This window comes from Sporosarcina sp. OR05, assembly GCF_041414805.1.
GTDB lineage: Bacteria > Bacillota > Bacilli > Bacillales_A > Planococcaceae > Sporosarcina > Sporosarcina saromensis.
This window is the reverse complement of sequence record NZ_JANKJL010000011.1, coordinates 1-57671: the sequence shown is the minus strand read 5'-3', so window position 1 is coordinate 57671 and position 57671 is coordinate 1. Positions and strand designations below refer to the sequence as shown.

Genomic DNA, 57671 nt, shown 5'->3' with positions numbered 1-57671 from the left:
TTGCCTACTCCGCATCGCTTGGAGGTGTCGCAACATTGATTGGTACGCCGCCAAATACTTTACTCGCTGGAGCGATCGATAAATTGTATGGCATAGAATTATCCTTTGCAAAATGGATGCTGTTTGGCGTGCCTCTCGCATGGACCTTCATATTTATCGCGTGGTTTTATCTTGTTAAGTTTGCGTATCCGTCCAAATTGAAAACGTTACCTGGTGGGCGTGCAGTCATTGATAATGAAAAGAAAAAGTTAGGTAGCGCATCTGCTGAAGAGATACTGGTTCTTATTATTTTCATCTTGGCCGCTTTCGCCTGGATTTCGAGAACGTTCCTTCTGTCTAAGTTCATCGACGGGATTAGTGACGGTGTCATTGCAATGGTTTTTGCCATTTTGCTTTTCATTGTTCCATCCGTAAACAAGAAGGGCGACCACCTGCTTGACTGGAACACCGCAGTCAAATTACCGTGGGGCATCTTATTGTTATTTGGTGGAGGACTAGCAATTGCTGCTGGTTTCGTCAGTTCGGAATTATCGGTATGGATCGGCTCTCAATTATCGGGATTGCAAGGCGTTCATATTCTCGTCGTCATTTTAATTGTCGCGACACTTGTTATCTTCTTAACGGAAATTACATCGAACACTGCGACGGCATCCATGATGTACCCAATTATGGCTGCACTCGCTGTTGCACTCGGTTTTCACCCATACGCATTAATGATTGCGGCAGGGGTTGCTGCATCTTGTGCATTCATGTTACCGGTTGCAACGCCGCCAAACGCCGTTGTATTCGGCTCCGGCTATTTACGCATTCCGGATATGGCAAAAGCCGGTTTGGTACTCAATATTATCGGCGTTCTGTTAGTAACTGCTGCCATCTATTTCTTACTCCCGGCTGTATGGGGCATTGACCTCCATAGCATTCCGGAAACCTTTCAGTAAAATCAAATGAAGAAACCGCATGGAATCAAAGATTTGGCTCAATGCGGTTTGTTTATTAAAATGCAACGAAGGCAGGCAGTAACAAGCTTGCAGCAAGTAAAATCACCGCAGCAACTTTCGACTGTTGAGCAAGCCGTTCATCGCCCGACTTTATATGCTGAAAAAACGTCAAGGTGAAATAAAAACAAAGTACAATGAGGGCAGTGGATAGTATAGATAGCCCGAATAATGCGCTCGTCAATTCCTCACTCCCTCCTACAAATCAACGCACTCCATGCGCTTTCTTTCTTTTATTAAACCGAATAATACTGACATATACGACGGGTAAGATTGCTGTGAACGCAATAAGAACACTCCATCCTCCCGCTTCAAAAAGTGGACTGAGCAACGTACTTCCCATTGCTACACCGATGTAATAGGAGACGAGATACAAACTGGACGCGCTCCCCTTATGATGTGTCGCTTCTTTGCTGACAGAAGCTGCTGTCAATGAATGAGCTGTGAAAAATCCAAGGCAAATGATACATAAGCCGATAACAATCAATTCAAGCGGGGCAAACAAAGTCATTGCAATGCCCGTTGATAACAGAATGACACCGACTAATCTTACATTTCTAAGCCCATACTTGCCCGCCAACCAACCTGCAAGCGGTGCACCAACTACTCCAAACCCATACGCTAAATACATATATGAAATGGTGTCTAGTGATAGTGAATAAGGCGGCTCCATGAGATGAAACGGCAAAAACGTCCATACACCTGTGAATGCTAATTGGAGCACAACCCCTAACCCAAAAACGAGCAGCAACGAAGGATTTTTCAAGTGGAACATGAATCCTTCGATATCCTTCTTCATTCCATTGGCACTCGGGACAAACTTCTTGGATTTTGGCAATACAAACAGCAGAATCCCCCAGAGGACAGCACCAAATATAGCGAGTATGTATAACGATGTCTGCCACGTATATTGTTCAGCGACAAAACCTGTCAAAAAACGACCAATCATGCCCCCCAAACTATTAAAAGAAATATACGTTGCAGTTGCAATGCTAATATATCGTACATGTATTTCCTCACTCATATACGCAAGGGCAGCCGCAGGAACACCTGCTAAAGCAAATCCTTGGAGGAAGCGGAACAGGATAATGACAAAAAAAGAATCTGTTAAAGGGATTATGAAGAAAGGGATGACGGATCCTATCAGTGATAATTGTATGTAAAGCCTTCTTCCATTTCGATCGGAGAAAAAGCCAAGAACCACCAAACCAACAATAAGACCGATTGTCGTTATCGACATCGCTGTACTCGCATAGGATACAGATATCCCAAACTGCTTTGTAAATAAAGGTAGCAACGGCTGCATGGAATACATCGCCGCAAATATAAATACAGACGCCATTCCTAATCCAAAAACAATTTTCCAAAACTGAATATCTTTTGGTGTGTACCCTTCCTGTTGCATGTTCCCACATCCAGTCGTCAGACAATTTTATAGGTTCATTATAGCACTCTCCACCCTCAGTAGAAGGATATTTAAAAATCTTCTAAAGAAACAGCCCTTTGTGAAAGGAATTTTCATACAAGCTGTCGAATTAACGTAAGTAAGTTTTAAAAAAGATTTGAAAGGGTTGGAAAAACGAAATGAGTCACGTACATGCTAAAGAAGAATGTGAGATTGTAACAAAGGAATTCAAATTTGTCGGAATAAGTACGACTGCCCCGTTTCCATCCGGCTTTCCTGAAGCTGCCATGAAAGTACAACAACAATTTGAAAAGAGAATGCTCGAAGTAGAGAATTATGTGGATCGACAAGTTTTATGTTCTCCATATGTAGGAAACGGAATTGTGACGACCTATTTTGCTTGCCTTGAAGTGACGACATTGGAAGTCATTCCTGAAGAGATGATTGGCTTTACCATTCCAACGATGCAATATGCCAAAACAACTTGTACAAACAAAACGATTGTAAATGGCTATGACAAGATTTTTCAGTGGATAAAGGATAATGGGTATACTCCAAAAGGAAGTGATGCCTTCCACCTTGAACGCTTCCACTTAGACGAGCAGGCTGCGGAAGAACAAGTCGATCTTTTAATCCCCATCCACTAATACAACCCATCACCTCGAGAGCAACAGATTATGGGGCGTCAATCTAAAAAAGGCTGACACAGTCAATCAGTTTTCACTGACTTTCTGTACAGCCCCGTTGTTGTTTCGTTTTTCCATATAGACCACAATTAGTATACTCGCTTCGTAGAGCAAAACCATCGGGATAAGCACGATGAGTTGGCTAATGAAATCAGGAGGCGTAATAAGTGCGGAAATGATTGCGAGTGAGATATACGACCATTTTCGTACTTTTTTTAATGTATCTCCTGTCAGTAAACCAATTGCGGATAGAAACATTGCGACAATCGGCAATTCAAATAGTAAACCTATCGGCATCGTCGTCATCAGCAAAAATTTAGCGTACTCTTGTGCGGACACCATGACGGTAAAATTCATCGCTCCTATGGATACGAGAAAGCGATAACTTAATGGGTTAACAACAAAATACCCAAAGGCCAATCCCCCTATGAACAACAAGAGCATAATTGGCGAGTACAACCCGATGAATTGGCTTTCCTTCTCTAGTAAACCCGGCTTTGCAAATTGCCAAAGATAATGGCAAATGAAGGGGAGCGATAAGCCGAACGACAAGGCCAGCGAGAGAGACATATAGAACGTAACAACTTCTAACGGACCAAGCACAATGAGCTCGTGACCTCTCGTAACAACTGGAAACCATAAATTTATTGTCGAAAAAACTAAGATAAAAAAGACGACAAATGTCACCGTACTCTTAATCAGTTGTTTACGCAAATCCGTCAGATGATCGACGAGCGTTGGATCCTCTTCTCCTCCATCGCCACTTTGATTTGAAGAGATTAGCAGTGTCGAATCAGTTTCCTTGCTTGTCATCTTTGCCGCTGCATTTTGTCCATCGACAGTTGCGGACGGTTCCTTTTCTTCATCATGCGCTACCATTTCATCACCTTCAAGCAATATCGGTTTTCTTCGGCTCTTCCTTCTTGCCTTCTTCATCGTCAATGATGTCACGAGCCGATTTCTTAAACTCTGCCAATGTCTTACCAACTGCCGAACCGACCTCCGGTAATTTTCTAGGTCCAAACAGTATTAAGACAATGACTAAAATGATGATTAAACCAGGTACTCCAATACTTGCCAAGCTCATTTAGTATGCCTCCCTTCCTATACAAATAATCGTGCTTTCATTTTCTGACCCGCCTAAACGATTTGTATAACAGTCCGGTATGAGGAGATTCATCGATAAAAATGGGTATGCTTCCTCGACAATCTTCCTTCCTCCTTCGATGTAGTCATTTCTAGCATGTCCGTTTCTCCCTGGTTTTCATACTCGTTGAATTTGAATTCTGTAGACACGGTACATTTCTTGAATATTTGTTGAGAGGACGGTTATCAATGAAAAGATTTGTATGGATACTTGTAATAGTTGTCTTAGCAGGTTGTTCATCGAAAGAACTTGATGCGAACCATAGAAGCATTGAAAAAATTGCAAACAACTTAGAAATACCTTGGGCGATTGCATCAGACGGTGAGAACTTCTTCATAACAGAACGCAACGGAACGATTGTGAAAATCAAACAAGACGGAACAAAAGAACGTCAACGCGTCCACCTTTCAAAATCGTTATCCAATGCAGCTGAAGCAGGTTTACTAGGATTTGTGCTTCAAGACGATTTCAGTCAATCCAAGTCCGCTTATGCATTTTATACGTATGACGAAAACGGTAAGCCCTTTAATCGAATTGTGACGCTCACGTACGATAACAACGCATGGCACGAAAAAGCTATCCTATTGGATGCGGTTGAATCCGGCTCATTCCACCATGGTGGTCGGTTGGCATTATCACCGGAAGGCGTGCTCTATGCAACGATTGGTGATGGATCTGTTCCTAACAAAGCACAGAATCCAACACGTTTTAATGGAAAAATCTTAAAACTCGAAGCGGATGGAACCTTCACGATAGTTAGCTTAGGTCATCGGAATCCTCAAGGACTTGCGTGGGATGAGAAAGGAAACCTTTATTCTTCAGAACACGGACCATCTGCAAATGATGAATTGAACAGGATTATTCAAGGTGGGAATTATGGATGGCCACTCGTCGAAGGACAGGAAACATTGACGGGGACGGAAGCCCCTTTACTTACATCAGGAAACAATGAAACTTGGGCACCTTCGGGAATGACATTTCATAAGGGGTTGTTATATGTAGCTGCACTTCGTGGAGAAGCAATATTGGTTATTGATCCTGAAAATATGAAAATAGTAGATACGATTGAAGGCTATGGACGTATTCGTGACGTATACTCAGACGGAGATTCTTTATTTTTCATCTCCAATAATACGGATGGCCGTGGGACACCTTCACAAACAGACGATAGTTTGTACAAAATTAACAATAAACCTGAATAGTAGCACATAATTGTTAACATTCTCCATATTAGTCCGATACTAACTATAATGACTGTTTAGGGGGAACAGGTATGCTCGGCAAATGGAATGCAATGGGATTGAACATCGTTCGGAATATGAACATGCATCAAAGTCAAATTGCTCTATCTATGGAAAGACTCTCTTCAGGGAAACGCATAAATCGCGCAGCAGACGACCCGGCTGGTTTAGCAATATCGGAAAAGATGCGTGCTCAGATCCGTGGTCTTCAAGTAGCGCAACGTAATATTCAAGATAGTATTTCAATGTTTCAAACTGCAGAAGGTGCGTTGAACGAAACCCATGCAATCTTGCAACGCATGCGTGAGTTAAGTGTTCAAGCTGCTAATGGTACGATGACAGATGTCGACCGTGAACAACTTGAACTCGAATTCCAAGAGTTAAAAAAAGAAGTTCAACGTATTTCGAAAGATACCGAATTCAATACAAAACCGTTGCTCGATGGATCTCAGTCTTCATTCAAAACACAAGCAGGAGCGAATGCTGGACAATCCATAGAATTTACAATCGGGAATATGGGGATCGACGCACTCGCACTGAAAGATGCTTCAATCGCCACACAAGAACAAGCGAATGACGCGATTTCTTTTGTAGACGATGGCATTAAACAGGTTTCCTCCGAACGTTCTAGAATGGGCGCCTACATCAATCGTCTAGAACATGCTTACAACAACGCATTGACGATGGAAGAAAACTTGACTGCAGCAGAATCACGCATACGAGATGTCGATATCGCAAAAGAAATGATGGCACTGACAAAAGCGAATGTGCTTATGCAAGCGAGCCAATACGTCCTCTCGTTGCATATGCAACAAGCTCAATCTGTCCTACAATTGTTGAAACAAGGATCGTAACGACAACTTGCACCGCTTCACCTGCTTGCGAGCAGGAAAAAAGGAAGAGAGTTCCTCGCTCCCTTCCTTCATTCTTCAAATCCAAGTATCGGTATTCGGTCTTCTAAAACCGTAATTTGTTCAAACGGAATCTGTATCTGGTATTCATCTTTGCCATGTGGACTGACATCGACTTTTTTAATTGCATACGGATTATTCGTAACGAGCGTGATCATTCCATTTTGCTCGTTATAGCTTTCCATCGCAAAACGGTAGCCTGAAAGCATTGCATAAGGGAAAATTTCGTATGCATCCTCCAATTCTTGGATTGCAACTTCTTTAAAGAGTACACCTTCCTGCTCTAAGCTGATAAAGCCTTGCTGCGCATCCTCAAGATTTTCTGATTGTAGAAAGTATTTGCGATCTCTTGAAACAATGGGATATTCCTTCTCATTCCAAATTGCAAAACGTCCTTTTCGAATCATGCCATCTCCTCCAAAACATATCGCTACATTACCATTATATCCAACTCGCCATAGACGAGAAAGATGAGTTTGTCCGCAAAATTACGAACTCTATTAAGTACTTTCCCCTCATGACAACTAGAAAAACAATTTGCTAACTTGCTGCGTTTAGTAAATTTTTCTGTGGGGTATCCAATAACTACAACGATTTAAGGAGGATGTTAACATGAGAGACAATGGATACTCTGAAAAAGCGAAGGGCGCAGTCAATAAAGTCAAAGGCGAAGCAAAAGATCAATTTGGAAATGCAACCGATAATGCAAAAATGCAAGCTGATGGAAAAATGGACAAACTGAAAGGTGAAGCCCAACAAGAAGTCGGTGAATTCAAAGAACATTTGGATGATCATCATAGCCGACGATAATGCATTTTCATTGGTAGGGACAGTCCTCGTCATACCCCCTGTGACGAGGACTGTCCCTTACTCCTTTTAAAGGTTTGTTGTATTAATTCTTGGCACCAATTCGGAGTTGGCATCCCTTGGTTCGTTATGATCCTCACTGGAAAGAACTTCTCCACTTTCAGTCAATTCAGCACTACTATCCCTTTCCTCTTCTTCAGCTTCAATGAAAAGCGATACTGCTCGATCTTCTTGATGTGGATCCGTCATTTTATCGACTACTATTGAAGTGCGTTTCTCTAATGCAGACGCGACATTTTCCGAACTCACTTCCGCTGAAATTTGTTCATCTCGATATCCTTCAGCTTGTAATCCCGTAATTTTTATTATCGCCTCATCTACTCCATTAAATGTTCCCACATGCTTTTTCGTCATTTGGCAAAACGCTCCTATTCTTCTTGACTTTTAGTATACTTTACCCAATTTTCAATCAAAAACACCTGCATGTTTCATCTCACATTAAAACGTGAATAGTAGAAAAAAGCGTAACAAGAAAGGACGTGTCACACATGAACAAAAAACGGAATTTCACGGAAAAAGACAGAAAAGATGCAGAAGGTTCGTTCATGGACAATCCTGAAAACCTGCCAACAGACAAGGAAAGTATTTACGACATGCATGAAGATATGCAAACCGTCGACTCCATCCCACTAGAGGATGTGCGGATGGAAGAGGAAGAGGAAAATCGACCACGGGATACGAAAGACTCCTCCTCAAGTGAAGAAAAATTTTCAACCGAGTAAAACCAATTACACCTGTTAGCAACCACAAAGAACCGCGCGAAGCAATGGCTCCATACACCTTGCTTTCACGCGGTTTTATACTGGACGAGATTAAAAGTCTGAACGAAAACAGCATGCATACTCATGAACGCTCTCGATTACTTGTAAAGCACTAAATCAAAACCTTTTGTTTGGTAAAAGCATTCTGCGCGAAAGACAACTTCCGCCTACAGGAACTCCACGCGGGTTCATGCTGATTGGGAATCCAGTATCCATTTTACTCTGAAGCTTTAGAACACCACATACTTTTCTCAAACGCGGCATATTTCTTGGGAAAGCCGCATAGTTCCCCCGAACGCAGCATAACCTCTTAGAACTCAGCATATTCCAGCAAATCGCCGCATAACCGCCCGGAACGCGGCATTCCCCCCAAGAGATCCTCTTTACACAGTCGTCTTCGCAGCATTGCGCTTAGCGAAAAATATACCAATCAGGAGTAACCCGATGATTAACACAACAGTTAATCCGATACTCAGCCAAACCGCTGAAGTCTCCACTAGCGCATCTTGAAAAGCATATGATGCGTACGTCGCTAGTTTCAAAGGTGAAATCGTCCAATACATACCAACGAAAGAGTCAATTACCGGTAAAACGATTAACACCAAAATGGAAACGCCCGCTACACCTCCTGTGGAAAGCCATGCACTTAACGCAAGGACGACTGTGACCGCAAAAACAACCCACAAACTATATGTGCCGGCAAACTGCATGACTTCCCCTACATCAACTGGGTTGAATAAAATGTCGATGTAATACCAAGCAGCTAGGAAACCCGCCCACATACTTCCCAGCATAATGGCGTTGACAACTATCCATTTGCTGAGAAAATAGCTTCCAAAATCCATCGGTCGTACATAAAGCAACGTAGCCGTCCCATTTTTTCGCTCACTAGCGATAGACCCCATAAACGCAAGAATGAGAATAAGCATTCCGATCATCTGGTATTGCCCCATTAAAGATACAAATATATCTTCACCTCGAAGTTCCGGCCACACGAATTCCATCCCCTCAGGCATATTCCCGATACTTTTCATAATTTGCGGTAGAAAGTGGTTTGTGACTGGTTCGATGATCCCGAAGATGATGAACACGACAGGTATCCAAAATAGCTTATAATTACGGACGTTTTCCCGCCATTCTTTTTGCAATAACACCCCCAAATTTCTCATCCTTCGACCACCACTTTCATAAAGATTTCTTCTAAGCTCGCGGTTTGCAGTTCAACTTTTCGAACGATGCAAGAATGGGTATGCAAGAACGCTAGCACTTCTGACATATTCGTTTCTTCCGTTATTGGATCGATTGAGACACGTTGACGTTCACTCGTTGCCTTCCATGGCGCAAGTGCGACGAACCTTTTAAATTCCGTATCTAATTCAAACTCAATAAGAATACGAGGATTCGCATATTTTTTACTAACGTCTGTGAGGGAACCATTTTCCACTAGCACACCTTTTCGTAAAAATAAAAGCTGGTCCGTCATTTCTTCTGCATCATTTAAAATGTGCGTTGAGTATAAAATTGTCGTTTGTTGCTGCAATTCTTTCAGCAAATTCATGACTTGTCGACGCCCTACTGGGTCAAGCGCTGATACTGGTTCATCCAACAGTAAAAGTTCAGGTTTGTGTACGATTGCTTGCGCTAATCCTAAACGTTGTTTCATACCACCGGAAAAAGTGCCCACTCGCTTTTTTAATGCGTCGCTAAGTCCAACAAATTCAAGTGTCTTCTGCGCCTCTAATCGCGCTTGTTTCGTTTCTACCCCACTTAAACGAGCGGCCATCTCCGTGAATTCCAAAGCCGTCAGCCATGGGAAAAACTTAGGATATTGCGGCAAAAAACCGATAGATGAGCGCAAATCCTTCTTTTGTTCATTATGAAACAATACCGTTCCTTCTGTAGGTGTCACTAACCCTGCCAACATGGACAATGTCGTCGTTTTGCCTGCCCCATTTGGTCCAATTAACGCGGTGGAAGTTCCCTCTGCTAATTCAAATGAAATTCTGTCTACCACTCGATGATTGCCAAACACCTTAGTAAGTTGTTGCACGTGAAGAAGTTGAGTCATTCTTGACGCCTCCCGAAGATGAAATACAAAATAGGACCGATTAGATTGAGAAGTAAAATAATGAATAACCACATAATGAACGAGTCTTTTGTCCGCTGATTTTTGATGAGGTCAATTAAGGCTATTACCATTAAAATGAACTGCAGTACAAGCACCGGCGCGATAAGCTTCCACGGGATATTTGCTAACTCTTCCATACCACTTACACCCTTCCTTTTGTTTGTTCTATAAATAGTATAACACCTGTTGTTCTAGTTTGTATAGAACAACTAAAGGATTTTTCAATGCTTATTCCATTCAGTCCGTGCTATACTATTTCGTGGACTGGAGGAGCATACATGAAATTTTGGATGTATCCATTGTTCGTCATTATTGGTGCGAGCAGTTATGGTATACTATCGACGATCATTAAATTGGCTATCCGTGATGGCTATACAGCTGCCCAGGCAGTGACTAGCCAATACTATATTGGATTTGTATTAGCAGTAATCATTTTCGTTGTGACACATCGAAAACTCCCAAAGTTTGGGGGCGGTTTTACGCTTGTCATCGCTGGTTTATTCACCGCCTTGACTGGAACTGTTTACGGTAAAGCAATTAGTTACATGCCTGCTTCTCTTGCCGTGGTCATGCTTTTTCAATTCACATGGATTGGGATGCTCTTCGACTGTATCGCGCGTCGGCGATTACCTAAGCGGATTGAAGTTATTGCATTGGTCTTTTTGTTCGGAGGAACCCTTTTAGCGGCCGGAGTCATTGATGCAGACCTAAGTGGCATTCCTTGGCAAGGTTGGGCTTGGGGGATGGCTGCAGCAGTGAGTTTTTCTGCTTTTTTAATGTCTAATTCACGTCCTGTTGAAGAGATGGATATGCAAACACGGCTACTGTTCATGTCTTTTTTTGCTGCAATTGCTATCACATTTTTCCAAGAGCCGAAGATTTTGTTTGATGGCACATTGGTCGATGGATTGTGGATATACGGACTGATTTTAGGTGTCTTTGGTATCATCTTGCCCATTTTACTGTTTTCAATCGGCATTCCGAAAGTGGGGGCAGGGACTGCTTCCATTTTGAGTGCAATTGAACTACCGGTAGCTGTCACAGCTTCTGTGCTTTTATTGCAAGAACATTTGACCATCTTGCAACTTGTCGGCATCGCCATTATTTTAGTCGGCATGACGTTGCCTAGCTTTGCAAATCGTAAAATTGCACTAAAGAAATTATAACGACCTAGATTTCACAGAACCGCTTTGGCTCTTGTGAAATCTTTTTTTATGCTGAAAACTTTTTAAACATTCGAAGGGTATATATAGTGAAGACAACAAAATTCGTTGGCAGTGAAAGGAGTGCGCCGCGTGAAGGACAATACGTGGGTCAAACAAATACGTTTCGGAAATCAACTTGCTTTCCGTCAATTTTATGAGGCGTATGCAAGCAACGCAATCCGCACCGCCTCCGCAATTACCCGCAACCGAGAATTAGCAAAAGATGCGGTGCAGGAAACGTTTATCCGTGTTTTCCGGCAAATTGACAGTTACGATACAAATTTACCCTTTGACCCTTGGTTTTACCGAATACTGACAAATGAATGCCTACGGTTAATGAAAAAAGAATCTTCATTGGTGAACATTTCACCCTCTGATTTAGCGAACAATGCAGCATTGGCAGAAGCTTCATTCGACCATTTGGCGGATCTTTATGATGTGATTCAAGCTTTAGATGATGGGCATCGTATACCAATCATCCTAAAATATATTAAAGGATTTTCCGAAAAAGAGATTGCGGACATTTTAGGGTTGAATCAAAACACCGTCAAGTCGCGATTATTTAAAGCAAGAAAACGGCTGAAGGTTCAATTGGAGCCGTTTAAAAGGGAGGCGAATCCGGGTGAGTAACTTTGAGGAGCATGTGAAGAAGGCATTATACAAGCAGACAGATGATGTTGTGAATGAACTGCAAGAAGACATTTGGAGTCATTTGGATGAAGAGCTTTTTAAAGGGAGGAAGCATAAAGTGAAAAAACGAAAAGGATTGATTTCCGCCGTTATTGTCGCTGCAGCGGCAGTGATTATTGCTTTCACTCTGCAAACGGACACTGGCCTAGCCCTTATCAAGAGTGTAAAAGATATGTTTGTTCTGGAAAAGGAGATTATTCAAAGTCTTGAGGGGAAAGATGAGGCGACCAACGTTACGTTAAATGAAGGCGCCAATTCTGAATATGTTATATACGTGGATGAATCGCGTTATAAGATGATCAATGGAGAAGAAGCGGAAGTCATAACAACGATTGAGCCCCTCCCTGAAAATTATCCTGAAGTCAGTATGGAGATTAAGCAGGTCGCATCTAAAAAACCGGATTTGTTGGTAAAGGAAATTGAGGAAGCATTGAAAAAGGACTTTCCTGAATTGCGACCGGTCGAAACGGTGACGGAGCCAGTTGAAGGTTTTTGGCTACATGGCCTCACTGAATCGACATGGGATGGAAAAGTCGTGGATGTATACGTGATCAGTAATGGTAAGGACGGAAGCTTTGTCATTACGCAAAAATATTTTCTTGAAGCGGCAGAGGGGCATGGCGCGAGATTTACGCATATGCTAGAGAGCTTTGAGATTGTTGAATAAATACTGATTGGAGAGGGTGAACTTTTTTGTTCATCCTTTTTGTTTTTTGGGTTATGCGGTGTTTTTGGCGGGGTATTATGCCGCGTTTGGAGCGGATATGCCGCGTTCTGAGGAATTTTGCCGTGATTGCTTGTATTATGAGCCGTTTAGGAGAAGTTTGCGGCGTTTGAACACTTATGATCGCGGGGATTTTTTGTTGGTGGAGTTGCTATCGCGCTGAATGCCTTTGACAAACAAGGGTTTTATTGACGGATATGCGGCGTTTTCAAGAAGTATGATTTGTTTTGGGCAAGTTTGCCGCGTTCTACGGAGTTTTGCCGCGTTTGCGTGGAGTATGAGCCGTTAAGGAGAAGTTTGCCGCTTTTGAACACTTATGATCGCGGGGATTTTTTGTTGGTGGAGTTGCTGTCGCGCTGAATGACTTTTACAAACTAGGGTTTTATGAACGGTTATACGGAGTTTTCAAGAAGTATGAGTTGTTTTGGGCAAGTTTGCCGCGTTCTGCGGAGTTTTGCCGCGTTTGCGTGGAATATGAACCGTTAAGGAGAAGTTTGCCACGTTTGAACACTTATGATCGCGTGGATTTTTTGTTGGTGGAGTTGCTATCGCGCTGAATGCCTTTGACAAACTAGGTTTTTATGAACGGTTATGCGGCGTTCTGAGGAATTATGCTTCGTTTGTAGGATGCTAATCCCTCTTCATTGCTAGGGCCTTTTCTTTTTCTTTTTGTCTATGAATATTTTGCGTGGATATCGGGTATAGATTGTAAAAGTAGATTAGCAAGGGGGCTTGAAAGTGGATAAATTCTTGGTCGTTTTAGATACGTTAATTATTGTACTGTATATACTCTTGATTGGCTTTATATCGCCTTTCATTATTCAATTTATGAAAAAGAGAAATTATGATTTATTCATCCAGCTACTGCCTATCGTGTCAATTATGTTACTTGGTAGTATTGCAATTTCCATCGCAATTGGTGGACTGAACGAGATGTTGTTTTTTAAACTGACGACGATTGTATCTAGTATTCTTCTAGTGTCACTTCTATTTTTAACGATTGCGATGAAGTCGTTATGGAAGGACAAATATGATCGGTTGATGGAACGGATTGTGACTTTTTTGCAAAAAAATGAACGGAGCTTCTCACTGAAATAGTGGGAAGCTTTTTTTATTTCATGTACACTTACACTACGTGAAGCATTAAACTGTCATTATATTGTAGATGGACAGTGCTATTTACACATTCCAAGGGAGACGTTTCTATGTTAAAAAATCGATTTTATTATGAAGATGCGTATCAAAAGTCGTTTCGTGCATGCATTGTACATAGTGGTGAGGATGAAAACGGGCGTCCCTATGTTGTTCTTGATAATACGGCATTTTATCCGACGGGTGGAGGACAGCCGCATGATACGGGGACCCTTGAAGGGATTACGGTTATAGATGTGGAGGAAGTTGACGGCGAAATTCGGCATTTTCTTGATGAGCACTATCTAGGTTCACCAGAAGTGACAGGGGAAATTGATTGGCCGCGCCGTTTTGACCATATGCAACAGCATGCGGGCCAACACATTTTGACGGCAGCGTTTGTTGAGCTTTTTGGCTTCCAGACGGTAAGTTTTCATTTAGGTAAGGAGCTCGTTTCGATTGATTTAGACGTGGAGTCAATTTCAGTAGATCAATTGGCAGCGGCTGAAAAATTGGCCAATTCGATCATTCTTGAAAATCGACCTATTGAAACGAAGTGGGTGACAGAGGAAGAGTTAGCGCACTATCCTTTACGTAAACAAGTCGCTGTAAACGATGAAATCCGTCTTGTCATCATTCCAGAATTTGATTATAACGGTTGTGGGGGAACGCATCCCCGCTCAACAGGTGAAGTTGGAATGTTGAAAATCCTATCTACGGAAAAGCAGAAACGGAAAGTTCGTGTACATTTTGTATGTGGTGAGCGCGTACTAGATGAGCTTCATCGTAAACATGAAGAACTTTCAACAGCTTCAAAATTATTAAGTGCCCCGGAAACCGGTGTTAGTATAGCGATTGAGAAGTTACTATCTTCACAACAACTGTTGGAGAAATCGCTTGAAGATGCCAAAGAAGCATTGTTGACATATGAAGCGAAAGATTTATTGGCCTGTCAGCATGATTCAATTGTGAAAGGGACATTTGAGCATCGATCGATACAAGAGCTGCAAAAATTAGCGCGCCTTCTTGTCGGCTTGGATAGTGAAGTCATCGTGTTGCTTGTCGCGGAGAATGAGGATAAGTTACAGTTTGTAGCGGCTCGTGGCTCATCATGTGAAGTGAATATGAAACAAATATCAGCGGCGGCTTTGCCATTAATAAACGGCAAAGGTGGCGGAAATGAATCGTTTGTACAAGGCGGCGGAGAGCGTGCCATTTCTAGTAAAGAAATTTTACGGGTAATGGAACAAAGCTTGAGCTAATGAAAAAACCGCGTGAACTCTCTTCGTTTCACGCGGTTTTATTATGCTATGACTCAGTTTTTGCCGAGCACTTCATTCCAATCAATTGTACCGTTTTGGATTTGCTCACGACGCTCTTTATCAATGATATCAGTTGGTCTTCCGCCAGCTGGCCAGTCCTTGTCATGATTTTTCCATTCCGGGCGGTCGTGTGATAGGATGAATGCTGCCAAATCACTTGCCTCTTGATCAGTCAAAGTACCTGCTGCCCCGATCGGCATATTATGTTGAATGTAACCTGCCATTTTGGACATTCTTGAAATCCCTGCGCCGTCATTGAATGATCCGTTACCCCATAATGCTGGACCTGTATTAGAGCCTGTACCTGCCCCATCCGCGGCGTGACAAGCGATACAGGATTGCTGATAAAGCTTTTCTCCATCCGCAACGCTAGGTACCGGGACGTCTTCCATGTTACTTTGGTGTCGCCATGGAAGGTCTGCACCGACAGGAATCCCTTCAGAAATATACGTTAAATATGCGACCATTGCATCTAGATCTTCATCGTCGTCCGCAAACTTTTGGCCATTCATACTTCTGACCATACATCCATTAATCCTCTCTTCCAAAGTAACAATTTGTCCTGAACGTCCGATGTACATGGGATATACAGATGCCATCCCGACGAGTGATGATACTTCCTCTTCCATACCTGCTCCTGCGTGACAGCTAGTACATGATAATTCATTAACACGTGCCTCACCATCTGCGGCAGTTGGTGCTTCGCTTCTCAAAACGTTCGATGTGTCATTTGTTAGTTCATAACCACGTAAAATGGCTTCTCCTAATGGGCCGTCCGGTACATCATCCAAAGATGGAGGATTATGTACAATGCCCGCTACTTGTGTTGGTGTTTCTACAATTGTCTCTTCTTTTTTGTTCGCCTCTTCTTTGGTGGCTTTTAATTGATTTGCCATCATGCCAACCATTGAAAATGCCACTACTAATAGGAATCCTAGAACGAGTGTTGAAGTTTTTCTCATTTCTAATACCTCCTTTTCTATACTTTAACCCTACCCTGTACTTCATTCTTTTTCTATGCATTTTTCCATATGTTTTAAGATTGAAACAACTTTGTGGCAAATTAAAGAAACATGGGAACTATTATCATTTAGTATGGTAAAGTTGGTAGAATTGTAATGTATGACCCATTTATTATGCTTAAATCTTTCTTTGCGCGGCATGCACTTGACCAACTAAAGGTTTTTCATCATAGCGGACGCGCTTCTTATCAATCGAGTTCACAATTTATTCGATTGTATACGGGAAGTTATCGATTGCATACGTCGACTTATCAATCGTATAGTGAAAGTTATCGCCATTTCGTGACCTTCGTACTACACCATCCCAACAACATGCACTCCCAAAAACAGAATAAAAAAATCCCCCATTCAGTCGGAAAACTGAACAGGGGTACTTGGGATGTTCCCAGTATTTCAATGTGGAACTGCCTAATTCACTAAGCTTTTTATTAATAAGCTCTCGCGAACCACACTGTATGCTTAGCGTCTTTGCCACAATTAATGCATGTCGATTTTTCTGATGGTGGATTGAATGGAATGTTACGTGTTGTAAATTTCGTTTCTTCCTTCACGTGCTCTTCGCACGCGTCGTCTCCACACCAGCCTGCAAGGATCCATCCAGGGATTTCGCCTTTGTCTACTGAGTCCGCAATATGCTTTGTTAACTCGTCCAATGTATCAATATGTGTGTGGGAATGCTCCGAGCGGAATGCGCGTGCCTTTTCAAGCAAACGCGTTTGCATCGTTTGTAATTCCTTTTCTACACTTTCAACAACTTGAGACAATTCAACTGCTACTTTCTCGCCTTCATCTCGAGCTTTCATAAGTGCTTGGTTGTTTTCCAAGTCACGTGGTCCAAGCTCAATACGAACAGGTACGCCTTTTAGTTCCCACTCGTTGAACTTGTAACCCGGCGATTGATCGGAATCATCCAAACGGACGCGGATACCTTTCGCTTTCAACTCCGCAAAGATTGCGTCGAGTTTTTCCATGATGGCAGGATTTTTCTTCCACGGTCCTACTGGAATTAACACGACTTGTGTTGGTGCAATACGTGGTGGTAATACGAGCCCTTGCTCATCACCATGTACCATAATGACAGAACCGATAAGACGCGTGGACGTACCCCAAGATGTCGTATGGACAAATTCATGACGGTTTTCCTTCGTCAAATACTTGATGTCGAACGCTTCCGCGAATTTCGTACCTAAATAGTGGGACGTTCCTGCTTGTACCGCTTTTCCGTCCTTCATCATCGCTTCGATTGAATACGTGTCGACCGCACCGGCAAAGCGTTCTGATGGCGTTTTTTGACCGTCATAGACAGGAATCGCAAGCAATTCTTCAACCACTTCTTTATAAATGTTCAACATTTGCATTGTTTCTGTACGTGCTTCTTCTTCATCCGCATGTGCTGTATGGCCTTCTTGCCATAAGAATTCGGATGTACGGATGAACGGCAATGTTTTCTTCTCCCAACGGAACACGTTCGCCCATTGGTTAATTAACACTGGTAAATCGCGGTAGCTCTTGATCCAATCTGAATACAAATGACCGATCATCGTTTCGGATGTAGGACGTAGCGCCAAACGTTCTTCCAATTGCTCGCCCGCAGCTTCCGTCACCCATGGTAGTTCAGGAGAAAATCCTTCAATATGATCCTTCTCTTTTTGGAAGAACGATTCAGGAATTAACATCGGGAAATACGCATTTCGGTGACCTGTTTCTTTAAAGCGTCTATTCATCTCTTCTTGGATGTGCTCCCAAATTTCAAAGCCATCCGGTTTAAAGGCGATACATCCACGCACTGGCGTGTAGTCCATCAAATCTGCCTTTTGAATCGTATCGATATACCATTTTGAAAAATCGTTTTGCTGATTGCTCATACTATTTTCCTCCCTAGACATAATAAAAAGCACAAAGCTGTCCCTCAAATAAGGACGTCTTTGTGCTGGATAGACGTGGTACCACCTTCGTTCAGCTTATAACGTTCATAAGCCCTCGGACGTTTAGTAACGAAAACGACTCGGTTATGTTTGCATAACATCTCCGTGGTAGGGTTCAATGAAAAGCGGTGGTATAGCTCTCAACATTCGCTATACTTTCTGTTTCACAATTTCCATCTACTTGGCCACTTCTTAGATTCCATATTGCTTATAATATACCAAAGTTTCACGGTTCATTCAAATTGATTCACTTTTCTTTACTTTATGATGATACTTTCCAGGATTTAATCTACAATATGATCCACCACTTGGCTTATTTTGTTTGATATAGTAGAGAGGAACATACCGGATGGAGGAATCAGATGATGAGTACATTGCCAAATTGTCCTAAATGTAATTCAGAATACACATACGAAGATGGAAATCTGTTTGTTTGCCCTGAATGTGCATACGAATGGACAGCTGAATCCGAACAGGAGGCGCAGGAGGAGAAAGTGTACCGTGATGCAAACGGAAACGTCTTGCAAGACGGAGACACAGTTACGGTCATTAAAGATTTGAAAGTGAAAGGCAGTTCCAATGTTGTCAAAATGGGAACGAAAGTGAAAAACATTAAATTGGTGGATGGCGATCATGATATTGATTGTAAAATTGATGGATTCGGCCCCATGCAACTAAAAACTGAATTTGTGAAGAAAATCTAAAAAAGCTGCTGTCCGGAGTTAATCGGGATAGCGGCTTTTCACTTCTATTTGTCCCTCATATTTCATAACCATCCCTAAACTAACCTTGTGCAACCCGAGCATGAAAAATCCGGACAGGGCTTGGTCGTATTTCGTATTGAATGGAGATGGTAATACATCGGTGTAACCGAGACTTGGTGGCAGGCATAAATGGACCGTAAGTTGGTTGAATAAAGCATTATTGCCGCTATCCATAAAAGCAGTCAGTATGAATAATAGGCAAGCGGGTAAAAGGATGTACCCACTGTTCATAGCGTACCGCTTCATTTGATTGGCAGCTAAACGGTTTTTGGGGTCCGGCGTAACCATCGGCCACCACATCCCGAAGGAAAGAATGAATAGCACAAACAGATACGCATTTTGAAGCATCGGTATTTTTACTAAAACAGTAAGCATGAAAGGTAAATGATAAAGCAGAAAAAGTAGCGCAAACAGGTAGAGGCTTGCGATCGGAACGTTTCTGAGGCGAGAAGTTGTTTTGACAAAACGCTTACTTGTTAGTTTTTGGAACAGTGATTCGGGAATCCCAAGGAGAAGCAGTGGTGGAATGAGGAAGTATAAGATGCTCATTTGAATCATATGTAAGCTGAAGGATAGATGGCTGATGACGGCTAAAGGGCTACCGACGATGGCATACAAGAGAATCATGCTAACTAGAAACAGCATTGGTTTACAGCTGAGCCATGTTAACGCTGTATAGTTAGTAATCAACCATATATACACACAATAAGTACATGCGCATACAACAAATAACGACCAGTTCCATGTCATTTGTCCACTCAGCAATAGCCAGAAGTCTGGCATAACAAGTACCCCCCTCTTTAAATGGCACGTTACCTGTAGTATATGTATTTTTAATTGAACTGGTTCCGTTTTGAAGCAACAAAAAACCGCATGAACCAACTATAAATAGGTTGGTTTCATGCGATTTATTCGTTCTAGATTCGGTTTTGAACTGCTGTTACACTTGCGTACTCACTTCTTTTTTAGCGACCAGCATACCGCCTTCTTTCAAGTACTTCTCAATTCCTTCTGAAGCACGATAGGCAAGCGCACCAACGGTTTCTGTCGGGTGATGGCCTGCGAATTGAGGGAACGCGGACGCACCGATAACAAAGATATTTTCTGCATCCCACATTTGTAGATAATTATTTACGGCAGACGTCGTAGGATCTGTACCCATGATGACACCACCTGCGTAATGGCCACCGTCATAGACATGGTCGAATTCTTGAGGCACTTCATCCTCATCCACAATGTCTGCGCCCATCGCTTCCATAATTTCACGAGATTTCTCGATACCGAATTTAGCGATATTGCGGTCTTGGTCAGTATATTTAAAGGTTACGCGTAATAGCGGATCACCGTTGTCATCCTTGTAAGTCGGATCTAAACTGAGGTAATTGTGCCACCACGCCATGTTTGCGGATGTGTACCAAACGACCAATGATCTATTTGTATAATGAACAGACTTCTTTTTGAATTCTGCTCCCCATGAAGGTGTTCCTTTTGGCACTTTGTTCGTTGCGATAGGGCCGGAACCGTATTGACGCATTTCAATACCGCCACCGTTGAGGAAATTTAAATTCGTATGGTCGAAGTTATCCGCTGCATAATCGCTGATGACGCCCCCTAATGCTCCTGCACCTGCATAGTAATTGAATTTCTTCTCATCGAAGAAGCCACGTGCACCTAGGAACGTAATGCCGAATTGACCGTTGTAATTTCGACCGATGACCCCTTTTCGCGTTTTCGGATCATACGGCTCGCCGATTCCAGATAGTAAGAGCAAACGATTGTTTGTAAAGGTGAATGCTGCGAGTACGATTACGTCTGCAGGTTGTTCGTATTCCTCACCCGTCAATGTGTTCACATACAAGACACCTGTCGCTTTCCCATTTTTGTAGAGGACGCGTCGGACATTCGCTCCGACTCTAGCCTCAAAGTTCCCCGTCTTTGTCGCAGTCGGAATGACGGAAACAAGCGGATCTGATTTAGCACCGAAGTCACAACCGTATTGCGTACAATAAGAACAGTACATACAAGCATTCATCGCTTCACCATCTGGATTTGTGTATGACTGCGATAAATTTCCTGCTGGTACTTGGAAAGGATGATAGCCTAATTTCTTTGTTGCTTCTTTGAACAATTTAATAGGTGGTGATTCTTTCATAGGCGGGTTTGGATAGTCGCTGGAGCGTTTTGCGGCGAGTGGATTCGGGTCCGCTTCACCTGAAATGCCCGCTGTCTTCTCCCATTTATCATAGTACTTTTCCATCTCATCATACGTAATGCCCCAGTCTTGAATCGTCATCCCTTCAGGAATCTTGCCTTTTCCATAACGCTCAATCGTCTTGCTTTTAATCTCAAAATCATACGGTGTCCATCGGTAGCATGCACCAGCCCAGTGAACGCTGCCACCACCTAAGTCCGTTCCCGCCATCATTTCTTTACGCGTCCGGACCGGAAGAGCGACTTCGTCTAAATTATTACGAGATGTAATGGTTTCAGAAGAAAGGTTTTGCATCATTTCATACCGATTTGTATAACGCAACTCATCCTTAACACCGATGTAATCTTCCCTCGTCTGGTTTTTCCCTCTTTCCAATGCGACTACTTTATAGCCAGCTTTTGAAAGTTCAGCGCAGACAACGCCTCCTGCCCAACCTGTTCCAACGACGACGACATCTACTTTTTCTAATTTAATGACCATCTATGTTTCCTCCCATTAATGACCTTGATAATTGCGTAAACTCTGTGGTTCTAACTTTACAAATTCATCTACTTCAATTTGTGCCATGTAACTTGCTCGCGGACCTGGATATTCCTTCATCTTCCAGCCCATCATGTTTTTATTTCCACCATAAACGGGATCTGCGTAAGCGCCTTCTAATGTCGTTTGCAGCAACATATTGAAAAAGTTTTTCGAACCGATCCCTTTTAAGTCCACTTTTCCTTCATCGAACATGCGCAGCACTTCGTCTTGTTGTTCTCCTGTTAGTTTGACAAAGCTTGCACCAAATTCTTTTTGTGCAACGTTATCCATTTCACGGAGCCCCGTAACAAAAATCTCACTTCTCGTCATTTTTGTTTGGTAACGCGGCGTTGGAGCAGGTACTTGCGTTTCAGCGTTTGGTCCTTGTTGGCTTTGATTTCGCGAGTTATTATGCGTGCCTGTATTGGTCGTATAGACGGCAAAAGGCCCTTTCATATATTCCTTGGCGTTAATGCCCCATTCTGTGCTCAATTGTTTGTCAATGAAATACGGAATGCCAAGTTCAATTGCCCCTGGTCCTAAATCATCTTTTGGAAAAATACGCTCTGTGGCGGCAGCTAAAATATCAAAATCTTGTCCGCGACTGAAAAAAACACGCGCATCTTGGATAAGTCCGTTTTCTTGTGTCGACTGTACGGCGGGCTTATCTTGCAGCTGGTTTGTCAGTAGACTGCCAAATAGCCCCCCACCGACTACTCCACCCGCCACAAGGCCCGTATTTTTCATGAACGTACGGCGGCTCATGCCTTTTTTATCTTGTACGCCTTTAGGATTGTCTGCCATTTCGTTTTCCTCCTTCAAATAATGACCGCTTTCTATTCATAGTTGCCAGAGTCATCCATTTGTATTCAAATTGTTTATGCAGTGAAGACGAAAGTTGATTTTGGGAAATATCTCTTCTATACTTTTTACACATAGCTTTGTGTCGTTCATTTCTAACGAAACAGAGAGAGGAGAGAAACAATATGTTAAAAACAACTGTGTTCGAACAATTGAAAACCGCAATGAAGGAAAAAAACACTCTCGCAAAAGGTGTACTAACGCTTTTAAAATCCGCATTGGATTCTGCTGAAAAAGAGAAAGGGTCTGCATTGACAGAGCAAGAGGAAATTGCAGTCGTCAACCGCGAAGTTAAGCAGACGAACCAAGCGTTAGATGGTGCAAAACAAGCACAACGCGAAGATTTGATTGAGCAAGAGGAGAAGAAATTGTTACTATTGAAATCCTTCTTGCCAAAGCAATTAAGCGAAGAAGAAGTAAAAGCGATGCTCACTGAAGCAGGTGTTACAAAAGGCATGAACATGGGTGATGCCATGAAAATTGCGAAACCGTTGCTAGCGGGTAAAACAGATGGCGCGACGATGTCGAAGGCTGTCAAAGACTTGATTTAATCTGTAGAACATCAATAACCCACCTGAGCATATGACTCCAGGTGGGTTTATTAATGCCATTTTTTTGTAGGTATATGTTTCTATACTTGTTCTCCGTAGGTACTATTTATTTTTCCACGATTAGAATATCCACTTGTCGCTAGCCACTTCAAAGAAGCCACTCCATAGAATTTTTTATACTATTTTTCGATACCCTAAATAAATGAACCCCTACAATACAACAACTAAATAATTTACTAACTAGTAGGATATTTCCTCAAATTTAATCATTTTACTCTACTATTTATCTTCCAATGAAAGTTTACTATACTAAAGTTTAACCAAAATACAGACAAAATTAACAGAATAATGAAATGTATTCTGATGAGAGAAAGGGGTCTTCCATGCATACAAAACGTACAGGGTTCTTCCAAAAGTTTTTAAATATGATCGAAAAAACAGGGAACCGCTTACCACATCCAGTGACATTATTTGCGATCCTTGCACTTGTTGTCATTGTTCTTTCAGCTGTCGTATCTTCCTTTGGGATTAGTGTTCCTCACCCAGGGAAGGAAGGAGAATCGATTGAGGTTACGAACCTTCTCAGTGTAGAAGGCATTCACTATATCATTACCAACATGACAGCTAACTTCATCGGTTTCGCACCTCTTGGAGTCGTGCTCATCACAATGCTTGGAATTGGACTAGCCGAAGGGTCTGGTCTAATTAGTGCGTTACTTCGAGGATTCGTCATGTCCGTGCCAAAGCGCTTAATCACACTTGGACTCGTTTTCGCAGGTGTCATGTCGAGTGTTGCTTCTGACGCAGGCTATGTTGTACTACCACCTCTAGGGGCTGTCATCTTTGCCGCACTCGGACGACATCCGCTTGCAGGTCTTGCAGCGGCATTCGCTGGCGTATCGGGTGGTTTCAGCGCTAACTTATTGCTCTCTGGGACAGATGCTCTATTAGGGGAATTAACAATCATGTCCGCTGCAATTTTTGATCCAACTTATGCGGATGGCATGAATATCGCCATGAACTATTATTTCATCGCATTTTCTGTTGTAGTTCTTACAGTAGTAGGGGCTTGGGTGACGGAGAAAATTGTCGAACCACGTCTTGGGGAATACAACGGTGAATTCCGTGAAAAGGTAGAAAAACTTTCAGCTATCGAGAAAAAAGGGTTACTATGGGCTGGACTTTCATTGCTCATAGCTGGAATCCTTGTCTCTTTACTCGTATTACTACCAGGTGCACCGCTACGTGGAGATGAAGCGGATATGCCGATTATCAAATCACCATTCATGAAATCACTTGTACCAATTATCGCGTTCCTCTTCTTCGTACCTGGACTCGTTTACGGGAAAGTGACAAAAGAAATACGGAATGACAAAGATGTTGCGAAGATGTTATCTGCCACAATGGCTGCAATGGGTACTTTCATTGTATTGTCCTTTACAGCGAGCCAGTTCGTTGCATTCTTCTCAGAATCAAACATGGGACTCGTTCTCGGTGTTTATGGTGCAAAATTCCTTGAAAGCATCAACTTGACGGGCATTCCATTGATTTTATTGTTCATTGTTATCGCGGCATTCATTAACCTGTTCATCGGTAGTGCGTCCGCAAAATGGGCAATGATGGCACCAGTATTTGTTCCAATCATGATGGAACTTGGCTATTCACCAGAGCTCACACAGATGGCATACCGTGTAGCAGATTCATCAACAAATATCATTTCACCACTGATGACGTACTTTGCAATCATCATTGCATTTGCACAGAAATACGATAAGAAAATGGGTATTGGGACACTCGTATCGGTCATGTTCCCTTACTCGATGTTCTTCTTGTTGTTCTGGAGCTTGACGCTCATCGTCTGGATGCTGTTCGGCTTCGACCTTGGACCAGGATCACCAATTCATTACAATGGAAATTAAGTCCGAAGCACAACCTCTCTTGCATGGGGTTGTGCTTTTTTATGCATTAGGGTATTTGGTACACTCCTAACAAGACGTTAGCATGCAAGGGGGTTGAACAAATGCCGACCATTGAATACGAGATCTATATGGAAGCCCCTATGCATATTTGCTTCGACCTAGCGCGCAATGTCGAAGTGCATACGTTGACGACTGCAAAAAAGAAAGAGCGGGCAGTCGACGGCGTTACACAAGGGTTGATGGATGAAGGTGACACTGTAACATGGGAAGCTGTACACTTCGGCATAAAGCAACGGTTAACAGCAAAAATCATTCAAATGGATGTTCCTTATTCATTCACAGATGTCATGCTCTCAGGGGCTTTTCATTCATTTACACATGTGCACACATTTCAAGAACGTGGCAGTGGAACGGTGATGAAAGACTCGTTCACTTACAAGTCTCCATTTGGAGTAATAGGTCGATGTGCAGATAGGTTATTTCTAGAGCGCTACATGAAAAACTTCATCATAAGTCGTGCAAAAGAGCTGAAGCATATTGCTGAACATAGAAAAGAACTGCATTGAGTTGCAGTTCCTTTTTCCATTCTATCTCTTATTGCGCGCTAATCACTTTTTGTTGTTGTATTGTGGCATACATACGAATGAGCAAAACCGCTTCAAGCAACAATAAGACAATCATTGGCAGGAATGCGTAGGAAGGGGTAACGAAAAAGCAAATACCCGCCACTATAAACGTAGCAAACACGCCTCCTACTAACCTGTCTACCTTTGCAAATATACCTTCCTGCAGTAGCAAATGGAGAATATAAAAAATTATGCTCATTCCTACTAGTGCCAGTGCAAGGAGAAAAAATCCAACAAACGATGAACTAAATGTAGATAACGCATGAGTCTGAATTGAGTTCCCAGTGCCATTGAGTACGACAAAAAATACACTATGCGCAAGCATGAATCCTATCCATAATCGAATTCGCTTGAATTGATCACTTTGCAAGTGCAACTCACGAACACCTACATACATGGATAGATAACCAATTACATTCGTTACATAGAACACGATTCCTGTATCGACAAAAGATACATTTGTCGTAAAGAAAATGAAAAATAGGCCTAACACAATCTTTTCCATGTCTTATTCCCCTCCTCGCAGATCGTAACCTGTAAATAATTGTAACATAAAGAATAATTTCAATCTATTTTATATTCAACTGAACTATTTTACTTGTGTCTGATAGCATGTAATCGTTTTGCAACATTTGTAACAATTTATTCGCCACTCTTGTTAGATGCACACGTTCTAACACTACTACAACACACGCTTTCCTACTTTTACTCCTCCGACACCCACATAACACCTGTTTACCTGCCTGAAGTCACACTGCTGATTGTAAAGCGCTCATACCCCTTTCCAGTACCGTCAAAGCAACAATGGAAGCCATCATTTTAATTATTCTGTAACGGCAATGACCTATTACCACTCAAAATTTTCAGTATAATTTATATATAGTTGAAGAAAGAAGGGATTTAGTTGAATGAGACAATTAGTAGCTACGATGATGTCGTAGAGATGTTAGATTCTTTATTAAGAGAACCTACAGATTTTTGGAATGCATTTTATGAGGACCGTGATAAAAAAATCCCCTTTTTCGTAAATAAACCGGATGAGAACTTAGTTTCCTATTTTGAAAATCAATTCATGCAGCCTGGAAATGTCCTTGAACTTGGCTGTGGCCCCGGTAGAAACGCTCTATACTTTGCTGAAAAAGGATGTACCGTTGACGCTGTTGATTTATCTGAAGAATCTCTTCGGTGGGCGGAAGAACGCGCTAACGAAAAAGAGGTCTCTGTAAATTTCATTCACAAAAACATTTTCGAGCTACAACTTAAAGAAGAAGCCTACGATATTATTTACGATTCTGGTTGTTTTCATCATATAGCACCACATAGAAGAATGAGCTATCTTAACTTACTCTCTCATTCTTTAAAACCCGGTGGCTACTTTGCCATTACGTGTTTCGTAAAAGGTGGTGAGTTAGGTGGGGCTGATATAACGGATTGGGAGGTTTATAGAAGGCGTAGTCTACAAGGAGGCTTGGGCTTTACTGAAGAATCCTTGCGAACAATCTTTAATCGTTTTGAAGTTGTTGAAATACGGAGAATGAAAGATTTCGAAAACGATCAGCAATGCTTTGGAACTTCGGCTCTATGGACTGCGTTGTTTAGAAAAAGCTAGAACAGGTATCTCACTGACTTTGTTTTAGAAGACACTTATAATCTAATGAATATTTCTGTAACAGATTAGGGAAATAGACGGCTTACCATTTTTTTGCGAAGCAATTAGAAAGATACACAAAAAGGTACTTGTTAGGAACTCAAGCGGCATGTTTTATGCCCCTTGCTCCTTCAAGTACCTTCTTCACTCACTTCACAACCGTTACTGGACAGTCCACGTGCTTCATCACTTTGTGGCTAACGCTGCCGAGCACCATTTCTTGAAACGTATTCAATCCACGGCTGCCGATAACAAGCTGGTCAATGTCTTTTTCATTCACATATTTAATGATTTCAAGGCTTGGCGTCCCCTTCAACATGGTAATATCAGCCTTCACACCTGCTTCTGTCGCCAAATCTAAAACTGGGTGCACTTTTTGTTCCCGTTTTAACGAAAGACTTTCAGGGCTTTGTGCTAATAACCGTTCGTCTTTCGCCTTGTTATAATCTGCAACATAAATGATTTCCAACTGTGCATTTGGAACGTATTGCGCAAGTTGGATTGCATGTTTTGCCGCACGTAACGCGTTCTCTGATCCATCAATCGCTACAGCAATCTTCATGTGGGTTCCTCCCTCAATGTACCGTTATACTTACTTTACAGTAACTTTTCGTATAAATGCTTACTTGAAGCATTCAACCCTTGAATCTTCACGTTCACACCTTTTTCTTCAAGCTTCTGAACGACTTTAAAAATTGCACCGACTGCCGATTCATCCCATAGCTGACTATCTTCGAAATTAATGATGATGTCCTGCTCCGTCACATTATCGAATGACTGAATGAATTTCGTCGTGGACGCAAAAAATAACGGTCCTTTAATTTTGTACTCCCCTTCATGATTCGTTACGGTCACACGGGAAATTTTCGCTACGAAGAATAACGCACTTAAGATGACACCGACGACGACACCGATTGCCAAGTTATGCGTGTACAAAATAATTACGACAGTAATGAGCATAACTAATGATTCCGTTCTCGGTGCTTGTTTTAAAAACTTAAATGAGCCCCAGTTAAACGTTGTCATACTTACCATGATCATGACCCCTGCAAGAACGGGCATCGGAATTTTCGTCACCAGATCTCCTAAAACAATGATCAAGAACATGAGGAAGACACCAGCGGTCAATGTCGATAATCGACCACGACCACCCGATTTGATATTAATGATGGACTGGCCAATTAACGCACATCCTGCCATGCCACCGAAAAATCCGGTGATGAAATTCGCAATCCCTTGTCCGCGCGCTTCCCGATTTTTGTTACTCGGTGTATCCGTCATATCATCCAATACTTGAGAAGTAAGCAATGATTCCAACAAACCAACAATCGATAATGCCAATGAATACGGTAAAATAATTTTCAACGTTTCTAAATTCAATGGGATGTCAGGAAAGAAAAATGTCGGTAACGAATTCGGCATCGTCCCTAAGTCACCGATTGTTTGCATCTTTACACCGCTCATAAGCGCAATCGCTGTCATGACGACAATTGCGATTAAAGGCGCAGGAATAGCTGTGAAAAACCGCGGAATCGCATACACTAAAATCAGTGTAATCATTGCGAATAAAAATGCAGAAGTTGTCGATCCAAACCAATATTGCACTTGCGACATGAAAATCATAATTCCTAGCGCATTTACGAACCCGAGCATGACCGAGTTCGGGATGAAGCGCATTAAGTTCGCGACACCGAGCCCGCCAAGGATAAATTGAATGATCCCCGTGAGAATTGTCGCAGCCAATACGTATTCCAAACCGTGGTCTGCCATTAAACTGACAAGCACCAAAGCCATCGCCCCGGTCGCCGCGGAAATTAACCCTGGTCTGCCGCCTACAAATGACGTAATGACGGCAATTGCAAACGAAGCATATAACGCAACACGCGGATCGACGCCAACGATAAAAGCAAAAGCCAATGCCTCAGGAATAAGTGCCAGTCCTACAACGACACCCGCCAACAGGTCAGCACGAACATTCCCAAACCATTGTTGTTTTAAACTATACATATTCTAAAAGTGCCCCTCTCATGATGACTAAACTTACAAATAGAATTCCCTAGTGGTAGAATGTTATTAGCATATCATTTGTCGTCCCATAAGTGAATAGTTTTGGGAACAACGAGGTGAAAAAATGAAGTACGGATACAGCCGACCGATTGTACAAGATCAGCAAGGAACACAACAGCTTAAAGGACTCACGCTTGAACACCAATACCGTGAAACCCATGGACTTGCGAAGAAACGAACTGCACTTGAGCAGTTATTCATGACTGTCCGACAAGGGGATGAATTATATTTCCAAAACGTCGAAGCGTTAGCCGATTCGTTGCAACAACTACTCGACGTATTACGGCTCGCCGAACGCGATCAAATCACCATCCATTTCTTAGATGAGCAACTGACCAATCGCACCATCCAGCAACACACTTTCCTTCAGAGTGCTACATTTTTCATGAACATCCAATCGACCTTTTTAAGCCATTCTTCCACCTTCGCCTTACAAGAAGCAAAAGAACAAGGCAAATTGATCGGCCGCCCTCGGAAATCCGATGAGAATCTACAACGTGCGTTTGCAATGTACGACAGCAAAAAATACTCACTCTATGAGATCAAAGAAGCTACAGGCATCAGTAAATCCACATTGTACCGGTATTTAGACGATCGCTCTGCGGGGAATTAAATGCGTAAAAAAGGTACCACCTACCTCTTATATATGTAGGGTGGTACCTTTTTTAATTTCCTCTAAGACTAAATTGATGGTTCAAAACGTTAGACGTAGACTCTACTTTAATAAAATTTTTGAAAGTTATTCGGTGTGATGGTGAAGCCACTCTACAATTACAGAAAGTGAATGTTTATATTTTTAACAATTAAACTGTTTTAGCAATAAAAATCATTATTTTATTAAACGCAAAAATAACCATCTATCTTTATGTTATTCCTATATTTCTTGTTCATTCCCTGGAATATACTTATTACTCCCCGGTAGCCTTTTAATTGTATGCCAAGCTTCTATTGCATCTGCTCGACTCTTATGTTTGTTAGTGGGATCTGCAAAATAGTCTCTAGTGAACTGGTTGTATTCAAACTGTGAACCAATTTGCCTTTTATACGCCGGGTCTTTTTTTCGCTCTTCTTCTTCATGCCATGCGTTGACAACGTCCGAATAGGTCTTCCCTGCGTTTTCTCTAAAATAGTTTTGAATAAACGTTGAGAAATGAAAGTTCGGAATGACTGATTGAAAAAACGCTCGTACGGCTTGACTACAGCGGTGGTTATCCGAAATGATCGTGTCCAAACTGAGATTGGTATTCATCGCTTTCTTAGAAGGAGATTTTTCTTTCTGGATGGGTCTTTGAATTTCTCCTGTTTGCAAAAAGGCTGAAATTCTCTCCGTAAGCTCCATTTTCGATCCAGAAACACGCATTCCATTCTCTCTACAAAATGTTTGCAGCTCTTCTTTTAACCAATAATAATTGCGAAAATCTTGCGGGTATAACTCTTTGCTAAGTATCGGTCTCACGCAACGTACCTCCCTATCAAGTTACCATTATTATAGAACATTTGTTTGTTTTAGTCTTTGATAATACTCGTCAACGGTTGCTTTCATGCTATAGACTTGCTAAACCTACTTCAAACTAGTCCAGCACGGACAATACAATTTAGTGGGAGGATGATAGAAAACACCTCTTCGCTGCCTAGATGCTGGGTATTACCCACTTTTTAGCGAGAGGTGTTTTCAAATTTGAATATTATTTATTTCCCTATGTCATTCGGAACCATAAAGGATACCTTTGTCCCCTTATCTTTAACGCTTTCAATTTTTAGCCCTTGACCAAATTGATGTTTTAACCGAAGGTCCGTATTCAATAAACCAATGCCTGATTTATGACTAGCAGTTTTCTTCAATAACCCCTCTACTTTCGATTTCTCCATACCTACTCCATCATCTTCCACGCGTATTTCTATATGATTTTCCAATTGTGAAATACATATCGTTAACTGCCCACCTTCTGGACGATTCATAATGCCGTGATGAATCGCATTTTCCACGAGTGGTTGTATCGTTAGTGAAGGAATAATGACTTGTAAATCATCGTCTACCTCCCATTTAATGTGTAAGCGATCTGCAAATCTTTCCTTTTCAATGAGTAAATAGGCTCTGACTAGTTCCAGTTCATCTTCAAGTGGAGCAAGTTCATTCAAATCAGTAAACTTGAACTTCCCGCGTAGTAACTGGCTAAATGCTTCTAACACCTTTTGCATTCGATCAAGATCAATCTCACTTAATGCCATAATTGTATTCAAAGCATTAAATAAGAAATGGGGTTGAATTTGTGCCTGGAGCCAAGCTGCTTCGATTTGGAGTTTTTCCTGCATTGCTTTTTTTACACCCGCCAACGCTTGAACTCTTGATTTGAATTCCAATGCATCTACGGGTTTCTTGACATAATCATTGGCACCTGCCAAAAAACCATTTTCAATGTCTTTTGGTTGACTCCTCGCCGTTAATAACAAAATTGGAAGCTCCGTTAGTGAAAAACGTTCACGAATGCGCTTTGTTAAATCATATCCAGATATTATCGGCATCATCACACTAAAGATTGAATTTGCGGCTTCACACAATGGATCATCGCTAAACCAAATAGTATTAACAGTGAAAAAGACATTTTAAAAGAACCTGTGTAATCCATCTCGATATAGTGAAATAATACTTTTTCGTCGCCACCCATCAAATTCGAAACAGAACTTACAAGTAACATTAAAGCAAAGTAAAGAAGACGACGATCTCTAATACCAATTACAAATAATATACAAGCAAATAAAGCATGAATGATAAAAACAACTGCGGTAATCACTTGTAACAGCGTCGATAGTTTTACATCTGATAAGATGTTCTCTTCGTAACCGAATTTAATTGAACGAACGAGTCCACTTGAACGGGGGTCCACGAAGTTTGTTGCCTGTAAAACAATCTCTATAACACCCTCTTCATCCGCCCGAATAGAAGACGATACATATGGAACATTTAGTGCATGGGCATCTTCTTCATTGTCTGCAACCTCTCCCGATTTCCCCGAAAATAATCCATTAATATACAAGGCGGAGGAACTACGAATGCTTGGAACCTGCATTCCATATGTTTGGTTTTGATCAGGATTAACTAAAATGCGTAGATGATAAGAGCCATACCCATACGGACTATGGTCTCCTGGATTCAATACTTCTGACCAATCTCCCGGTGTTTGTATATAACGTTCTGTCACATTATCGCTTGCCCTCGGTATTGTTGTAATGTGTTCATAAGGGGAGAACCCCCACTCGCCATTCAGTGATAGGACTTTTCCATCCGAAAAATCCCACTCACGTAAATCAAGCACCCCATTCTCAATAATTGGCTGATCTCCTGTTTCGTTAAACGTATTAATCCACTGTAATCGAAAGCCTGTAAGTAGTAACGCAAATAAAAGAACAGCAACAACCATTGATCCTACACGCCATTTTTTCGTGATTTTCACCAATGAACTTCACCTCCTTAACAGTAAATTAGCTTTCTGATAATTTTTCCGAATCTTAATTTCTATTATAAAGAAGAAATTTCACTGTATGATGGTAAAAAAATCAATTTAAAAGGTTTGGGTTGCAGGCATTCAAACAAAAATAGCTTACTGAATGTGTTTCCCCATTCGGTAAGCTATTCTTGTGTTCCCCTTTACCTGGCAACCTCCAATTTATTACTTCGTTTTGCGACATACATCACTTGGTCCGCATGATGCATAAGTGTTTGTTCATCCTCACCATCTTCAGGAAATTGACTGATGCCAATGCTAAGCGCAACAGGTACATCAGGATGGGTTGTCGTTATATATTGTGAAAATGTTGATTGTAATTGTTCGATAAACTGACTTGTTAGCTGTTTGGAATGTACCTCTCGTAGGAAAAGAACAAATTCATCCCGCCTAAACGTGCAACATCTCCTGTATCCTTTACCGCATCTTGCAATATTTGTGCGGTAACTTGAAGCAGTTCATCCCCTACTTGATGACCATACGTATCATTTAACCTTTTGAAATTATCGATATCTATCAAAAGTAATGTAAGTGATTGCTGTTCATTTCGACATGTTTCCATTGCTGCTTCTAGTTGTTTAGTAAACAACCGCCGATTTGGTAAGCGCGTTAAGGCATCATGGTAAGCAAGAAATTCGATCTCCCTTTGATATTGTTTTTGCAACGTCACATCCTGGAAGATTAATAGAATATGCATCTGATTGTCCACCAGTATATAATCTGCATTGACGAGCAATAAAACTTCGACATCATTATTTGAAATACTCAGCGCATAATCTTTAATTTCTTTTTCGCTTAAAAGCTGTTCTTTTAACTGATCGTCTAGTAAAGCAAATAGTTGCTCTTGTCGAAGATTCAAGTTAGCAAGCAATTGTGTTGCTGCAGGATTTGCATCATGAATAATTCTTTTAAAGTCTAGAAGCAAAATAGCATTTGGATTTAAATGAAACAATTTTTCATATCGTTTATCGTACAAATTAAGAAAATCATGTTGTTTCATTATCCGGCGTAGAAAATAGCACCAAACGATACCGGCGTATATATAGGAATAGGGCGGCAGCATGTTTTCGTAATTTATAAAGCCCAATACAATATTTAATATAATTGCTACCCAAACCCCGACGATCAGTTGTTGGTAGATTGCCCGTTGTTCTTCAAGTTTCGTCCTATATTTTGCAATTACTAAAGGGATTAAGTAGAGAAAATCTATGATCGTACCAATGGTCATGACAATGTAATAGTTCATATTGTAAATTGGATATTTCCATATTCCCACTTCAAAAAAGTCTTGTGTATAAGTCAAGTTAGCACCAGTGAAAATATTTAAAATAACAAAAATCAGAGGTACATAAAAGATGTACGGATACAGAAAACGAGGCCACTTCGTATAAAGACCTGTAAATTTGATAAGAAAGTGAAAACATAAACCAGGAATAATTGTACCTACACTACTTAGCCAAAGAGCAGATAGAATAGGGCTATACTCTATCGGAACCTGATTTCTCACATACTCTTCTACGAATAATAATATAAAGCAAACGGCAATAAGGCTTAGTAAAATGTGTTCTGTTTTTCTTTTATTGCGAAGAAGAATATCCGTTGCCATATAGGTCAAAAATAAAATTGGTAGTAAGTGGGTCATCATCAATAGTATTGCCTCGTTCAATTCCATGCATCCAATGTCCTCCTTTCATCATAAATGAAACTCTATAGTAAACGATCCCACAATTCACTTCCCTAATATTAAAATTTTCCGAAAAAATTATGTATGGGTTTTATTGAAGTCAGGGGTCTATCCCTGTTCATTATGCACCATTCACTATAAATTTAGCTATCTACGATTATATCATTCATAATGTTTTGCTAGAAGCTAATTAATACTACTATTAGAAATCATCCTCTACATCTTCCTTACATAGCAACCCACCCCAAAATGTGAGATAATCAATCCAACAGAACGAACGTACTACAGATCAATTGAGGTGCTCCGATGTAACTGGCGCACACTCAGTCAGAATATCAAACAGCTATGGGTCAACTCGTTGAACAGCAAAGGAAGGACGAATTGATATGAAACGAGAGGGAATTGTTAAGTGGTATAAAGAAGATAAAGGCTATGGTCGCATTATGCTTGACGGGGAAGATGGGAATCACGTTTTTGTTCACTTCAGCGCGATTTCTCCTGATAATGAAGCTTTCAATAATGGATTTAGATATCTTATACAAGGTCAACGGGTTTCTTTTGACTTAGTCGAAAACCCAAATTCTACTGACCAAAAGCAAATAGCAGAAAATGTGATGATTATCGCTGATTAAGAAGTTTTTATCGCAGATGTGTGTAGAAACGTTCGCATGACTCATTAAATGTCAGGCTGTGTTTATTGGGTCCTCTTCAGATAAATTTCGCTTCATCATAAGCCAACCCATTTACTCATATTATACTATGGTGATCTCTTGTTAACAGTTTTATATCTACAGTTATATAATATCGCAATAACAAAAATAGGGAGCACAAATTCATTATATAATTAGCAGACTGCGCGATATAGACTTAAAACAGAACAAGCTCTCCAGTTGATAAACTGTATATTATTACTTATAATGAACATATACTAAAAAAGACTGGATGCGCGAACACCCAGTCAATTGCAACTTACATCCGCTTGCAGAGCGGTTGGCTAGAAATAAGAATGTTAACAAGAAAAAGTAACTATCTCACCTATGCCAATAGCGGAGGATGGTTACTTTTTTCTATTGGTGTAGAGAGCAATTATTGCAACGATAGCTGTTGCCATCATAGCGAGGAACATTCCAAATTGTAATAGCATGTCCATTGCTTCGTAAGTCACCATGTAAACACCCCCTTTCACAAAGGGAGTGCCACCGCCCATCCGCTAGAAATGTAGCTGCGACTACAAGTATATCATTAATATTGTTTTGCTAGAAGGTAATTAATACAGCTATCTTCCTTACATAGCAACCGCCCCCAAAATATGAGATAATAAATCCAACAGAACGAACGTACTACAGATCAATCGAGGTGCTCCCATGAAACCAGTTATTCTAGCTGAAAAACCTTCCCAGGCGAAAGCGTATGCAGACGCTTTTTCGGTGCGTAAATTTGAAGGATATATGGAAATTCAAGCGTGTCCGATATTCCCAGAAGGGGCTTATATTACATGGGGTGTCGGCCACCTCGTTGAATTGAAAGAGCCTCATACGTATAACCCTGCTTGGAAACGTTGGTCGCTCGGCAGCTTACCGATTTTGCCGGACCGTTATGAGTTTCAGGTGGCAAAGGGAAAGTTTAAGCAGTTTCAAGTTGTGAAGAAGCTCATTAAGGGGACGGATACGGTTATCAATGCTTGTGACTGCGATATATCTCCATAAATGTTTTTGCACATAATATAAATAATTATCCTTATTCATGCGTTACCTAGATCCTTATTAATAATTTTACGTGCACATTACCTTTTAGGTGCACATAAAGCTATAAACACCTATGATTTATGTGCAATCTAACCACAAAATAAAGAGACAATTAGGTGTAGATAATCGTCTCTTTACTCTTATTAAATATGAATTTTGTCCTTAGCAATACAGATTGTTAATCAAATAATAATTCAATGGAGCTACCCCAAATACAGAGGCACAGCTCTATTATTTTAAGCAATAAACTCGGTTTTCTTTCCACGGTATCACTTTTCTGACTTTTTACGTTCTTCTATTTTCAGTTCAAATTTATTGTTGACGGTATATACTAGTTTTCCGGGATTTTTTCTTCTTTGTTTTTCTTCTTTGTTTTTCTTCTTGTAGTTCCGAGATACGTTTTGCAAAAGTTTCATAGGTGTGAAGTGTCTTTTCTTTACTGATAACCAAGGGTTCATAGCATTCTATTTCGTATTCCTTTTTTAAAATATAATCAATTAGCTCGATGGTTTTTGGGCAATCAATAGCTATGTTTTTTCCATACGACCATTTTTTGAATAGATCCTTAAGGTCTATTTTATCTTTAAAAAACTTGTCTAAATTGAAATCCACGAGATACTTCTTATTAAATTCATTTAAAAGTTCTTCCCCCCTTAAACTTTCTAAGATATCGAAGGCACTACTGATAGAAAATAAATTCTTTGCCTCTTCTTTAGAATCAGCATCAATAATATCGCTATATTTCCATCCGTCATTTATTTCAACACTTGCCCAGTAAATCATATGAATTAATCCTCCATTTTTGTTAGTGAGGACAAGTTTATCATTTAAAATAACTATTTGAAACTTCACGCTTGTAAAGTGAATTTACCAAAATTCCATTTAATGGATTACTTTTCTACTCTAAGTAAACTTTTGACCTTTTAAAATTGGAAAACAATTAGTGAGGGATATATATATCTACTAAGAGTATAATATCGACAAATACGTGAACTTTTTTATCATACCGTTATTCCATAACATTTAACTAATTAAATGTTATAATTATTGTACAATTCGAATGTTCATTATTAAATTACTATACCCAACAAAGTATTGCATCCTGTTGTTTTCCGTGAATTAGAGGGATTAAAGAACAACGTTGATAGTACAACCAGATATAAGGCGCAAAAGGGCTTCGTCATCATCGAAAAGTATCGGAATTACAATCGTTTATTTTTGGTACGTGAAAACACAAGAGATATAAAATACTCAACAGCTGATGAACAAATTATTTCGGATTTACTAACTAAAGTTGAGGAAGGTTCAAAACTAGTTTTTGCCTCACATGATAAGGGTGCTAGAATTCTTGCCCGTAGGTTAGACATATCTATAATCAATCCTAAAAAAATGTAAAGATTAATTGTTCCTCATCGAACATTGTTTTATAGGCCTGCAATCCATTAGTAAAAGGCGCAACTTTTGAAGGACAAAAGCCAAATTCCCCGCTAGAAATAAATAGGTATTTGGCCTGTTAATCTTTCAAAGATTTAAACGTTACCCTTTTGGTAAATCATGTAACAATAGTCGGTAATGTCACGGAGTACCTTTCAAATTAATTAACTTTTCTAGGTATCATCATCTCATTCCCACCCCATGGCCCCTTAGACCCCTTTCCTTATAATAAAGTTTCCTTTCTCTTCATTTGTATAATCAGGATGAGTAATCGTTCCCCACCAAAATAATATTTTAAGCTCACTTGGTAATATATTCTCAACAGCCCTTACAAGATCGGTACATATATTTAATGCTTGTATGATTTCTTCATGGCCGATATTAAGCAAAGGCAATAAATGTGATTCTCCATTCTGGTCGAATGCAGAAGCATGAATAAAACGATTTCTTTTCTTATTCAAATCATCGTACTCTTCAAATAACCTGCTAATCTCCTTAGTATTTTCTTCATTATCGTGGCAAAACTCGGGAATAATCAATTGTTTAATAACTTGTTCATCTTCGACCTTCATATTTTCCATGAATCTTCTTACCGATTCAGTTTCCAACGAATAATTACTCTTCTTCACATCATAAAAAACATGGTATAAGTATGCCTCCACGAAGGTGATTGCACTTATATTTAAATACTTCCTAAGCGTTAGTAAATCATAGTTCAATTGCTTATGAATCCTATTATATGGTTCGTTAAATTTATTCGAATAATCTTTTTCCTGTTTGATTTTATCTAGATACATCCCCCATAAATTTATTAAATCTCCGTAAGTTAACAGATCGGGATAAGTAGGCGTTATTCCACGAGATAAATCTATATCTACCCATACGTGTGGACGCAAATTGTTGTCTTCAACATTTCTAAAAACCTTTCTAAAATAATTTCCTACTTTAAAAGTTTGTTCCAATTCTGAAACTCGTAATAGTACTTTTTTATTCTGAGATGACTGTTCAAAGATTTTTCTTGTTAATTGGATAACCTCATTTATGAAATCCTCCTGCTCTTTTCCGTCAGGTATTAAATCATTAATTTTAGTTAAGCAAGCTGATTTAAAGCTTAAGAATTCATTTTGATCAGTATATTCCATTGGAAAAAGCAAGATATTTCTACATTCATTTATTAAAAAATAAACGCTTTCGAATCTAATACCCCTCAACATTTCAAAAGTTAATAAAGTCAAATTTAGCTTGTAAAATTTTTTAGGAATCCTACTTAATCTCTTAAGGGTTGCCCTACTATATAACTCTTTTATTTCTTTGTAGTTCATTTAAAGCCTCCAACAACTAATGATTAATAAAAGGTCTTAGTCACAGGATTATTAAGTCATTGAATCGCATGAGCTTTGCTAAACTTATAATCCTTTGAATTTTGTTCATATACATATATTTCATTAAAACCTGTTCGACCACCATTTTTAAAGGACCCTAATACTATTTCTTTTGTGTGTTGGGTATTGGTAGTTGCAAAGATATTTACACGATTATATTGTAATCGGTAATTATTTGTTTGTTCTCTGACGACAGCCGTAAACTCTTGGTTATATGTTCTAACTCCTGAAAAACTAGTGCCACGTTCTATTAAAACTGTTGGTAACGACCTTTTTTCAATAGGTAAGTCATCTAACTGAATTTGATACGTATCAGATAATATAAAGTTAATCTCATCCGATTCATTATCAAGATTAAGTGTCACCACTTTAATTTTATCCGTCCTAGTAGGATGTGTATCAGAAATCATGCAATCAAATACATCATTGAATAAAAGTTTAAATTGCATATATAACGGGACTCTGACTAATGTTATTTCCTTGTAGCCTAATCCTCTACGACCTGCCAAAACAAAATATCTCATAGGGTAATCAAAATAATCACTACCTGTATTAAAAGTTTTGTTCTTGTTAATATGCCTTAGAAAGCCAAATACCATTACAGTAAGAATGAAGCCCAACCCTAAAGAAACAAGCTTTTTGTAAGATACAACCCCATATATCATTTGCTTCATATCAGTTAAGTCGCCTAATTTAATACTCACTATCCCCCACAACAGATCAATGGGTAATACAATTGAACCTAAAAGGGGAATTAACACTAAAATATACTGTATAATAACTTTCCATTTATTAATCATTTTAGTACCCCCGTTTTATCAATGTATACTGCTCTTCCCATTCACTTCGTGGTAATAGCTTGCGCATTTGCTGTACATTCTTAAAGAACCTACAGGTTGAAACGCGTTTTTTGCATCCGCAAGGACAGAGTAAACGATTCGCTTCCCTTTTGCTTGTACCTAGCAAAAACAGCATATGATAAACTTTCTTCTCTTCTGATAAATTAAATAGATTTTTAAAGTCTTCTATTAAACCTAGTTTTCCATGTGCTAGTTCTCCAAAAACAAAAGATTCACCCTTATAAATCTTCAAAGATACTGCATATAAATAAGGAAGTATACAGTTTTCAAAAAAATAAATTAGACTTGGATTTTTTCTCATTGTCATCTTTAATCGAATAGGGGCACCCAAACAAAGGGAGCCATCATAATTCACATGATTTTCAGGAATTCTTTCCACTTTATTCGATGTTTCAAAGACTTTTGGTAATGAGTTAGGGTATTCCACTGGAATTTGAATTTCCAGTTCAAAATCGACTTGGATATCCCCGTATTGCTTGTTAACTAGCAATCCCTCATACTTCCCTTCTAAAACTAGTTCGTTTCCTGTTGTAAGTTTCATCCTAAACGTAGGGTAATGTTGGATGAAACTTTCTACATACCTAAACATTATAGACTTCTCCACGGTCGAGCCGAAGGTGTCCTAACTTCATGTTGCTGAATCAAAGATTTTTTATAACCAAATTTACTTTGTAACGTTTCTTCACTGAAATTTAATCCAAAACCTTTCTCTAACACGTAACTTAGTTCTTTAGAGCGCTGCTCGTTAATTAGTTTTGTGAAGTCCAATTTGGCTTGTTCTAACCATAAATAGAAATTCCTTTCTAATTTCAAATATGCAAACTTAGGGTCATCCCAGCGATCCGTAAAGTCTTCTTCGGGTTTTACAGGGTTGGAAATTCTAGGAATAACAGGATTAATATACTGAGACATCGTATTCAAAATATTTATAAGTGCTTCTTCAATACATTGTTCACCTTTATAGGCTTTAGCTGCCAAAGTAGTAATGATAATAGAAATAGGCTTACTTTCTTTTACTATTTCATTGGCAAACATAGTGTCCCTATGACGTTTTAGTAATTGAATACAGCGCTGCAATACAGATTTTTGTTTATACTCTGGGATGGTTTCAATACTCGCTTTCCGAAGGTCTTGTTTATCCGGCGCCATCTTATTTTGAAACCATAATAAGTATCCTTGTTGATTACTAATGTGCCACTGGTCCGAAATTACATTATAATTTTCCTTCTCTTTATCGGGAATATTTACTGCATATATAGCTAAGTCGGAAGCAAATTGTTCATCCTCTTGATAAGATTTTATTAAATTTGAACGGTATTCATTTTCCTTTTCTTTTCCTAAAGGAATACAAGGCACAAAATCTAAGTGAAACGGCACTTCATCTTTGTAATATAAGCGTAAACAACGCCTTTTTTCTTCAATTTTATGATGAATACCCACTTTCTTACGATACAATTCGAGTTCGTCTTTCACCATCTGCAAAAGTTCTTTTTGTGTATGCTTTTCTTTAAAATCAAAGATATTTACTTTGCAACTCATATCTAAATCATATTCTTCTCCTTCTTGCAACGGTTTTATAGTAGTACCTTGTCCAAATGAACCTTGCACAGAAATAACAACATCTTTTAATGTACTCTCTTCTCGATTGAACCATTCTCCAAGTGAATAGTATCGTTGTCGCACCTTTTCTTCAACGGATTTTGGTAGGTCAAGCTGTTCAATCATCTTTTCTAATAGCGTCTGTTCTTTTACTGTCGGTTGAGTCAATAGTAGTTTCCCTTTTCTTCAAGATTTTTAAATAAGAACCACTGCTCACACTGGTCTTACGACTTTAAATTGGCATCCCTTTATCCAAATGTATTCTTGTATAGCCGTCTTTCATATGATACATTTTAAATTATTAATTATTTATTTCATCTCGCTTTTGGTGAAGCGATGTGAGCAGACAGAAGTTGTCGCTTCTGTGAATTTAGGAGCTATGAATATTCTCTTTGATACTCAGGGATTATTCATAGTTTTTTCTTTCTCCCGCAAGAACGTTTGTTTCAAAACTGTTTAAAACTTTACAATAAAATCCAAGTAAATCTATAGTAGAACAACTCCTACATTTTCCCAACCCCCTCCAAAACACAATATATTGTATGCCTGTGTAAATTAACATACTATATATAGTTGTTATTATCAAATTTTTAATTATTAATACTTTGGAAAGTCATCATGACTCGTATAGATTAGATAATACTATTATTCTTTCATTAACAATTTTAATCCGCACCCTTTATTATGATAGAATTAAATACGAAAGCTAGTTCGTATAGATATTAATAAAGATTAAACTTTTTAAGCATAACGAATCTGTCTAATATCAAACGTTTTGAAAAGGTGATACCAATGACAAATATAGCAATTTTGGCTGAAAAACCATCTCAAGCAAAAGCATATGCTGACGCTTTTTCAGTAAAATCCCGTCATAAAACACATATTGAACTGAATCCATGCAGTACGTTTCCTAACGGTGCTACCATTACCTGGGGGATCGGACATTTAGTTGAATTGAAAGAGCCAAAAGAGTATCGAAAAGAATGGGCTTCATGGAGCTTAGAATCTTTGCCTATTTTACCCGCTAAGTACGAGTATAAGGTTTCCTACGACAAGCGAGTCCAGTTCAATTTTATTAAACGGTTGTTCAATGAACCTACCGTAAATACAATTTTGAACGCCTGCGATTGTGACCGTGAAGGATCTAATATTTTCTATTCCATTTCCTACATGACCGGTGCAAAAAACAAGACAATTAAACGACTTTGGATTAACTCATTGGAAGTTGAGGAAGTGCGAAAAGGATTTAAGAACCTTCAAGATAATAAAAAAGATCTTTTACTCTATTATGAAGCGAAAACACGACAAATCAGCGACTGGCTCGTCGGTATGAATGGGAGCAGACTTTATACCCTACTACTGCAACAAAAAGGGTTCAATGAAAGTCTTTCGATTGTACGAGTACAATCTCCAACGGTTTATCTCATTTACCAACGGCAAAAAGAAATAGAGAACTTTGTTTCCACCCCTTTTTATGAGATTGAGGGGAATTTCACAGCTAAAAATGGGACGTATAAAGGCAAGGCAAAAATCAAAAGCGATAAAAAAGAGGAAGTTCTTCAATTATTGCAACAGCATAACATCATGGAACACAATGAAGGGTTTGTAAAATCAGTAACGAAGAAAGAAAAGCGTACTAAATCACCTAAATTACATGCTCTTTCGACGCTTCAAGCTGTTGCAAATAGGAGATGGAGATACAGTCCTGCCAATGTACTAAAGATAGTACAAGGCTTATTGAGAAGAAACTTGTCACTTACCCGCGAACCGATACACAATTCATTACTAACAATGAGTTTGCCTATCTCGCGGACAACGTGGAACGCTATCAACAAATCGCAGGTATTTCGTTTCCAATTGTTTCCCCAAGGTGCCATCATTACATGGGGGATTGGGCATCTTGTCGAATTAAAAGAACCGAAAGCCTATGATGCACGCTGGAATCGGTGGACACTTGGTAGTTTACCGATTTTACCTGAGCGATGAATTAAAAATAAGATAAGATGTCACGGTAGAAGGAAAATCAGAATAGATGCCCGATCATTTTTTTAATAAGACTTAAGGAAAATGACAGAATAAGCTTTTATCATACAAAACATAAAGGGATCATTGAGAATAGGTGGATGCCGGGCGGAATAGATGCATCGGCCATCCAGCTAGGAACAGGTGTAGATAGTATGTATGTTGTGAGAAATGGGGATAAAGTCGTTCCTGTTCCCGGAGACCGGTTTGAGGCGCCTGCAAATAATTAAATGTGATTGGGATAGATACGATCCAATCACATTTAATTTATTATATGAATCCCCTTCTCTCTAAGCGCAGCTTGAAAAGAACATCATCTATTATTTTCAATAAATGTATATATCTCGTCTGTCAGCAAAAAGCCGAAACCCCTAATCTCACCGTCGGCTCCATCATTGCTCGCATTCGATAAGCCAATAACTTTACCATCCTCATTAAATAAAGGAGATCCCGAATTGCCATGTGTAATGAAGGCATCGTATGCTAGGTAATTTTCGCCTAAAAACATTAAAACTTTCCCTTTACTATCCCATAATGTTCCGTCTTTCTTATCACCTGGATAGCCGATTGTGTTGACGGCATCTCCTACTTTGACTTTCTTTATGTCCTCCAGTGAAGCAAGCTCGAAATGTTCAAGATTGTCATCGATTGTTTGTCCATCCTCAGTCGGACTTACTTCAATGATGGCCAAATCTATTTCTTCAATTGGAGAAGGCGTGACCTTTTTCACTTTATAATCAATCGTCTCACCAGAATCATTTTTTACACGGACAATCATCTTATTTTCCTCGACAGAATCTACGACATGCCTATTCGTCAGGATTTTACTATTACCGATCAAAAACCCTGTACCGTGTTCTTTTTTTCCTGCTTCTCCAATCCATACAATTGATTGGTATTTAGTATTTTCAACCTGTTGAATTTCAGATCTACTTTTATCCTTATCTTCCTCTTCTATTTCAACCGCCTTTCCATTTTCAGCTACTTCTTTTTCTAGCTCCGTTATCCTTTCTTGGTCTACTTTTTCCTTCGTCATCCCGCAACCGGTCAGTATAAGTATCCCCCCAATTAAAAGAGCATTTAGTCCAAACTGTCTTCTCATATTTTTTTCTCCTCTCTAGTTCTTTCTGTCGACATTGCTAATTTACATTGGCAATATGAAACGTAGATGAAATTAAAAAAGTTTAGCGGTTGATATGAAATGACCATCCATTGATAGTATGATGATGTTGACGAAATACAGCAGAAATGAGGAATCGACAATGAAAAAAAAGATTTTATTAGTAGAAGATGAGGAAACGACACGAGAAGGCATTGCCGAATATCTCACAGTGAAAGGGTATGAAGTGGTGGCTGTAGAGGACGGCGAAGACGCGATTCACGAATTTAGCCGCACGGTTTTCGACTTAGTAATTTTAGATATTATGCTTCCAAAAGCGGACGGCTTTGACGTTCTGAAGACGATTAGGGATTCAAACCGGACTTCGGTACTTATGCTAACTGCGATGGACGACGAGTACACACAAATCATGAGCTTCGAGGAACAAGCGGATGATTATATGAGTAAACCATTTTCCCTTGCCGTGCTAGAAAAGCGGATTGAGGCCTTGCTCAGAAGAAGAAGGCCTGATTATAACAGGGAATTATGGATATATGGGGATGGAAAAGTGGATTTCTCCGGCTTTAGTGCAACCTATCAAGAGGAAGCGGTCGATGTAAAACCGAAAGAAATTAAGTTATTGCAGCTATTGGTCGAGCATCCCGGACAAGTCCTTACGCGCAAGCAAATTTTAGACAAATTATGGGATTTTGAGGAGGCACCACTAGACCGTGTCATTGATGTGTATATTAAGAATCTTAGGAAGAAGCTTCATCTTGACTGCATAAAAACCGTAAGAGGCGTCGGATATAAATATGAGGAATCTGTATGAAAAAGCTGAAATTGTTTCCGAAGACCTTCCACTACACGATGGGCATTATGAGCATTATCGTCTTGCTCGTCCACGGGCTCATGTATGTCATGCTCCCCTCTTTTTATCTTGAACAGAAGAAAGAAGAAGTGAATGTGAAGGCGAATGAGCTGATGAGCGCATTGGAGAAAACAAATGAAGCGCAAGCCGTGAAAATCGCCGAGCAATATGCGATCCAGCATAACGTGAATATTACGCTTTTTATTAACGATAAAGCTTACAGATACCAAGGGTTTACACCTATTGATATTTTCTTCGACCCTGGAATGGAAGAGGAGCTATTCGAAATCCCTTCAGAGGTGGAAATCAATACAGCTCAACTAGGCGAAACAGAGTCACCTCAAGTCATCCTTGGGAAGCGTACATTTGAAAATGAAGATTATTTGCCTTATGAATTTCATCTTTTATTAAGCATTCAACCGGTAAATGAGACGAAGCAAGTGGCTTTCAAATTACTTCCTTATTCGATAGCCATCAGCTTTATCATTTCCCTTATTGCTGCCTATATTTACAGTTCGGTCATTACAAGGCCCATCAAAAACATCCTGTCCGCCACAAAAGATATGGAAAAACTAATCAAGGATAGCCATTGCCTTGTCGAAAGCGAAGACGAAATCGGGATGTTAGCAGAAAACATTAACTCTCTATATGACACCTTATGGAATACGATTGAATCGCTTGAACAAAAGCTCAATGATATCAGCGAGGTGGAAAAAGAAAAAGTAGAATTCTTACGAGCTGCTTCCCATGAATTGAAAACACCGTTAACATCCTTACATGTTTTATTGGAGAACATGAGATATGAAATTGGTAAATACAAGGACAGGGATTTCTATTTGGGACAGGCCCAAGAGATGGTAATGGATTCCACCAAAATGGTGCAAAACATATTAAATACGAGCAAATTGCAGACCGTCTCACACGAAGAACAGAAGGAAAATGTAGATGTCAGGGAAGTTTTATTAGAGACAGTCGATTCCTATAAAATTTTGGCGAAAGCAAAAGAAATCCAATTGACCCTACAAATAGAAGATACTTGCTTCATCTATATGAATAAGAATGCTTTGAGAAAAATATTCTCCAATCTTCTAGCGAATGCCGTCAACTATACTCCTAGGGGAAAAAGAATCATACTCCGAATTGCGGAAGGACAGATTTCCATCGAAAATGAATGCACGCCACTTTCAGAGGAAGTATTGGCGCAAGTTTTTAAAGCTTTTTACCGACCAGACTTCAGCAGGAATCGAAAAGACGGTGGAACGGGTTTAGGCCTGTACATTGTAAAAGATATTTTGACACATACAAATCTCCGCCACTCTTTTACGCCGACTGACATAGGGATGAAATTCATCATTGAATGCCCCCCGACTCAATAGGAATAAAGTGATCAAGATAGTTTTGTAGAAAATTCCTCTACAGGCTATCTTTTTTCATTTTCCTGAATTCATATAGGTTTCATATTGCATCTGTAATCTATGTTTTGTAAAGCAAAGGAGGCATTTGGAATGTCAATGATAAAACGTGCATGGTATTACGTCACAAGAAAAAAGAGCAAGTCGCTGCTCATGTTCCTCATTCTGTTCGGAATCGCCACTGCGACAATTAGCGGAATTGCAATTAAAAAGGCGACTGTAGATACGAGAAGCAAACTCAACCAATCGATCAATGCTAGCTTCACGCTAGAAAATAATTTACAGAACAATATGGGAGTTGGTAGCCGTGGCCTGGGGAATGTACCCGCTTCTGCAGTCGAACAGATTAAGTCGATTGACGGAATTACAGAAGTCAATGCAAGGATGCTAGGTGAGGTCGATCTGATTGATTTACAAAAAGTGAAACTTACGAATCCCAGGGTCCAGTATAATGAGTCGCTTGAAGCGTATAAGAACTTCTCCGACTTGGAAGGAATGACAGATTCTTCTTTAGATAATAAATTCATCAGTGGAGTCCTTTCGCTTTCAAAAGGAAGACATATTACGAAAGAGGATACACAGAAAGTGCTAGTGCATGAGGAATTTGCAGAACTGAACGATCTAAAACTGCATGATAAAATTTACGTACAGGCAAGTGTATTATCTTCGGTTCCACCAAACGAAGCTGTAACAAAAGAAAAAATGGCGCTTGAAATTATAGGGTTGTTCAGTGGAAGCAATATGGATAGGGCGACGACAGAGCATGAACTAGTAGAGAATGCCATCATCTCAGATATGCAAACAATTAAGTTACTGAGAGGGTATAACGATACGTCGGCCATCTACCAAAATGTCAACTTCTATCTAAATGACCCGAAAGAGCTGCCCACCATACTTGACAAGGTAGGCAAACTGCCGATTGATTGGTCAAATTACCAAATCACAAAGTCTTCCAATGACTATCCGGCGTTAACAGCTTCCTTGGATAGCATGGATGAACTCATCAATAAGATGCTGATTGGAATTATCGTCATCAGCGCAATTATCTTATCGTTAGTTCTTGCTTTTTGGGTGAATGGAAGAATTCATGAAACAGGTGTCTTGCTATCATTAGGCGTCTCAAAAATAAACATCATCACTCAATATGTTGTTGAATTAGTAATTATAGCTGTCGTTAGTTTCGGTCTGTCCTATTTCTCAGGCCAAGCGATTGCGCAAAAGATTGGGGATAGCATGGTTCAACAGGCTAGTGAAGTAGGTGCAATGAGTGCCCAGCAAGATCTTGGAGGGATGCAGCTAGGAGCGGATCCCAATTCGGGTACATTCACAAAAACATTGGACGGTATCGATGTATCCATTACACTCGCTGAAATGGGGTATGTATGGTTCATCGGTGGATTGATCATCTTGCTGTCAGTCAGTATCTCTTCCATCTTTATCATTCGGTTGAAACCGAAAGAAATACTTTCGAAAATGAGTTAGGAGTAGATGAACATGGCAATTTTACAACTGAAAAATGTTTCATATGCATACAAAAACAACAAGAATAAAAAAATATTGAACAGTGTAAGCACGGAATTCGAGAAAGGTGTGTTTTATGCCATCCTTGGTACATCCGGATCCGGCAAAACGACATTATTGTCGTTGCTTGCCGGATTGGATGAGCCACAATATGGCGAAGTGAAATTCACCGGAGAAGATATTAAGGTGAAAGGCTATCGGCATCACCGGAAAAACCAAATTTCACTAGTCTTCCAAAATTATAATTTGATTGATTACATGACGCCTTTGGAAAACTTGAAGCTTGTCAACAAACGGGCTGATAAGCAAATCCTGTTAGATTTTGGATTGGATTTAACGGATATCAAACGGAATGTTTTGCAACTATCAGGCGGGCAGCAGCAGCGTGTCGCGATTGCAAGGGCGTTAGTGACGGACGTTCCGATCATTTTAGCAGATGAGCCAACCGGTAACTTAGATGCAGAGACTGCGGATGATATTATTGGAGTTTTAAAGCAGAGTGCGCATATGCAAGGAAAATGCGTCATTGTCGTAACCCACAGTAAACACCTTGCGAATCAGGCCGACGTGGTTCTTGAATTAAAAAATCAAAAACTTTTGCAACTAGAAAAAACCATGCCAACGCGATTCTGATTGATGAAAATAATCGATTGAAAGAAAACCATGAGGAATCCAAGAGGGATATGCTCTAATGATACTTGTATTGTAAAAATAGGAGAACAAGATTATTGTTACTTATCCGCTGACAAAATGTCACGATTGTCGGTTTTAGATTCCTTAATGCCATTCATTTACGCATAGAATTCGGAAAAGGGCTTTGAGATGAATTTTAAAGACTATATATCAATCTATGAGATTTCAGTTGAGAAATTTAATAAAAATCCAAACAGCGTATACTTTATTAGTAAATTTAAAGAATTAATACAGAGGCTACCAGCTGAATGTAAAATAACATAAATTGATTTAACAACTAATCACCTTATAGAAAAGCACAATAAAAATGTTAAAGAATTATTTTTAAAAGAATCAGTGAATCACTTTGTTAGGAACATATATGTTCTTAATTGGCCTTAATAATGCATTTGGAAACCACCTCCGTATATGCGATAATTCAACTATAAGAACTACTGTATCATCGCAAAAAGAAAAGAGGTGTTCCTATGAAACCAGTTATTGTAGCCGAAAAACCATCCCAAGCAAAAGCCTATGCGGAAGCTTTCACGGTGAAAAGCCGCCACAAAACACATATTGAACTTGCCAATAGTCAACTTTTTCCGCACGGCGCTATTATTACCTGGGGTGTCGGTCACCTTGTCGAATTAAAAGAGCCTAAAGCCTATGATGCACGCTGGAATCGGTGGACACTTGGCAGTTTACCGATTTTACCCGATCGCTATGAATTTCAAATTGCGAAAGGCAAATATGCACAGTTTCAAGCGGTGAAAAAATTTATTTTATCAGCTTCAACAGTGATTAATGCATGTGACACAGATCGCGAAGGATCAAATATCTTTTACAGCATTTATTACCAAACCGGCGCACACAATCAGAAGATCAAACGGCTATGGATCAACTCCTTGGAAGTGGATGAAGTACGGAAAGGTTTTGCGAATTTGCGGGACAATCGGAAGGACTTAATGTTGTATGAGGAAGCAAAAGCCCGTCAAATTAGCGATTGGCTCGTTGGGATGAATGGATCTCGGCTGTATACGCTGCTTTTAAAAGCAAAGGGCGTTGAAGAGGTATTTCCGATTGGACGCGTACAAACGCCTACTGTGCACTTGATTTACCAACGGCAACGGGAGATTGAGACGTTTGTATCGGAACCGTTTTTTGAAGTTGAAGCAACGTTTACAGCGGAGCAAGGGACGTATAAAGGGAAAGCAAAAGCGAAAGAGCCGAAACGGGAGATTATTCAAGAGTTGTTAAGAAGTCATGGCATTCGACCAGATTCACCCGGTGTCATTTCCTCTGTTACGCATACGGATAAACGGACGCCGCCACCTCAATTGCATGCATTATCCACTTTGCAGGCAACTGCGAACCGTCGATGGAAGACGAGTCCAGCGGATGTATTGAAAATCATGCAAGGGCTTTATGAGAAAAAGCTTGTTACGTATCCACGGACGGATGCGAGACATATTACGCCAAACGAATTTGCGTACTTGAAGGACCAGGTCGGCGATTACCAACAGCTCATTGGCCATTCATTCCCTGTTGCCTCTCTTGCACCGAAAAAGCGCTATGTTGACAGTTCGAAAGTCCAGGAGCACTATGCGATCATTCCGACGAAGAAGATTCCGACACAAGCGGTGCTTGGACGCCTGTCTCCTCTTGAAAGGAACTTGTATGAAGAAGTCGTCCGGACGACGCTTGCGATGTTCCATTCCGATTATTTGTACACGGAAACGAAAGTAACGACGGATGTGAATGGACTAGCGTTTTTTACTACCGGAAAAACGGAACGTGATTTAGGGTGGAAGGCTTTATTCCAACGGTCGAAAGATGAAAAAGACGAGCCCTCTTTGCCGCCACTGCGCAATCAGGAATCCGTGCAGAGTGCGATCGACATCAAAGAAGGCAAGACGATGCCGCCGAAGCCGTATACAGAAGGGCAACTCATCGCGATGATGAAAACATGCGGGAAGCTTGTCGACGATAAAGACGAGACGGATATTTTGAAGGAAATTGAAGGATTGGGCACTGAAGCGACACGAAGCGGGATTATCGAGACGATCAAAAAGCATGGTTATATTACCGTAGCAAAAAACATCGTCTCCATTACCGCAAAAGGCCGTGTCCTTTGCCAAGCGATTGAAGGCAACTTGCTTGCGAGCCCATCGATGACTGCGAAATGGGAAGCATACTTGCGAAAAATCGGTAATGGCGAAGGAACCGGACAACATTTTCTGGAAAACATCGAGAAGTTCCTTGTTAAGTTATTGGAAGAAGTACCACGGCAGTTGGAAGCAACGCCGATCGATGCATCACTTGTACCGCCACGGCAATCTAAATCACGCGGTTCCTACCAAGCAGCCCAAGTAGCCCCTTGCCCTCATTGTAAAACAGGGATGATTATTGCGCATAAATCCTTTTACGGTTGCAGCAACTATAAAAACGGCTGTAAACAGACGTTTCCTGGCATATTTTTGAAAAAGAAACTGACGCCCGCCCAAGTGAAATTGCTCTGTACGAAAGGGAAAACGAACGTCATCAAAGGCTTCACTGCCAATAACGGCAACCAGTTCAGCGCAAGCCTTGAATTGGAGAACGGCAAATTGAACTTAGTATTTACGTAAGCCATCCCACGAAAAACCGACCTCTCCCTAGTGGAGAAGGTGGGTTTTTTGTCCATTTTGATGCCGGGCCTCGAAATTATTCAGAGTGTTCCTAATTGTGTTGGGGACAGGCACCGTTTTTTTAGTTCTTTTTAACTAAAAATGTGACGAGGATGAAGAGGGCGAAGCTGAGTAATAATACGCTTCCACCAACAATATAGAAGATTAGAGAAAAGGTTTCGTTGAGGCCGAATGGTTGCATGAATTGGAACCACATGCCTGCTGTTAAGCCGATGGAACCGATGATGGCAGTCCATCCGTGAACGGCAACCAACTTTTTCGCACGTACTTGATAAAGCTTATAAAATACGCCCCATGCAAAGACGGACAACCAACCGACGACGAGAATGTGTGCGTGTATTGGACGGAACGCGTAAGATCCTGATCCCGCCATATGTGAACCTAAAAATGCACCTATTAAACCAAAAATTGCTGAAATACGTATTAAACGTAAACTCCATTTTTCTTGCATTGTCAATTCCTCCTGTATCATTCATGTCTTACTTATAGAATACATTCCCAACATGAACGGAATATGAACAACACATTACAAGTTTGGTAGTGTGACCGTAAAAGTCGTTCCTACACCTTCTTCACTCTCAACTTTCACGGACCCTTTATGCAGCTGCACAACCTGATGGACGATGGATAACCCGAGACCGGTCCCCTCAATGTCCCGCGTTCTTGAATGATCGACACGGTAAAAACGGTCAAAGAGCCGACTTAAATGTTCTTCTGCAATACCCATTCCTGTATCACGTATACGCACTTCCACAGTATCCAACTTACTTGTCAGTCGAATATCAATCTCCCCATCGGACTGTGTATACTTTAACGCATTTGACAACAGATTCTCCCACACTTTTTCCAAAAATGAAGGGTCCCCTGTAAACTCCACTTCATCCAGTTCCATCGATAACGACAGCTGCTTTTCCTCTAGCAACCACCTAAACTTGCGGACAATCTCTTTTACCTGTTCATCCAGACGGAATGCTCTGCGTCTTAACGGAGATTCAAGTTGATCTAAAGAAGTCAATAACAATAGTTGTTTTGTCAATGAAGACAAACGCTCCGTCTCAGATTGAATGACTTTTGCATAACTGCTTCGCTTATCAGGTGAAAGTTCCTCATCCACAAGTAATTCTGCAAACCCTTTAATATTCAGTAGAGGTGTTTGAAAGTCGTGAGATACATCACTAATGAATTCCTTGCGCATCCGATCATTTTCACTCAACCGCTCCGTCATCCGTTGAAAACTTTGCGCTAGCTGCCCGATTTCATCTTGTCGATTAATATCAAGCGTCCCTGAAAATCGCTCTTCTCCAACCTTTTTCGCAGCGACCGTCAATTTTGTAATCGGCTCGATCAACTTTTTCGCGACAATTAACATCGACAACAAGCTGACAATCGCCATGACGATCACCATACCCCCTAACAAGTAATGCACTTCCGTAAACAATAGTTTAATATCCGGTCGCATGAAAAGGGCGTAAGTCGTTCCTTCATATGTGAAAGGCACGCCAACCGTATTGGCCAGTTCATCTGAAAAGAAACCGGTCATGAATGTTTCTGTTTTCAAGTCACGCATACCGTGATACAGTTTGCCGTCCAGTACTTCTTGAATTGATTGCTTGTCCAAATTCTCAACTCGGAACGGAGCCCCAAACTCCATAACCTTCCCCTGTTCATCGGCAACAAAGATTTTATATCCCGCATCCGCTTGTGTCTTAAAATAATTCCGTAGATCGCCGTGTTCATCCGATTCAATATATGATGCAATCGACAATGCGATGTTCATATTCTTCGTGTCGTTCTGCCCTTTTAATTGCTGATGGTAATATGTATTTACTACAAGAAATGCGATAACCGCGCTCGTAATCATAATGCCTAGCGTGAACGTCAAAAACTTCCCATACAATGACCTCATGATGAAACCTCAAGCTTATAGCCGACGCCCCTCACCGTCGAAATCTTAATCGCTTCAGGAAGACCTTCCAGCTTATCCCTTAATCGTTTAATGTGTACATTCAATGTCTGTTCATCCCCCTCATAGTCAAACCCCCATACACGTTCAATGAGGAAATCTCTTTCAAACACATGATTCGGTTTGGAAGCGAGGACAGACAACAACTCAAATTCTTTTAATGGCAACAACAATACCTTTTTGCCAATTGACACTTCATAGCTTTGTCGATTAATTTTCAATGGACCAACTTGAATATGCACATCGACCGCTTTGTCATACCGACGTAAAATTGCATTGATTCGAAACAACAGTTCCTTCGGTTCGAACGGCTTTACAACATAATCATCCGAACCCGCCAAGAAGCCCCTTTCCTTATCCTCCAGTTCCCCTTTCGCCGTGAGCAATAAAACCGGGATATCCGCTTCGGCACGAAGTCTTTTCGTCAATTCATACCCATCCATCCCGGGCATCATCACATCCACGACAGCCAAATCCGGCAAATCTTCTTCCAACAGTTCAAGTGCCTTCACACCATTTGCTGCTTTCATTACATCATATCCCGCTTGCGATAAGTGGATAGTCACCAGCTCCACGATATTCGGATCGTCATCCACAACAAGAATCCGCATCATTCATCTCCCCTTCCTACTTAATGACCTACGCCACTCCGAGTTCAACAGTCCCGAAAGCATTAAAATCACTGCGGTCAAATAAAACCACAACACAAGTAAAATAATACCTGATAACTGTCCGTAAATTTTTGTATAGTCGAAATTTGCAACGTAACTTCCAAAAACAAGAGAAAATAACTGCCAACCGAGCGCAGAAAAGACCGCACCAGGCACGACTTCCTTCACTTTCATTTTACCTGTCGGAACGACTTTGTAAAACAATAGGAAGAAGAGAAATAAAAACAGCGTACCTAATCCCCATTTCACATTCGGCCAAATATACAACCAACCTTGCCACTGCTCGACAGTATCATAATACGTCACAACTTCACGCAAAGCCCGCTCTATTAATGGTAAAAACAATGAAGATGACAACACCAGCATGAATAAAAACGTCACCCCTAAATCGCGAATCAACACTTTCCAAAACGGATACTTTCGAACATACCCATTGGCCAGATCAAGCGATCGCGCTAACGATTGCACCGCCACAGATGAAATCCAAAAAGCAATGGCAAGACTCGTATATAACACTTTCCCCTGCACTTTATAAATGATAGCCCGAACATTTTGTTCAATAATCGAATACGCTTCACTTGGCGCAAACGGTTTAATAAAAGCGAGAAACATCTCTTCATCCACTGGTAAATAGCTAACGAGGGAGAAAAGAAATATGAGAAAAGGAAACATGGACAACAATAAGTAATACGCCGTCTGTGCCGCCTGGTCAAAAAACCGATCTTTGAAAAATCGCTTAATTACATTAACGAAAAGCACCTTTTCCCACCTCCTGTCATCAATATACCCTATTCTTGCCGTAGAAATAGAATGCCCCAAAAATTTTCGAAACCGTCCTGATTTTTCGAACGCCATACGTACGTTTTTAAGCAACCAATTTTTAAAGTTACTCCTTTCGCCAAGTTCAAGTTGTTTAGCAACACCACGCATTTCTTAGCTCTTCATTGACACCAAGTTGTTTTACAACACCAATAAACAAAAAAAATCCCGCGCAAGTGCCCGCGCGAGATGCATGTAACCTTATTTTCCTCCTGCTTCAAGAAGCAGCTTCTCAATCCCCACAAATCCTTTTGCTTTCGCATGTTGCAACGGCGTCACACCATCCGAGTCAGGAATCGTAACGTCTGCCCCATGCTCAATAAGAATAGTGATAATTTCCTGCTGCTTTTCATTGCCATCATTCAAGATAACGGCTTCCATTAACGCTGTCCAGCCTAAATTGTTCACATGGTTCACATCAACAGTCGTTTCCTCCAGCAACAACTTGACTGTCTCCACATGCCCACGCTCCGCCGCAGGAATCAATGCTGTCCCTCCATACCGATTTACAACCGTCGGATCTGCCCCTGCAGCAATCGTAAGCTTTAATATCTCCATATACCCTTCAGCGCCTGCATATAAAAACGGACTGTTTTTCATATCGTCCTGTAGATTCACATCCGCACCCGCATCAATCAGTGCCTTTGCCACATCCACATTACGCGCATACGTCGCTATCATAAGAGCCGTCCGTCCCTTATCATCCTGCGCATTCACATCGACACCTGTATCAACCAATTGCTTAACTGCCTGCAAATCGCCCTGCTCTGCAGCGATAAATAATGAATTCATTTGCCCATCCTCCTCTTTATTCACCTGTGTTTTTGAACAACCTTGTAACACAACTACAAATACGAGTACTGCTAGTAATAGTCTTCTCATCTACTACTTACCTCCTTCTGTCCATTCTAAATCATTACGAACTAGACGCAAAAAATTCAACTTTCTTCCTGCATTTTCTATTGACAAATTAGTGAGAATGATTATCATTGATAAAGTAATTTATTTACTTTAGAAAGAAGGATTTCTATGAAAACAAAATCACTTATGTCTGTATTGTTAGCTGGTGGTATGTTAATGGCTGGCTGTACAAATTCAGATACAAAAACAACCGTCAAACAAGAAACAACTTCCATCGATTTGCAACAAGAACTAGATGCATATAAAGACTTCGCATTGGAACAGATGGATCAATTCGTCATCGAAACAGAGAAATTTGTATCGGCTGTGAAAAACGGCGAGGTGGAAAAAGCGAAAACGATTTATCCGTTAGCACGTATGTATTTTGAGCGATCTGAACCGATTGCTGAAAGCTTTGGCGACTTGGACCCACGGATTGATGCGCGCCTTGCAGACCTACAAGACGACGGTAAAGGAGAAGAGGACTGGTTAGGTTACCATAAAATTGAATATGGCCTTTGGGTCGAAAACACAACTGCCGGTTACGAAGCCGTCGCAGACCAATTGTTAAAAGATGCTAAAGAACTGCGTGCTCGTGTAGAAACGGTTGAAGTGACGCCGGACTTTGACTATGTTCCAACTACTGTTTAGCCCGGCTTAATAGCTTTTGCGGTGTTTGAGCTCGTTATGCTGTTTTTCTTTTGCTTTTGCCCCGTTTGAGGGTCATTATGCCGCGTTCCTCTTGCTTTTGCCCCGTTTGAGCAAAGTATGCCGCGTTCCAACGAATTTTGCGGTGTTTTATTCCATTCCTTTGATCTATCATTACACCTAATAGCTTTTGACAATTAAAAGGAGTTATTGTGGAGATATAAACGATAGAGGAAAAACTATCAAAAGTCCTCTATACACCTCTTACTTATATAGAAAGCCGCATAAACTGTTCAAATGCGGCATATTTCGCCAAAACGCGGCATACTACCGACAAACGGCTCATAGATCCATCATTCGCGGCATAACCTTCCCAATCGCCGCATACTTGCCCGAAACGCCTCATAACCCTTATAGAAAGTATCCTCTAATTTAAACATTAGACTAGTGGAGATATTAGGCAGTTGTCCTATTGCTGATCTCTTCCATTCCTTCAAATTAAATTTATTAACGTAGCTAGTTTCCTGATCTATTATTGCACCTGATAGCTTTTAACATTAAAAGGAGTTATTGTGGAGATTTTAACCGCAAACTAGAAACCTATAGAGGAAGAACTATCAAAAGTCCTCTAAACACCTCTTACTTATATAGAAAGCCGCATAAACTGCTCAAACGCGGCATACTCCCGACAAACGGCTCATAAATCCATCATTCGCGGCATAATCTTCCCAATCTCCGCATACTTGCCCGAAACGCCTCATAACCTATTAAAGAAAGCAGCCACCTTTTGAAATAATCTTCATGTTCAACCGCCGTTTTAAAAATCTCCTAAAAACACAAAAAAACCAG

The 57671-nt window shown here is 40.4% G+C and carries 61 protein-coding genes (1 of these 61 running past the window's edge); 28 read left to right on the top strand and 33 right to left on the bottom strand.

Annotation, left to right across the window (positions count from 1 at the left end; all coding sequences use genetic code 11):
* A protein-coding gene (locus NRI27_RS14130) for an SLC13 family permease (RefSeq protein ID WP_371391309.1) crosses the window boundary here: on the top strand, positions 1-938 show its 3' portion. 709 nt of this gene lie to the left of the window's left edge; only the last 938 of its 1647 coding nucleotides appear in the window; its start codon lies beyond the left edge, outside the window; the stop codon is at positions 936-938.
* Between the two features lie 55 nt (positions 939-993).
* Here the strand turns inward: NRI27_RS14130 and NRI27_RS14125 are convergent, their stop codons facing one another.
* Entirely contained in the window at positions 994-1179 is a 186-nt protein-coding gene (locus NRI27_RS14125) for a hypothetical protein (RefSeq protein WP_317945675.1), read from the bottom strand.
* Between the two features lie 21 nt (positions 1180-1200).
* Positions 1201-2400 (bottom strand): MFS transporter, encoded by a 1200-nt coding sequence (locus NRI27_RS14120; protein WP_371391308.1) that lies wholly within the window; start codon positions 2398-2400, stop codon positions 1201-1203.
* A 179-nt stretch (positions 2401-2579) separates the two neighbouring features.
* On the opposite strand from NRI27_RS14120, the gene NRI27_RS14115 reads away from it, so the two are divergent.
* Positions 2580-3047 (top strand): GyrI-like domain-containing protein, encoded by a 468-nt coding sequence (locus NRI27_RS14115; RefSeq protein ID WP_317945679.1) that lies wholly within the window; start codon positions 2580-2582, stop codon positions 3045-3047.
* 66 nt (positions 3048-3113) lie between these two features.
* Here NRI27_RS14115 and tatC read toward each other — a convergent pair whose 3' ends face one another.
* Together tatC and tatA are read right to left on the bottom strand one after the other, a co-directional pair.
* Positions 3114-4037: a twin-arginine translocase subunit TatC gene (gene tatC / locus NRI27_RS14110; RefSeq protein WP_371391307.1), complete on the bottom strand. Its 924-nt coding sequence runs from the start codon at positions 4035-4037 to the stop codon at positions 3114-3116.
* Positions 3976-4173, bottom strand: coding sequence for a twin-arginine translocase TatA/TatE family subunit (gene tatA / locus NRI27_RS14105; protein ID WP_317945682.1), 198 nt, complete (start codon positions 4171-4173; stop codon positions 3976-3978). Before tatA ends, tatC begins: the two co-directional genes overlap by 62 nt.
* A 248-nt stretch (positions 4174-4421) precedes the next feature.
* Between tatA and NRI27_RS14100 the strand changes: the two genes are divergently transcribed.
* Positions 4422-5435: a PQQ-dependent sugar dehydrogenase gene (locus NRI27_RS14100; protein WP_371391306.1), complete on the top strand. Its 1014-nt coding sequence runs from the start codon at positions 4422-4424 to the stop codon at positions 5433-5435.
* Positions 5436-5506: 71 nt separating this feature from the next.
* A complete protein-coding gene (locus tag NRI27_RS14095) occupies positions 5507-6328 on the top strand; it encodes a flagellin N-terminal helical domain-containing protein (protein WP_371391305.1) in 822 nt (273 codons plus the stop codon).
* A gap of 68 nt (positions 6329-6396) precedes the next feature.
* On the opposite strand, the gene NRI27_RS14090 is transcribed toward NRI27_RS14095, so the two are convergent.
* A complete protein-coding gene (locus NRI27_RS14090; RefSeq protein WP_371391304.1) occupies positions 6397-6792 on the bottom strand; it encodes a hypothetical protein in 396 nt (131 codons plus the stop codon).
* A 205-nt stretch (positions 6793-6997) separates the two neighbouring features.
* On the opposite strand from NRI27_RS14090, the gene NRI27_RS14085 reads away from it, so the two are divergent.
* Positions 6998-7195 carry a CsbD family protein gene (locus tag NRI27_RS14085; RefSeq protein ID WP_317945686.1) on the top strand — a complete coding sequence of 66 codons (198 nt, stop codon included), beginning with the start codon at positions 6998-7000 and terminating at the stop codon, positions 7193-7195.
* Between the two features lie 66 nt (positions 7196-7261).
* Here NRI27_RS14085 and NRI27_RS14080 read toward each other — a convergent pair whose 3' ends face one another.
* The gene (locus NRI27_RS14080) at positions 7262-7606 is read right to left on the bottom strand and encodes a hypothetical protein (RefSeq protein ID WP_371391303.1); all 345 of its coding nucleotides are present in this window, start codon (positions 7604-7606) and stop codon (positions 7262-7264) included.
* Positions 7607-7740: 134 nt separating this feature from the next.
* On the opposite strand from NRI27_RS14080, the gene NRI27_RS14075 reads away from it, so the two are divergent.
* Positions 7741-7974, top strand: a complete 234-nt coding sequence (locus NRI27_RS14075) for a hypothetical protein (RefSeq protein ID WP_371391302.1) — start codon at positions 7741-7743, stop codon at positions 7972-7974.
* A 422-nt stretch (positions 7975-8396) separates the two neighbouring features.
* Here the strand turns inward: NRI27_RS14075 and NRI27_RS14070 are convergent, their stop codons facing one another.
* From NRI27_RS14070 to NRI27_RS14060, 3 genes are read right to left on the bottom strand one after another with little or no spacing between them, the layout of a single operon-like run.
* The gene (locus NRI27_RS14070) at positions 8397-9182 is read right to left on the bottom strand and encodes an ABC transporter permease (protein WP_371391301.1); all 786 of its coding nucleotides are present in this window, start codon (positions 9180-9182) and stop codon (positions 8397-8399) included.
* Positions 9179-10081: an ABC transporter ATP-binding protein gene (locus NRI27_RS14065; RefSeq protein ID WP_317945692.1), complete on the bottom strand. Its 903-nt coding sequence runs from the start codon at positions 10079-10081 to the stop codon at positions 9179-9181. Before NRI27_RS14065 ends, NRI27_RS14070 begins: the two co-directional genes overlap by 4 nt.
* Positions 10078-10278 carry a PLDc N-terminal domain-containing protein gene (locus NRI27_RS14060; RefSeq protein ID WP_317945693.1) on the bottom strand — a complete coding sequence of 67 codons (201 nt, stop codon included), beginning with the start codon at positions 10276-10278 and terminating at the stop codon, positions 10078-10080. The genes NRI27_RS14065 and NRI27_RS14060 overlap by 4 nt, the downstream gene beginning before the upstream one ends.
* 141 nt (positions 10279-10419) lie before the next feature.
* Here NRI27_RS14060 and NRI27_RS14055 point away from each other — a divergent pair, with 141 nt between their 5' ends.
* The 5 genes from NRI27_RS14055 to NRI27_RS14035 all read left to right on the top strand — a co-directional run bounded on the left by NRI27_RS14055 (position 10420) and on the right by NRI27_RS14035 (position 15153).
* Positions 10420-11307 carry an EamA family transporter gene (locus tag NRI27_RS14055; RefSeq protein ID WP_371391300.1) on the top strand — a complete coding sequence of 296 codons (888 nt, stop codon included), beginning with the start codon at positions 10420-10422 and terminating at the stop codon, positions 11305-11307.
* Positions 11308-11436: 129 nt separating this feature from the next.
* Positions 11437-11976 carry an RNA polymerase sigma factor gene (locus NRI27_RS14050; RefSeq protein WP_371391299.1) on the top strand — a complete coding sequence of 180 codons (540 nt, stop codon included), beginning with the start codon at positions 11437-11439 and terminating at the stop codon, positions 11974-11976.
* Positions 11969-12703 (top strand): hypothetical protein, encoded by a 735-nt coding sequence (locus tag NRI27_RS14045; protein ID WP_371391298.1) that lies wholly within the window; start codon positions 11969-11971, stop codon positions 12701-12703. The genes NRI27_RS14050 and NRI27_RS14045 overlap by 8 nt, the downstream gene beginning before the upstream one ends.
* A 795-nt stretch (positions 12704-13498) precedes the next feature.
* Positions 13499-13858 carry a hypothetical protein gene (locus NRI27_RS14040; RefSeq protein ID WP_371391297.1) on the top strand — a complete coding sequence of 120 codons (360 nt, stop codon included), beginning with the start codon at positions 13499-13501 and terminating at the stop codon, positions 13856-13858.
* Positions 13859-13965: 107 nt separating this feature from the next.
* Positions 13966-15153 (top strand): alanyl-tRNA editing protein, encoded by a 1188-nt coding sequence (locus NRI27_RS14035; protein WP_371391296.1) that lies wholly within the window; start codon positions 13966-13968, stop codon positions 15151-15153.
* A 53-nt stretch (positions 15154-15206) separates the two neighbouring features.
* Here the strand turns inward: NRI27_RS14035 and NRI27_RS14030 are convergent, their stop codons facing one another.
* Positions 15207-16175, bottom strand: a complete 969-nt coding sequence (locus NRI27_RS14030; protein WP_371391295.1) for a c-type cytochrome — start codon at positions 16173-16175, stop codon at positions 15207-15209.
* Between the two features lie 488 nt (positions 16176-16663).
* A complete protein-coding gene (proS, locus tag NRI27_RS14025; RefSeq protein ID WP_371391294.1) occupies positions 16664-18100 on the bottom strand; it encodes a proline--tRNA ligase in 1437 nt (478 codons plus the stop codon).
* 425 nt (positions 18101-18525) lie between these two features.
* Between proS and NRI27_RS14020 the strand changes: the two genes are divergently transcribed.
* A complete protein-coding gene (locus NRI27_RS14020) occupies positions 18526-18864 on the top strand; it encodes a zinc ribbon domain-containing protein YjdM (protein ID WP_371391293.1) in 339 nt (112 codons plus the stop codon).
* A gap of 18 nt (positions 18865-18882) precedes the next feature.
* On the opposite strand, the gene NRI27_RS14015 is transcribed toward NRI27_RS14020, so the two are convergent.
* The 3 genes from NRI27_RS14015 to NRI27_RS14005 all read right to left on the bottom strand — a co-directional run bounded on the left by NRI27_RS14015 (position 18883) and on the right by NRI27_RS14005 (position 22462).
* On the bottom strand, positions 18883-19707 hold the full coding sequence (locus tag NRI27_RS14015; RefSeq protein ID WP_371391292.1) for a cytochrome c oxidase assembly protein: 825 nt from the start codon (positions 19705-19707) through the stop codon (positions 18883-18885).
* A 157-nt stretch (positions 19708-19864) separates the two neighbouring features.
* The gene (locus tag NRI27_RS14010) at positions 19865-21616 is read right to left on the bottom strand and encodes a GMC family oxidoreductase (RefSeq protein WP_371391290.1); all 1752 of its coding nucleotides are present in this window, start codon (positions 21614-21616) and stop codon (positions 19865-19867) included.
* Between the two features lie 15 nt (positions 21617-21631).
* Complete coding sequence (locus NRI27_RS14005) at positions 21632-22462, bottom strand: gluconate 2-dehydrogenase subunit 3 family protein (RefSeq protein WP_317945713.1); 831 nt, start codon at positions 22460-22462, stop codon at positions 21632-21634.
* Between the two features lie 182 nt (positions 22463-22644).
* On the opposite strand from NRI27_RS14005, the gene NRI27_RS14000 reads away from it, so the two are divergent.
* The 3 genes from NRI27_RS14000 to NRI27_RS13990 all read left to right on the top strand — a co-directional run bounded on the left by NRI27_RS14000 (position 22645) and on the right by NRI27_RS13990 (position 25555).
* Positions 22645-23070 (top strand): GatB/YqeY domain-containing protein, encoded by a 426-nt coding sequence (locus tag NRI27_RS14000; protein ID WP_317945715.1) that lies wholly within the window; start codon positions 22645-22647, stop codon positions 23068-23070.
* Between the two features lie 383 nt (positions 23071-23453).
* Positions 23454-24989 (top strand): AbgT family transporter, encoded by a 1536-nt coding sequence (locus NRI27_RS13995; RefSeq protein WP_371391289.1) that lies wholly within the window; start codon positions 23454-23456, stop codon positions 24987-24989.
* Positions 24990-25090: 101 nt separating this feature from the next.
* Positions 25091-25555, top strand: a complete 465-nt coding sequence (locus NRI27_RS13990) for an SRPBCC family protein (RefSeq protein WP_371391288.1) — start codon at positions 25091-25093, stop codon at positions 25553-25555.
* 28 nt (positions 25556-25583) lie between these two features.
* Here NRI27_RS13990 and NRI27_RS13985 read toward each other — a convergent pair whose 3' ends face one another.
* On the bottom strand, positions 25584-26120 hold the full coding sequence (locus NRI27_RS13985; RefSeq protein WP_371391287.1) for a hypothetical protein: 537 nt from the start codon (positions 26118-26120) through the stop codon (positions 25584-25586).
* Positions 26121-26519: 399 nt separating this feature from the next.
* On the opposite strand from NRI27_RS13985, the gene NRI27_RS13980 reads away from it, so the two are divergent.
* Entirely contained in the window at positions 26520-27224 is a 705-nt protein-coding gene (locus tag NRI27_RS13980) for a class I SAM-dependent methyltransferase (protein WP_371391286.1), read from the top strand.
* Between the two features lie 187 nt (positions 27225-27411).
* On the opposite strand, the gene NRI27_RS13975 is transcribed toward NRI27_RS13980, so the two are convergent.
* Positions 27412-27825 carry a universal stress protein gene (locus NRI27_RS13975; protein ID WP_317945723.1) on the bottom strand — a complete coding sequence of 138 codons (414 nt, stop codon included), beginning with the start codon at positions 27823-27825 and terminating at the stop codon, positions 27412-27414.
* Between the two features lie 35 nt (positions 27826-27860).
* Positions 27861-29270: a SulP family inorganic anion transporter gene (locus NRI27_RS13970; protein ID WP_371391285.1), complete on the bottom strand. Its 1410-nt coding sequence runs from the start codon at positions 29268-29270 to the stop codon at positions 27861-27863.
* 124 nt (positions 29271-29394) lie between these two features.
* Between NRI27_RS13970 and NRI27_RS13965 the strand changes: the two genes are divergently transcribed.
* The gene (locus tag NRI27_RS13965) at positions 29395-29943 is read left to right on the top strand and encodes a recombinase family protein (RefSeq protein ID WP_371391284.1); all 549 of its coding nucleotides are present in this window, start codon (positions 29395-29397) and stop codon (positions 29941-29943) included.
* A 261-nt stretch (positions 29944-30204) separates the two neighbouring features.
* Here the strand turns inward: NRI27_RS13965 and NRI27_RS13960 are convergent, their stop codons facing one another.
* The 4 genes from NRI27_RS13960 to NRI27_RS13945 all read right to left on the bottom strand — a co-directional run bounded on the left by NRI27_RS13960 (position 30205) and on the right by NRI27_RS13945 (position 34505).
* A complete protein-coding gene (locus tag NRI27_RS13960) occupies positions 30205-30786 on the bottom strand; it encodes a DUF6434 domain-containing protein (RefSeq protein ID WP_371391283.1) in 582 nt (193 codons plus the stop codon).
* A gap of 233 nt (positions 30787-31019) precedes the next feature.
* The gene (locus NRI27_RS13955) at positions 31020-31853 is read right to left on the bottom strand and encodes a histidine kinase (protein WP_371391282.1); all 834 of its coding nucleotides are present in this window, start codon (positions 31851-31853) and stop codon (positions 31020-31022) included.
* A gap of 2 nt (positions 31854-31855) precedes the next feature.
* On the bottom strand, positions 31856-32785 hold the full coding sequence (locus NRI27_RS13950; RefSeq protein WP_371391281.1) for a hypothetical protein: 930 nt from the start codon (positions 32783-32785) through the stop codon (positions 31856-31858).
* Positions 32786-33173: 388 nt separating this feature from the next.
* The gene (locus NRI27_RS13945) at positions 33174-34505 is read right to left on the bottom strand and encodes a diguanylate cyclase domain-containing protein (protein WP_371391279.1); all 1332 of its coding nucleotides are present in this window, start codon (positions 34503-34505) and stop codon (positions 33174-33176) included.
* Positions 34506-34903: 398 nt separating this feature from the next.
* Between NRI27_RS13945 and NRI27_RS13940 the strand changes: the two genes are divergently transcribed.
* Positions 34904-35149, top strand: a complete 246-nt coding sequence (locus NRI27_RS13940) for a cold-shock protein (protein ID WP_371391278.1) — start codon at positions 34904-34906, stop codon at positions 35147-35149.
* A gap of 425 nt (positions 35150-35574) precedes the next feature.
* On the opposite strand, the gene NRI27_RS18045 is transcribed toward NRI27_RS13940, so the two are convergent.
* Positions 35575-35685: a putative holin-like toxin gene (locus tag NRI27_RS18045; RefSeq protein ID WP_462086058.1), complete on the bottom strand. Its 111-nt coding sequence runs from the start codon at positions 35683-35685 to the stop codon at positions 35575-35577.
* Positions 35686-35881: 196 nt separating this feature from the next.
* Here NRI27_RS18045 and NRI27_RS13935 point away from each other — a divergent pair, with 196 nt between their 5' ends.
* Complete coding sequence (locus NRI27_RS13935; protein ID WP_371391277.1) at positions 35882-36223, top strand: toprim domain-containing protein; 342 nt, start codon at positions 35882-35884, stop codon at positions 36221-36223.
* Positions 36224-36574: 351 nt separating this feature from the next.
* On the opposite strand, the gene NRI27_RS13930 is transcribed toward NRI27_RS13935, so the two are convergent.
* Positions 36575-37045, bottom strand: a complete 471-nt coding sequence (locus NRI27_RS13930; RefSeq protein ID WP_371391275.1) for a hypothetical protein — start codon at positions 37043-37045, stop codon at positions 36575-36577.
* A gap of 312 nt (positions 37046-37357) precedes the next feature.
* Here NRI27_RS13930 and NRI27_RS13925 point away from each other — a divergent pair, with 312 nt between their 5' ends.
* A complete protein-coding gene (locus NRI27_RS13925) occupies positions 37358-37657 on the top strand; it encodes a PIN domain-containing protein (RefSeq protein ID WP_371391274.1) in 300 nt (99 codons plus the stop codon).
* Between the two features lie 248 nt (positions 37658-37905).
* Here NRI27_RS13925 and NRI27_RS13920 read toward each other — a convergent pair whose 3' ends face one another.
* From NRI27_RS13920 to NRI27_RS13905, 4 genes are all read right to left on the bottom strand, one after another.
* A complete protein-coding gene (locus tag NRI27_RS13920) occupies positions 37906-39018 on the bottom strand; it encodes a hypothetical protein (RefSeq protein WP_371391273.1) in 1113 nt (370 codons plus the stop codon).
* A gap of 56 nt (positions 39019-39074) precedes the next feature.
* Positions 39075-39878 (bottom strand): hypothetical protein, encoded by an 804-nt coding sequence (locus NRI27_RS13915; protein WP_371391272.1) that lies wholly within the window; start codon positions 39876-39878, stop codon positions 39075-39077.
* A gap of 1 nt (position 39879) precedes the next feature.
* Positions 39880-40428 carry a hypothetical protein gene (locus NRI27_RS13910; protein ID WP_371391270.1) on the bottom strand — a complete coding sequence of 183 codons (549 nt, stop codon included), beginning with the start codon at positions 40426-40428 and terminating at the stop codon, positions 39880-39882.
* 98 nt (positions 40429-40526) lie between these two features.
* On the bottom strand, positions 40527-41705 hold the full coding sequence (locus NRI27_RS13905; protein ID WP_371391269.1) for a nucleotidyltransferase domain-containing protein: 1179 nt from the start codon (positions 41703-41705) through the stop codon (positions 40527-40529).
* 624 nt (positions 41706-42329) lie between these two features.
* Between NRI27_RS13905 and NRI27_RS13900 the strand changes: the two genes are divergently transcribed.
* Positions 42330-43523 (top strand): DNA topoisomerase, encoded by a 1194-nt coding sequence (locus NRI27_RS13900; RefSeq protein WP_371391268.1) that lies wholly within the window; start codon positions 42330-42332, stop codon positions 43521-43523.
* A 137-nt stretch (positions 43524-43660) separates the two neighbouring features.
* Positions 43661-43789, top strand: a complete 129-nt coding sequence (locus tag NRI27_RS13895) for a hypothetical protein (RefSeq protein WP_371391266.1) — start codon at positions 43661-43663, stop codon at positions 43787-43789.
* Between the two features lie 83 nt (positions 43790-43872).
* On the opposite strand, the gene NRI27_RS13890 is transcribed toward NRI27_RS13895, so the two are convergent.
* Positions 43873-44661 carry a S1 family peptidase gene (locus NRI27_RS13890; protein WP_371391265.1) on the bottom strand — a complete coding sequence of 263 codons (789 nt, stop codon included), beginning with the start codon at positions 44659-44661 and terminating at the stop codon, positions 43873-43875.
* A gap of 160 nt (positions 44662-44821) precedes the next feature.
* On the opposite strand from NRI27_RS13890, the gene NRI27_RS13885 reads away from it, so the two are divergent.
* The 5 genes from NRI27_RS13885 to NRI27_RS13865 all read left to right on the top strand — a co-directional run bounded on the left by NRI27_RS13885 (position 44822) and on the right by NRI27_RS13865 (position 51761).
* On the top strand, positions 44822-45490 hold the full coding sequence (locus NRI27_RS13885) for a response regulator transcription factor (RefSeq protein WP_371391264.1): 669 nt from the start codon (positions 44822-44824) through the stop codon (positions 45488-45490).
* Complete coding sequence (locus tag NRI27_RS13880) at positions 45487-46905, top strand: sensor histidine kinase (protein WP_371391263.1); 1419 nt, start codon at positions 45487-45489, stop codon at positions 46903-46905. Before NRI27_RS13885 ends, NRI27_RS13880 begins: the two co-directional genes overlap by 4 nt.
* Before the next feature lie 129 nt (positions 46906-47034).
* The gene (locus NRI27_RS13875; protein WP_371391262.1) at positions 47035-48423 is read left to right on the top strand and encodes an FtsX-like permease family protein; all 1389 of its coding nucleotides are present in this window, start codon (positions 47035-47037) and stop codon (positions 48421-48423) included.
* 12 nt (positions 48424-48435) lie between these two features.
* Positions 48436-49095 (top strand): ATP-binding cassette domain-containing protein, encoded by a 660-nt coding sequence (locus tag NRI27_RS13870; RefSeq protein WP_085427813.1) that lies wholly within the window; start codon positions 48436-48438, stop codon positions 49093-49095.
* A gap of 527 nt (positions 49096-49622) precedes the next feature.
* A complete protein-coding gene (locus tag NRI27_RS13865; protein WP_371391260.1) occupies positions 49623-51761 on the top strand; it encodes a type IA DNA topoisomerase in 2139 nt (712 codons plus the stop codon).
* Positions 51762-51882: 121 nt separating this feature from the next.
* On the opposite strand, the gene NRI27_RS13860 is transcribed toward NRI27_RS13865, so the two are convergent.
* The 5 genes from NRI27_RS13860 to NRI27_RS13840 all read right to left on the bottom strand — a co-directional run bounded on the left by NRI27_RS13860 (position 51883) and on the right by NRI27_RS13840 (position 56156).
* The gene (locus tag NRI27_RS13860) at positions 51883-52272 is read right to left on the bottom strand and encodes a hypothetical protein (protein ID WP_371391259.1); all 390 of its coding nucleotides are present in this window, start codon (positions 52270-52272) and stop codon (positions 51883-51885) included.
* Between the two features lie 75 nt (positions 52273-52347).
* Positions 52348-53727: a sensor histidine kinase gene (locus tag NRI27_RS13855; protein WP_371391258.1), complete on the bottom strand. Its 1380-nt coding sequence runs from the start codon at positions 53725-53727 to the stop codon at positions 52348-52350.
* Complete coding sequence (locus NRI27_RS13850; protein WP_371391360.1) at positions 53724-54395, bottom strand: response regulator; 672 nt, start codon at positions 54393-54395, stop codon at positions 53724-53726. The genes NRI27_RS13855 and NRI27_RS13850 overlap by 4 nt, the downstream gene beginning before the upstream one ends.
* 3 nt (positions 54396-54398) lie before the next feature.
* Positions 54399-55214: a YihY/virulence factor BrkB family protein gene (locus tag NRI27_RS13845; protein ID WP_371391257.1), complete on the bottom strand. Its 816-nt coding sequence runs from the start codon at positions 55212-55214 to the stop codon at positions 54399-54401.
* A gap of 261 nt (positions 55215-55475) precedes the next feature.
* Entirely contained in the window at positions 55476-56156 is a 681-nt protein-coding gene (locus NRI27_RS13840) for an ankyrin repeat domain-containing protein (RefSeq protein ID WP_371391256.1), read from the bottom strand.
* A 147-nt stretch (positions 56157-56303) separates the two neighbouring features.
* Here NRI27_RS13840 and NRI27_RS13835 point away from each other — a divergent pair, with 147 nt between their 5' ends.
* A complete protein-coding gene (locus NRI27_RS13835; protein WP_371391255.1) occupies positions 56304-56825 on the top strand; it encodes an imelysin family protein in 522 nt (173 codons plus the stop codon).
* Positions 56826-57671 lie beyond the last annotated feature (846 nt).

Excerpts from the sequence above, each read along its gene's own strand:
- NRI27_RS13975 (WP_317945723.1), bottom strand. The coding sequence starts at position 27,825 with ATGAAGATTGCTGTAGCGATTGATGGATCAGAGAACGCGTTACGTGCG.
- NRI27_RS14075 (WP_371391302.1), top strand. The coding sequence starts at position 7,741 with ATGAACAAAAAACGGAATTTCACGGAAAAAGACAGAAAAGATGCAGAA.
- NRI27_RS13970 (WP_371391285.1), bottom strand. The coding sequence starts at position 29,270 with ATGTATAGTTTAAAACAACAATGGTTTGGGAATGTTCGTGCTGACCTG.
- NRI27_RS14035 (WP_371391296.1), top strand. The coding sequence starts at position 13,966 with ATGTTAAAAAATCGATTTTATTATGAAGATGCGTATCAAAAGTCGTTT.
- NRI27_RS14090 (WP_371391304.1), bottom strand. The coding sequence starts at position 6,792 with ATGATTCGAAAAGGACGTTTTGCAATTTGGAATGAGAAGGAATATCCC.
- NRI27_RS14065 (WP_317945692.1), bottom strand. The coding sequence starts at position 10,081 with ATGACTCAACTTCTTCACGTGCAACAACTTACTAAGGTGTTTGGCAAT.
- NRI27_RS13840 (WP_371391256.1), bottom strand. The coding sequence starts at position 56,156 with ATGAGAAGACTATTACTAGCAGTACTCGTATTTGTAGTTGTGTTACAA.
- NRI27_RS13955 (WP_371391282.1), bottom strand. The coding sequence starts at position 31,853 with ATGCCGATAATATCTGGATATGATTTAACAAAGCGCATTCGTGAACGT.
- NRI27_RS14120 (WP_371391308.1), bottom strand. The coding sequence starts at position 2,400 with ATGCAACAGGAAGGGTACACACCAAAAGATATTCAGTTTTGGAAAATT.
- NRI27_RS13870 (WP_085427813.1), top strand. The coding sequence starts at position 48,436 with ATGGCAATTTTACAACTGAAAAATGTTTCATATGCATACAAAAACAAC.
- NRI27_RS13945 (WP_371391279.1), bottom strand. The coding sequence starts at position 34,505 with ATGGAATTGAACGAGGCAATACTATTGATGATGACCCACTTACTACCA.
- NRI27_RS13965 (WP_371391284.1), top strand. The coding sequence starts at position 29,395 with ATGAAGTACGGATACAGCCGACCGATTGTACAAGATCAGCAAGGAACA.
- NRI27_RS13835 (WP_371391255.1), top strand. The coding sequence starts at position 56,304 with ATGAAAACAAAATCACTTATGTCTGTATTGTTAGCTGGTGGTATGTTA.
- NRI27_RS13940 (WP_371391278.1), top strand. The coding sequence starts at position 34,904 with ATGAAACGAGAGGGAATTGTTAAGTGGTATAAAGAAGATAAAGGCTAT.
- NRI27_RS13995 (WP_371391289.1), top strand. The coding sequence starts at position 23,454 with ATGCATACAAAACGTACAGGGTTCTTCCAAAAGTTTTTAAATATGATC.
- NRI27_RS13885 (WP_371391264.1), top strand. The coding sequence starts at position 44,822 with ATGAAAAAAAAGATTTTATTAGTAGAAGATGAGGAAACGACACGAGAA.
- NRI27_RS14070 (WP_371391301.1), bottom strand. The coding sequence starts at position 9,182 with ATGAGAAATTTGGGGGTGTTATTGCAAAAAGAATGGCGGGAAAACGTC.
- NRI27_RS13855 (WP_371391258.1), bottom strand. The coding sequence starts at position 53,727 with ATGAGGTCATTGTATGGGAAGTTTTTGACGTTCACGCTAGGCATTATG.
- NRI27_RS13930 (WP_371391275.1), bottom strand. The coding sequence starts at position 37,045 with ATGATTTACTGGGCAAGTGTTGAAATAAATGACGGATGGAAATATAGC.
- NRI27_RS13860 (WP_371391259.1), bottom strand. The coding sequence starts at position 52,272 with ATGCAAGAAAAATGGAGTTTACGTTTAATACGTATTTCAGCAATTTTT.
- NRI27_RS14005 (WP_317945713.1), bottom strand. The coding sequence starts at position 22,462 with ATGGCAGACAATCCTAAAGGCGTACAAGATAAAAAAGGCATGAGCCGC.
- NRI27_RS13920 (WP_371391273.1), bottom strand. The coding sequence starts at position 39,018 with ATGAACTACAAAGAAATAAAAGAGTTATATAGTAGGGCAACCCTTAAG.
- NRI27_RS13935 (WP_371391277.1), top strand. The coding sequence starts at position 35,882 with ATGAAACCAGTTATTCTAGCTGAAAAACCTTCCCAGGCGAAAGCGTAT.
- tatA (WP_317945682.1), bottom strand. The coding sequence starts at position 4,173 with ATGAGCTTGGCAAGTATTGGAGTACCTGGTTTAATCATCATTTTAGTC.
- NRI27_RS14095 (WP_371391305.1), top strand. The coding sequence starts at position 5,507 with ATGCTCGGCAAATGGAATGCAATGGGATTGAACATCGTTCGGAATATG.
- NRI27_RS14115 (WP_317945679.1), top strand. The coding sequence starts at position 2,580 with ATGAGTCACGTACATGCTAAAGAAGAATGTGAGATTGTAACAAAGGAA.
- NRI27_RS14010 (WP_371391290.1), bottom strand. The coding sequence starts at position 21,616 with ATGGTCATTAAATTAGAAAAAGTAGATGTCGTCGTCGTTGGAACAGGT.
- NRI27_RS14055 (WP_371391300.1), top strand. The coding sequence starts at position 10,420 with ATGAAATTTTGGATGTATCCATTGTTCGTCATTATTGGTGCGAGCAGT.
- NRI27_RS13985 (WP_371391287.1), bottom strand. The coding sequence starts at position 26,120 with ATGGAAAAGATTGTGTTAGGCCTATTTTTCATTTTCTTTACGACAAAT.
- NRI27_RS18045 (WP_462086058.1), bottom strand. The coding sequence starts at position 35,685 with ATGGTGACTTACGAAGCAATGGACATGCTATTACAATTTGGAATGTTC.
- NRI27_RS14100 (WP_371391306.1), top strand. The coding sequence starts at position 4,422 with ATGAAAAGATTTGTATGGATACTTGTAATAGTTGTCTTAGCAGGTTGT.
- NRI27_RS13880 (WP_371391263.1), top strand. The coding sequence starts at position 45,487 with ATGAAAAAGCTGAAATTGTTTCCGAAGACCTTCCACTACACGATGGGC.
- NRI27_RS14020 (WP_371391293.1), top strand. The coding sequence starts at position 18,526 with ATGAGTACATTGCCAAATTGTCCTAAATGTAATTCAGAATACACATAC.
- NRI27_RS14080 (WP_371391303.1), bottom strand. The coding sequence starts at position 7,606 with ATGACGAAAAAGCATGTGGGAACATTTAATGGAGTAGATGAGGCGATA.
- NRI27_RS14060 (WP_317945693.1), bottom strand. The coding sequence starts at position 10,278 with ATGGAAGAGTTAGCAAATATCCCGTGGAAGCTTATCGCGCCGGTGCTT.
- NRI27_RS13875 (WP_371391262.1), top strand. The coding sequence starts at position 47,035 with ATGTCAATGATAAAACGTGCATGGTATTACGTCACAAGAAAAAAGAGC.
- NRI27_RS14085 (WP_317945686.1), top strand. The coding sequence starts at position 6,998 with ATGAGAGACAATGGATACTCTGAAAAAGCGAAGGGCGCAGTCAATAAA.
- NRI27_RS13900 (WP_371391268.1), top strand. The coding sequence starts at position 42,330 with ATGACAAATATAGCAATTTTGGCTGAAAAACCATCTCAAGCAAAAGCA.
- NRI27_RS14030 (WP_371391295.1), bottom strand. The coding sequence starts at position 16,175 with ATGAGAAAAACTTCAACACTCGTTCTAGGATTCCTATTAGTAGTGGCA.
- NRI27_RS13850 (WP_371391360.1), bottom strand. The coding sequence starts at position 54,395 with ATGCGGATTCTTGTTGTGGATGACGATCCGAATATCGTGGAGCTGGTG.
- proS (WP_371391294.1), bottom strand. The coding sequence starts at position 18,100 with ATGAGCAATCAGCAAAACGATTTTTCAAAATGGTATATCGATACGATT.
- NRI27_RS13895 (WP_371391266.1), top strand. The coding sequence starts at position 43,661 with ATGCCGGGCGGAATAGATGCATCGGCCATCCAGCTAGGAACAGGTGTA.
- NRI27_RS13990 (WP_371391288.1), top strand. The coding sequence starts at position 25,091 with ATGCCGACCATTGAATACGAGATCTATATGGAAGCCCCTATGCATATT.
- NRI27_RS14000 (WP_317945715.1), top strand. The coding sequence starts at position 22,645 with ATGTTAAAAACAACTGTGTTCGAACAATTGAAAACCGCAATGAAGGAA.
- NRI27_RS13915 (WP_371391272.1), bottom strand. The coding sequence starts at position 39,878 with ATGATTAATAAATGGAAAGTTATTATACAGTATATTTTAGTGTTAATT.
- NRI27_RS13865 (WP_371391260.1), top strand. The coding sequence starts at position 49,623 with ATGAAACCAGTTATTGTAGCCGAAAAACCATCCCAAGCAAAAGCCTAT.
- NRI27_RS14015 (WP_371391292.1), bottom strand. The coding sequence starts at position 19,707 with ATGCCAGACTTCTGGCTATTGCTGAGTGGACAAATGACATGGAACTGG.
- NRI27_RS13890 (WP_371391265.1), bottom strand. The coding sequence starts at position 44,661 with ATGAGAAGACAGTTTGGACTAAATGCTCTTTTAATTGGGGGGATACTT.